The organism is Mycobacterium sp. D16Q13 (genome assembly GCF_002013375.1).
Taxonomy (GTDB): Bacteria; Actinomycetota; Actinomycetes; order Mycobacteriales; family Mycobacteriaceae; genus Mycobacterium.
The window spans coordinates 1-57,028 of sequence record NZ_MAEW01000022.1; the positions used below are offsets into that span (position 1 = coordinate 1).

Here is a 57,028-nt window from a genome sequence, read left to right on the forward strand (position 1 = left end):
ATCGCCAGGCCAAGCGCGCCGAGCGCAACGCCGCCAAGGCCGCCAGGGAAGCGGTCAGTGTCTAATCGACTGACATCGTGACCGCATCCGTCGACCTTCCGAAGGCCCGATCCCGCGAACTGCGGATCGGGTCTTTGGTATTGCCGAGCCCCGTCGTGCTCGCTCCGATGGCAGGTGTCACCAACGTGGCGTTCCGGACGCTATGCCGGGAGCTGGAGCTGGCCACTACGGGCACCGTGAGCGGACTGTATGTCTGCGAGATGGTGACCGCGCGGGCCCTCGCCGAACGGCACCCCGTCACGCTGCACATGACCACCTTCTCCCCCGAAGAATCGCCACGGTCGCTACAGCTCTATTCGGTCGATCCGGAAACGACCTACCGCGCCGCCAAGATGGTGGTGGACGAGAATCTCGCCGACCACATCGACATGAACTTCGGTTGTCCGGTCCCCAAGGTCACCCGAAATGGCGGGGGCGCAGCGCTTCCCTACAAGCGGCGGCTGTTCGGTCAGATCGTCTCCGCCGCCGTGCGCGCCACCGAAGGCACCGACATACCGGTAACGGTCAAGTTCCGCGTCGGCATCGACGACGACCACCACACGCACCTGGACGCCGGCGCCATCGCCGAGGCCGAGGGGGCCGCCGCGGTCGCGCTACACGCCCGCACTGCCTCGCAGCGCTACTCGGGCGCCGCCGACTGGAACCAGATAGCCGCGCTCAAGAACCACGTGACAACCATTCCCGTCCTCGGAAACGGCGATATCTTCGATGCCGCCGACGCGGTCGTCATGATGGAACAAACGGGCTGCGACGGCGTCGTCATTGGTCGCGGATGTCTTGGCCGCCCCTGGCTCTTCGCGGAGCTGAGTGCCGTTTTCAACGGTCAGACGATTCCAGTGCCACCAAATCTCGGTCAGGTCACGGACATCATGCGGCGTCACGCGGTGTTGCTCGTCGATCATTTCGGGGAGGACAAGGCGTTGCGCGATATGCGCAAGCACATCGCCTGGTATCTGCACGGCTTCCCCGCCGGTGGAGATCTCCGGCGCGCGCTAGCACTCGTCAGCACCCTCGCCGAGCTGGACACCCTGCTCAATCAGCTGGATCCCGCCGCGCCCTTCCCCGAGGGCGGAAACGGCCCCCGGGGCCGCCAGGGGTCACCGGGCAAGGTGTCGCTGCCCGAGGGCTGGCTCAACGACCCCGACGATTGCACGGTTCCCTCGGCGGCCGACGTCATGCACTCTGGCGGGTGACGTGGGGTCACATCTCGGTCACTGGGCATGGTGATCTGCGGCAATGCTCAGTAGCATGTGACGACGACCGCGCCCCGGGCACGGCGTTATGTGCTGCCGGTGTGCCGTGTACTTGCAACTGTCCAGACGTTTTTAAGCGAGGTTGAACATGGGTGATGGCCCCAACGCCACTCCTGCCCAACCGCGCGCGTACGGCGCGGCCCCATGGGAACGCGCCGTCGAACCCGTTGGCAGTCATCCTGACATCGACGTGGCACCGGAACCATCCAACACACCGTGGACGCCACCACCAGCGCTGAATCATTCGCTGCCCGATCCCACCGACGACGAGTGGACCCGGCGGTTGGAGACGGCACACACGGTGCGCGAGCCGCAGCCCGCGGCGCCAGCTCCCCGACCCGCACCGAGGCAGGCCGCACAACCTCCCAGGACCGCTACCAACGGACCCAAGCCCGGCCCGGCACCGGAGGAGCCGCCCGCACCGTCGGCACACGAAACCGGCTCGCACTCACTGTCGGTGGCCGAGCTCCTGGCCCGTGAGGGCGCCGGCGGCGGGCGCCGATCCCGGCGGCACGCGCGATCGGAACCCGAGGACCGCGCCGAGGAGCCCGCTCCCACGGCGTTCGCCGACGAAAGCCATACCGACGTCCTCCCCCAGGTGCGACAGGACGCACCCGACCTCGATCGCTATTCCACCGAGCCGGTCGACGAGCACGCGGACTTTGTCGACTACCCGGATGACGCCCCCCTCTACGACAAGGCCGCCGCGCGCCGCGTACGGGCGTCGAATCTGGACGACAACATCGACACCCGCGCCATCCCCATCCGCGTGGGGAATCCGGAAGCCTTTGTCCAGGAACCCGAATCCAAGCGCTCGCGGCGCCCCATCTACCTCGGGCGCTCCATCGCCGCCGTCGTCGCGGTGTGCTCCCTCACCGTCACCGGCGGCGCCTGGCAGTGGAGCAACGTCAAGAACAACAGACTCAACCGCGTCGAGGCCCTGGACCCCAACTCCCACGACATCCGCGATCCCAACGCTCAGTACGGCGACGAGAACTTCCTCATCATCGGCGTCGACACCCGCGCGGGTGCCAATAGCAACATGGGCGCCGGAGACACCTCCGATGCCGAAGGCACGCGTTCGGACACCATGATGTTGGTCAACATCCCAGCGAACCGTAAGCGGGTCGCGGTCGTGTCCTTCCCCCGTGATCTGGCGATCCAGCCGACGCTCTGCGAAGTGTGGAACGAGGACACCCGGTCCTACGGACCCGATAAGGCCTACACCGAAACCAAACTCAACTCGGCGTTCGCATTTGGCGGTCCCAAGTGTCTGGTCAAGGTCATTCAGAAGATCTCGGGCCTGAACATCAACCGCTTCCTCGGGGTGGACTTCGCCGGGTTCTCCAAGATGGTCGACGCGCTCGGCGGGGTCGAGGTGTGCACGCCCACGCCGATCGAGGACTACGAGCTGGGCACCGTGCTGGAAAACGCTGGGCGCCAAACGATCGACGGACATACGGCCCTGCAGTACGTGCGTGCCCGTCAGGTCACCACCGAATACAACGGTGACTACGGACGCATCAAGCGGCAGCAGTTGTTCCTGTCGTCTCTGCTGCGTTCGATGATCTCGCACAACACCTTCTTCTCGTTGAGCAAGCTCAACAATGTGGTGAACACCTTCATCGACGACTCCTACGTCGACAACATCAGGACGAAAGACCTTGTGGACCTTGGTCAATCACTGCAAGACGTGAAGGCCGGCCGTATCACCTTCCTGACGGTGCCAACCGATGGCACCGACTCCGAGGGCAACGAGACGCCACGCACCACAGATATCCGAAAGATCTTCGACGCCATCATCAATGACGATCCGTTGCCTGGCGAACTGCAGCCCGACGGCACCCGCGTCCCCATGCCCGGCACCACCACCCAGGACACTACCTTGGCGTCCAGTGAGCACGGAGCCGCCACCGAACTCGGCGAAACATCCATGGCCACACCAACTCCCGCCGCTACGCCAAGTGAGCAGATTGATCTGGTCACCACCGAGCCCAGCGAGATCAACGTGCACGTGTCCAACAGCACGGGCCAGACGGGCCTGGCAGCATCGGCCGCCAGCCAGCTGTCTCAGTACGGATTCGGCATCACCACCACCGACGACTATCCGTCCGCGCTGCCCACCACCACGGTCTTCTTCTCCCCGGGGCACGAGCAGCAGGCCGCGACGGTCGCCGCCTCATTCGGCGGAGCCAAGCTCCAGCGGATCAACGGAGCCCAGAACTCCGTGCGCGTGGTCCTCGGCAGTGACTACGCGTCCACCGCCAACTTGCAGGCTCCGCCCGTCGCCGGATCGAGCGTTCCGCTGCAGCTTTCCTCGGGCGCGATGGCTCCCGCCGAACTCCCCATGGATCTGACGGTCGTCAATGCCGGCGACGCTACCTGCGGATAGTCCGTCTATTTAGACGCTGATCGCAGTTTCTTCGACGGAACCTGTAGTGGCATTCACTCGGCGTTCACGCCAGAGCCATGACTCGACGACGACGGGTCCGTAGGCTTGATCCATGCGTACCGCGTTTCAGGAGCAGCTGTCCTCATTATCGGCACAGCTCGGGGAGATGTGTGGGTTGGCCGGAGCCGCCATGGAGCGGGCCACTCGTGCATTGCTACAGGCCGATCTCGTCCTTGCCGAGCAGGTCATCTCGGACCACGAGCAGATCACCGCGATGAGCGCCGCCGCCGAAGAGAATGCCTTCGCCATCTTGGCCCTGCAGGCTCCGGTGGCCGGCGACCTTCGCGAGGTCGTCAGCAGCATCCAGATTGTCGCGGACGTGGACCGAATGGGCGCCCTGGCCCTGCACGTCGCCAAGATCGCCCGGCGTCGTCATCCGCAGCACGCACTGCCCGAAGAGGTCAACGGATACTTCGCCGAGATGGGCCGAGTCGCAGTCGATTTGGGCAACAGTGCGCAGGAGGTGCTGCTGACCCGCGATCCGGAGAAGGCCGCCCGTATCAATGAAGAAGACGATGCGATGGACGACCTGCACCGGCATCTGTTCACCGTGCTGATGGACCGCGAGTGGAAGCACGGAGTGGCTGCCGCCGTCGACGTGACCCTGCTGGGCCGCTTCTACGAGCGCTTCGCCGATCACGCGGTGGAGGTCGCCCGACGAGTCATCTTCCAGGTGACCGGCAGCCTGCCGCCGGAGGGACAGGGCCACGACCACCTGACGTCGCTCTAAGCGGCTAAGGCACCAGCACGATCTTCCCGCGGGTGTGCTGCTGTTCGAGCAGCTCGTACGCACTGCGCACGTCATCCAGCGGGAACGTATGCGCGACAATCACATCCAGCTTTTTGTCGACAATCAGTGCGGCCAGCTCGGCGAGCACCTGCGCCGAGGCGCCTTCGGCGTTTCCCACACTTTGCACGCCGTATCGCTCGATTGCCGCGAAGTCGATGATGGTGTCGATTCGCCGCAGCTCCACTCCAAGCTCATTGAGCGCCAGCTCCACGTAGCCTCCGCCGAAGAGGTCGAGGAAGGCATCGACCCGCCCGTCGGGCGCTGCTGCCTTGATGCGGTCTGCCAATCCCTCGCCGTAGTTGACCGGGATGACGCCATGCGCGGTGAGCCACTCATCGTTACCCGGCCCCGCGATACCGATCACGGTCGCACCAGCGGCCTTGGCGAGCTGTACGGCAATGGTGCCCACTCCCCCCGCCGCGCCGGAGACGGCGACCACATCACCCGGGGCCAAATCAACCGAGCCGACCGCTGCATACGCGGTGCTACCCGCGACGAAGAGGCTGCCCGCCACCTCCCATGACAGACTCTCGGGCTTGGTGACCAGCTGGCTGGCCGGAACGACGACGAACTCCGCGTGACTGGCCCGATCATCGGTATAGCCGAACACCTCGTCCCCTGGCGCAAAACGCGCCACGCTGTGGCCGACTTCCACTACAACGCCTGCCAGGTCGCTGCCCTGCCCGGAGGGGAAGGTCGCCGGGAACCTGTCGTGCAACACTCCGGTGCGGATCTTCGCCTCGCCGGGGTTGATCCCCGCGGCGCGCACCTGCACGAGGACCTCATCGAGCCCGGGAACCGGGCGCGGCACGTCACGCACCTGCAGGACGTCGATACCGCCGTACTGATCGAACTGCACTGCCTTGGTCATGCCGACTATGACAGTTGCACGACCCGAGGTATTCCTGGATCAGCCGAAGCGGCCGGAGATGTAGTCCTCGGTGGCCTTCTGGCTCGGGTTGGAGAAGATGCGCTCGGTGTCGTCGATCTCCACGAGCATGCCCGGCTTACCGGCGGCCTCCAGGTTGAAGAACGCGGTCTGATCGCTGACGCGCGCGGCTTGCTGCATGTTGTGCGTGACGATAACGATGGTGAACTCCTGCTTGAGCTCGGAGATCAAGTCCTCGATGGCCAGCGTGGAGATGGGGTCCAAGGCTGAGCACGGCTCGTCCATCAACAGCACGTCCGGCTGCACCGCGATGGCCCTGGCGATGCAGAGACGCTGCTGCTGACCGCCGGAGAGCCCGCCACCGGGACGGTCAAGACGATCCTTGACCTCGTTCCACAGGTTGGCACCCTGCAGCGAACGCTCGGCCACCTCGTCAAGGGTCTTCTTGCTGCGCACACCCTGCAACCGCAGTCCGGCTACCACATTGTCACGAATCGACATGGTGGGGAACGGGTTTGGCCGCTGGAACACCATGCCGATGGTCTTACGCACCGATACCGGGTCTATCCCGGCGCCGTAGATGTCGGCACCGTCGAGCAGCACCGAACCCTCGACACGAGCACCGGGTGTCACCTCATGCATCCGGTTGAGGGTGCGCAGCACGGTCGACTTACCGCAACCGGACGGGCCGATGAAGGCCGTCACGCTGCGAGGCGGAACCGACAGCGCGACATCCTGAACGGCGTGGAACTTGCCGTAAAAGATGTTGACGTCCTTGAGATCGAGGCGCTTGGCCATAACTACCTTCCTAGACCTTTTTCGGTGCGAAGAAACGCGAAATGAGCTTGGCGATTATGTTGAGAATCGCCACCAACAAGATGAGGGTGAGAGCGGCGCCCCAGAGGCGTGACTCCGCAAGCCCCACCACGGAACCGCTGCGCTGGTCGAGCATCATGCCCGGCAGCGAGGCCATCTCCCCGCCGAACATGTCGTAGTTGATCAGCTTGCTGTAACCGACGAGTACCAGCAGCGGTGCGGTTTCGCCCATGACACGGGCCAGGGCCAGCATCACACCGGTAACCACACCCGAGAGTGCGGTGGGCAGCACGATGCGCGCGATGGTCTTCCACTTGGGCACACCCAGCGCGAAAGAGGCCTCGCGCAGATCGTTCGGGACGATCTTGAGCATTTCCTCCGAGGAACGCACCACCACCGGAATCATCAACAGCACCAAGGCAAGCGAGACCGCGAGGCCCGACCTCGGCAGTCCGAGCGTGGCCACCCACAGGGCGTAGATGAAGAGCGCGGCCACAATGGACGGCACGCCGGTCAGGATGTCGACCATGAAGGTGGTGAGCTTGGCCAGCCGGGAGTTGGCGCCGTACTCGACGAGGTAGATGGCCACGAAGATGCCGATGGGTACCGAGATGATCGCGCAGAACAGGCCTTGAAACAGTGTGCCGACGATGGCGTGATACGCGCCGCCGCCCTCGATCCGGTTGGTCATCATGTTCTGCGATTTGAACCACCAGTCCGCGCTGGTGATGGCACCGAATCCGCGATCGAACACGGTGTACAGCACCCAAACCAGCGGAATCAGAGCGATCAGCACGGCGGCCGAGACAAGCACCGTGGCAAGGGCGTTGGTGGCCTTGCGCCTAGCCGAGAGCGGATGGAAGGCAGGCTCCTTCACGGGCCTGTCAAGTGTCGCGGTCATGCCCGGCCCCTTCCGCCGACGACGGCACGGGCCGCCGAGTTCACCAGGAATGTCAGCACGAACAGCACCAGTCCGGCCGCGATGTACGCCCCGGCCTCCAATTCGTTGTTGAATTCCGACGCGTTGGAAGCGATATGGGTCGCGAAGGTGCTTCCACTGTCGAAGAGCGACCAGCCGAATGCCACCGAGGTACCCGACAAGATCAACATCAGCGCAATGGTCTCGCCCAGTGCGCGACCGAGCCCCAGCATGGAACCACTGATATATCCGGAGGTGCCGAACGGAATGATGGTGGTACGCACCACTTCCCATTTGGTGGCGCCCAAGGCGAGCGCTGCCTCGATCTGGCCCTTTGGGGTCTGAATGAAGACCTCTCGAGTGACGGCCGCGATGATCGGCAGGATCATCACCGCCAGCACAATGCCGCCGGTGAACAGATTGCCGCCGCCTCCGATGTTCACGGGGCTGTCAGCAAAAAGCGGTATGAAGCCGAGGTTTCTGTTGAGCCACAGCGCAACCGGCGCGATCGCCGGCGCCAGCACATAGATGCCCCACAAGCCGTAGACGATGGACGGCACCGCGGCCAGCAGGTCGATGACATAGGACAGCGGCCCACGAACCCGCGCCGGCGCGTACTCGGTGAGATAGATCGCGATACCAAGGGCCACCGGCATGGCGAGCAAGAGCGCGAAGACCGAGACGAAGACGGTGACCTGGAACAGATCGAGGACACCGAATTGCATGTGTGCCGTGTCGTCGGTGCGCCACGGACCGTTGTAGAGGAAGAAGTTCGCGTCGTCGTTGTTCAGCGCCGGAACAGCGCGCAGGATCAGGAATACGGCCACCAGACCGATGAGCGCGACAACGAACACACCCGACCCAGTAGCGAGTCCGGAGAAGATGCGGTCGCCTGGACGGCTGACCGTGTTGGTGGACTTAGCGGGTGGCTGATGGTCGCCCTCGTCGCTCATGGGTTGTGACTTCTCCTCGAAGACCGATCCGTCAAGATCCGCCGGACGGGCTACCCCCACGGGATCGATCCCGCTGGTCTGGCTGCTCATTGAACTCGCTGTCTGTGTCGTTGATGGTACGTCCCCACCCGGGTCGCCTGAGCTCACCGGGTGGGGACGAATCAGCTGCTAGGAGAGCGCCTTGATGGCCGTCTCCAGACGGGACTTGAACTGCGTGGGCAGCGGGGCGTAGCCCACATCGGCCAGACCCTTCTGTCCCTGGTTCACCGCAACCGTCAGGAACGACTTCACCGCGGCGGCGACTTCGGGGTCCTTGTAACCCTTGGAGCAGACGATCTCGTACGTGGCCAGCACGATCGGGTAAGCGCCGGCGGTCTTGGTGCCGTAGATCGAGGCCAGGTCCAGCTTGAGGTCATTACCCTCGCCCGCGAACTTGGCGGTCTCCACTGAGGCGGCGGCGGTCTCGGGGGTCAGCGCGACCGCGCCGGCACCGCTGTCGATCTGGGCATACGGCATCTTGAGGTCGTCGGCGTAGCCCTTCTCCACATAGGTGATGGCACCGGGCAGAGCCTTGACCTTCTCGGCTACACCCGAGGACTTCTCGGCGCTCTCACCGGCGCCGCCTTCCCAGCTGCCGCTGCTGCCCTTGGTCCAGCTCTCCGCGGCGGCGGTGGTCAGGTACTTGCCGAAGTTCTCGCTGGTGCCGGACTTGTCCTTGCGGTACACCGGGGTGACCTTGGTGTCCGGCAGTGTCGCGCCCGGGTTGAGCGCGGCGATCGCCGGGTCGTTCCAGGCGGTGATGGCACCGGTGAAGATCTTGGCCGCGGTGTCCGCGTTCAGGACCAGCTTGTCAACGCCGGGGATGTTGTACGCCAAGGCAATTGGGCCGAAGACGACGGGCAGGTTCCATGCCTCGTTGCCTGCGCAGCGCTCCTTTGCCTTGCCCGCCTCTTCCTCGGACAGCGCCGAGTCGGAGCCGCCGATGTCGACCTGTCCGGCGATGAAGTTGTCGCGTCCCTTGCCCGAGCCCGTGGGGTTGTAGTTGATCGACTTTCCGGAGCACGCGGTCGAGTACTCGTTGGCGAAGATGTCGAAGGCGTTCTTCTGGGCCGACGAGCCCTCGGCACTCAGCTTGGCCTTGCCCGCACAGTCGCCCGAGCCGGAAGCAGCGCCGGAGGCACTGGACGAGGAACCTCCGGTGGTGTTGTCGCTACCGCAGGCGGCGAGGCCGGCGGTCAGAGCGACTGCGGCGGCCGCCGCGAAGATCGTGGTGCCAGTGCTTTTAAGATTCACGGCCTTGAGGTTCACGGCTCTCGCTTTCTCGCATGAGTGATCGGAAGTCAGGTGATGGGGATGGATCTTCTACGCGCACCCCGGAAACTAAAGGCAGTCAATGGACGGGCACCCGACCGCAGGTGAACGGAAAGTGAACTCACAGACTTGACAGTCCGGTCGTTATCGCAGGTAAACGCCTATCAGGCCCGACCGTAGGCGGCATCGGTCAGGGAAACCTCGAATCCCAGCCGCTCATAGGTCCGCAGGGCGGCGCTGTTATCAGACTCGACGTACAGCAACACGGTGCTCAATCCGGTGTCAGCCAGATGCTGGAGCCCCACCAACGTCAGCAGGTGACCCAATCCCCGGCCCTGCGCGGCGGGGTCGACCCCCACGACATACACCTCACCCACCCCTGGCTTGTCCAAATGCTTTTTGGTCCAGTGGAACCCGAGAAGATCGCCGGTCTGCGCGTCATGCGCGAGGAACACTCCACTCGGATCAAACCAGGGTTCGGCGAACCGGCCGGACAGATCGTCCTGCGTCCAGCCTCCTTGTTCCGGATGCCACGAGAACGCGGCGTTGTTGACGCGAAGTAGATCCGAATCATCTTGCGGCCCAGCATAATGCCGGATCACAACACTGGGGTCGGCCGAGACGGTGGGCAGATCTGACAGGGGGCGACGCATCTGGTGGAGTCGCCGCAACGCGACCAGCCCCAGCTTGGCGGCCAACGCCTTGGCCTCGGGCAGGTCGCCGTGTGCCCAAACGCGGGTGCCCTCGCCACCCTCCCGGAGGGCTTCCCGGATCATCGCCGAACCGATTCCTCGGCGACGCAGCGCCGGCGCGACCACCAATTCGGCCATCGCCGTGGCATTCTCACGAGCATCCGCGTCGCCAGTGCTGTCGTCCGGCAACACCAAGTTGAGGTACGCCGCCACGTCGTCACCGTCCTCGGCGACCAGGTGCTTGGCTGCGGTTCCACGCAGCTCTCGCAGCACCTGTTCTCCCACCGGGGCGACACCATCGACGCGGGTGGCCCCGACAATCAACTCGCGTATCTGTAGTTGACGCTGATCATCGAGAAGCGGGACCCATTCGGTCATACCGTCACGCTAGTCGTGATTCAGCCGGCGTTGCGTGCCCCTGGTTCGGCGACGATGTCGTCGTCGCCGATCTCGTCGTCCACATCGTCATCAACGTCGGTGACCGCGACACCGGCACTCTCGGATGCGCCGGAGTCGCCCTTCGCACGCGGCGGCCGGACCGCCTTGTAACCGACGTTGCGCACGGTGCCGATGAGCGATTCGTACTCGCCGCCCAGCTTCGCGCGTAGACGCCGCACGTGGACATCCACGGTGCGGGTGCCGCCGAAGAAGTCGTATCCCCACACCTCTTGAAGCAGCTGCGCCCTGGTGAACACCCGGCCGGCGTGCTGCGCCAAATACTTGAGCAGCTCGAACTCTTTGTAGGTGAGGTCCAGCGGGCGGCCACGCAATCGCGCGGTGTAGGTGCCCTCGTCGATGACCAGTTCGCCGAGCACGACCTTGCTGGCGTTCTCCACGTTGACCGCACCCGCCCGGCGCCCGACCAGCAGGCGTAGCCGTGCGTCGATCTCGGCGGGGCCGGTGCCGGGCAGCAGGATGTCGTCCAGGCCCCAATCGACGTTGACCGCCACCAGGCTGCCCTCGTTGACCACGGCGACCACCGGAACCGACGATCCGGCAGCTCCCAGCAGTCTGCACAGTCCGCGCGCGGAAGCCAGATCGGTGCGCGCGTCAACGATCGCGATGTCGGCAGAGCCCGCCTCCAGCAGCGAGGACACCTCGCTGGGCACCGGTCGCACGGTATGGGCGAGCAGCGACAGAGACGGCAGCACCGCATCGGGATTTGGGTCAGCGGTCAGCAGCAACAGGTCCAACGAGCCCTCCAACACCCGGGTGCTTCGGTCTCCAGGTGTTCCATAATGTACCCCGCCACCTGCTGGTAAGCCCGGCCGAGAACCTCGGACGCGCGGCGGTACGCCAGAATATGCAGATGCGCAAACCCCTGATCGCCACTATCGCGGCGGTATGTGCACTGGCAATCGCGGCCACCAGCACCGATTTCGGATGTGCGATCTACGCCGAATACCGGCTGTCCCGGACCCTGCGTGCCGAGGCGAATCTCAGCTCCGATCCGTCCGTGGCGATCCTGGTTTTCCCGTTCATTCCCCAGGCTCTGGCGCACCGATACAAGGAAGTGGAGATCAAGGCACACGGCGTCGACCACGCCGAAACGGGCAAGGCAACGCTGGAAGGCACCTTGCACGGCATCGACATCTCCCAGGCGTCCTGGCTGATCCGTCCGGACTCTCCGTTGCGGGTGGACCGGGTGGAGAGCCGAATCATCATCGACTCCAACCACCTCGGCCGATTCATGGGAATCAACGATCTTGCCGTCGAACCCCCGCCGAAGGAACAGAACGACGCCACCGGAGGCACCACCGAATCCGGCATCTCCACGGGAACCGGCCTGCTGTTCACCGGAACGCCGAAGACGGGAGAATTTCAGCACAAGGTGACCGTGTCGGTTGACGTCTCGGTCGGCGGACCGGCCAAGACAGATCTGCAATTTGTCGCCACATCGATAGTGACGGGCCCCGGGACGGCCGACCGCGATGTGCCCGAGGACCAGCAGGCGGGCGTGTTCGCCGCGTTCACCAAGGTCGTCCCGCGGCAGAAGCTCCCCTTCGCTATCGAACCAACAACGGTCGGCGCACGTGGATCAGATGTGATCATCGAAGGTATCGCCAAGGGAGTAACGATCTCCCTGGACGCGTTCAAACAGTCATGACGTCAGGTTTGTCCGCTCTTCAGGAGAGCGGCTCATCGCCCTTTGTGACCGTGGTCATCGTGATCGCGGTCGCGCTGCTGGCGTCGAGCCTCATCGCAGTCGCCATCAAGAGCAAGGCCGGCAAGCTCCGCGAAGGCCCCGGTGGAGCCGAGGAGGTCCAGGCCCCGCCCGGCATCGAACTCTCCGCGACCGGACCGACGATCGTGCACTTCAGCGCGGTGTGGTGTGGGCCGTGCGCATCGGTCCGCCGAGTCGTCGACCAGGTCTCGGCTGACCGGCCCGAGGTGGCACATATAGAGGTCGACATCGATGCCAATCCCGACGCCGCACGGGCCCTCTCGGTGCTGTCGCTGCCGACAACCTTCATCTTCGACGCCACCGGACGGCAGGCTTATCGAGTCTCCGGAGTGCCCAAGGCCGCCGACCTGCGCACTGCGCTGCAGGGCATGACGCAGCCGGGGTAAACTCGTCGCCGTGCAAGCCCGCCTTGAGCCGATGCTCACCAAACGACGCGCCGTCGATCTGTGCCGCGTCGCGGGCTGCTGCTGTTGTTGCTGCTAATAGCGGCCACCTTCGAGTGTGCCGTACCTGGTGTAGCCATATCCGCCACCCTTAGGAGCACAACAACCCATGACCACTGCCAACACACCGCCCGTAATCAGTCAGGTTGACGTTCGCGGTCCCCGCTTCGTCGCCTGGGTCACCACCACAGTTCTCATCATCACCCTGGCGGTGTCTGCCGTATCGCCGGTAGCGGCCGCCGTGATCCTGGGACTTCAAGCGGTGGTGTTCGCGATCGGCGCGCTGCTGGGGCCGCACCGCGCCCCCTACGGAACGATCTTCCGGACTCTGATCCAGCCCAGGCTGAGCCCGGTCACCGAACGCGAGCCCATCCCGCCGCTGCAGTTCGCCCAGCTGCTGGGCTTCACCTTCGCCGCGGTCGGAACCATCGGGTTCGCCACCGGCGTCACATTGCTCGGCCAGATCGCGACGGCCTTCGCTCTTGGCGCCGCCTTCCTCAACGCGGCCTTCGGCATCTGCCTGGGCTGCCAGCTGTACCCCCTCGTTACCCGTTTTCGCCGCACACAACCGTCGGCTCAGTAACCCGACAAAACCACCGGAAGGAACCGCTGCATGGCACGCTCTGACGTACTGGTCTCCGCCCAATGGGCGCAAGACAACCTTTCCGCCCCCAACACGGTGTTCGTGGAGGTGGACGAGGACACCAGCGCGTACGACGTCGGCCACATCGAGGGCGCCGTCAGGCTGGACTGGAAGACCGATCTCCAGGATGCGGTCAAGCGCGACTTCGTTGACCAGCAGCAGTTCTCGAAGCTGCTGTCCGACAAGGGCATCGGTAATGACGACACCGTCGTCCTCTACGGCGGTAACAACAACTGGTTCGCTGCGTACGCCTACTGGTACTTCAAGCTGTATGGACACCAGGACGTGAAGCTGCTCGACGGCGGCCGCAAGAAGTGGGAGCTGGACGGCCGCGCGCTGTCCACCGACACCGTCTCTCGTCCCGCGACGTCCTACCAGGCCGCCGCTCCGGATAACTCGATCCGTGCCTTCCGCGACGAGGTGATCGCCGCCATCGGTGCCAAGAACCTGGTCGACGTGCGTTCGCCCGACGAGTTCTCGGGCAAGATTCTGGCTCCCGCGCACCTGCCGCAGGAGCAGAGCCAGCGCCCCGGACACGTCCCCGGCGCCATCAACGTCCCGTGGAGCAAGGCGGCCAACGAAGACGGCACCTTCAAGTCGGATGAAGAGCTCGCCAAGCTCTACGCCGACGCGGGGCTGGACGGTGAAAAGGAAACCATCGCGTACTGCCGCATCGGTGAGCGTTCCTCGCACACCTGGTTCGTGTTGCAGGAGCTCCTGGGACACCAGAACGTGACGAACTACGACGGCAGTTGGACCGAATACGGCTCTCTGGTGGGAGCCCCGATCGAGTTGGGAAGCTAGTTATGTGCAGTGCACCGAAGCAGGGCCTGGCCATTCCGGCGGGCGTTGACGTGGAGAAGGAAACCGTGATCACCGGCCGCGTGGTCGATGGCAACGGTCAGACGGTGGGCGGTGCCTTTGTGCGCCTGCTGGATTCCTCCGATGAGTTCACCGCCGAGGTGGTGGCGTCTGCGACCGGCGACTTCCGGTTCTTCGCCGCACCGGGCGACTGGACGCTGCGGGCGTTGTCCTCCGCCGGGAACGGCACGGCCACGGTGAGCCCCACCGGTGCCGGCATCCACGAGGTCGACATCAAGATCGAGGCCTAGCCTCTTCTTTCGCTGCGAAGGCACTCAGGTACGTATTCAGCCCGAATCACGTACCTGAGTGCCTTTTCGCGTCGCTAGGCGCCGTGGCAGTTCAGTTCGCCGTATCCGGTGCGGCGACGGGGCTGCGCACTGGCTGCCTGGCCTCCAGCCCGGGCATGGGCTGCTCGGGTCCACTCCCAGCGGGGGACGGATCCTCCAGCCCAGTCGATTGCCCGGTGGCAGGGTTTTGCCGGCCGATCGCGGACGTCGCACCCGGCATCACACCGCCGGCCGCATCGGGCACCGCGGTCTCCTGCATGGGCGAAGCGGTCCGCACACCGAAGACCTGCCCGCGCGGACCAGCCTCTTGTGGCTTCACGACGACATGCTTCAACTGGACGCCGAGACGATCGTCGGGCAGGCCGATATGGGACGACTCCGGGTCCGCGTTGGTCATGGCCCCGACACCACCCGCATCCAGGACCCGGGGCGGCGGGGTCAGAGAGAAGACGGTCTGAAACCCGTACGCGCCGGGGAAGTAGCCGATGTAGCCCGGCGGGCTGTAGATCTGCCCTGTCGGGTCACCCGGCACCGAGGGGTCCGCCGCTGCGCTCGGCGGCCCAAGAAGAGCCGTAGGTAGCACCGCGACGATCACGGCCGCTCGTGTGAGGTGTGCTCTCATGTTGTGGATCCTCTGTGTGTGGATGCGGCGCGTCACTTCGACAAGGTGGGACCCGTATCGGGGCCGCTGTTCACGGAGCTCGGCCCGACGGTCCCGTTGGCATTCGGCTGCAGGGATTCACCGCCGAGGGGCAGCCGTCTCGGGGTGCCGGCATAGGGATCTTCGAGGCCACCACCGGGACTGCCCACCGGCATCGTGTAGCCGGGTGTGACGCCACCGGCGGGGTCGGGTGCGCCGGTCGCCTCCATCTGCGACTCGGGCCGCACTCCGAAGGCGTTGCCCACCATCGAACGCCGTTGCGGTTCGACACCTAGTTGCGAGCCGGGAAGCCCGAACTCGGCCGATTGGGAGTCGGTGTTGCTCATCGCTGCTACGCCGGCCGTGTCCAGGACGCGCCGGGGCCGCATCCAGAAGCCCAGGATCCAGGTGTACGCACCGGGTTGATGGCCGATCCGGCCGGGCATGTTGTGGTACGGAAGGCCGTCATAGCCAGGAGGCGGGCCCGGCGGGACGGGGTCCGCGGATGCGTTCGGCGCCAGGAAGATGCCTGCGCCGCAGAGAATCGCGAGTCCTCCCGCGATCATGCGTGATGCCATGGCGTATCTCCTTGCTCAGATCTTGGTGGGTTCGCCGTAGATGGCGTAGGAGGAATGTGCCCCCGTCGTCGAGATCCGCAAGTACGCGTACGACCGGATGGTGACATCGCCCCCGCAGGCGTCCGCCTTGACGTGCAGATTGGTGACGTCGAGTGTTGCGCGCCCCGACTTATCGAGCCCCATGTTCGACATCGGGAGATCGACGATCACGCCGGGTTCGAGGACCGTCTGCGCGTATCCGGTAAGACCGCCACCCACTGATCCACCGACGGAGCTGCTCGATCCGAGGCTTCCGGTTCCGCTCACACCGCCGGACGCCGCGCCGCCGAACTGAAGGCCGCTGGACACGTCGGATTGACATCCGAGCTGATAGCCCATGATGAACAGGCTGTCCATGATCGCCCCCTGCCCGCCCTCGGCCCTGGCCGAGGCATACAGGGACACGAAGGCCTCGCGCGAGTTCGACGCGTTGGCGAGGTTGGGTATCGAGTTGACTACCTCGTTGTAGCTGTTCAGATGGATGTGCCAGCCGTCCGGTGTCACCTGATCCAGGTCCTCTGGCAGCATGGTTACCGGTTCCGCGAATGCCGCGGGCGCTTCTGTCACTGCCATACCGCAGAGCACCGCCACAATGCAGGCGGTACGGGCGAATCGATCAAGCATTCCTGCCATGTGAGCCTTTCGAATGGTCCTTGAATATCGCCGTTCTGTCTTACGGAAAGGTGCCGCTTGCCTTTCACGGGCATTTATCGACCGATATCGACAACATCACCCCTGAACAGGCAATAACGCTAAATTTCTGCGAATTGCGTGGCACCGCAACAATTTCTCCAGCCGTCACTTCTGCCCGATACAGCCCTTCGCAACTGAACGGAGCTCATCTAGCTAGAGAGCCGTTAACGCCGCCTCGAATCGTGGTTAACGGGGACTAAACGCGGAATTTGGTATGGCTGCCCGCCATGAGGCAGGTGTGGTTTCCCCCCATGCGAACAGAATTTCGGGCGGAATTACCCGAGAATTACCTGTGGGTGAGGGACGACGGCGGCCTCATCAGAGGATCGGAATGGAAACGTCCAGAGACGTGCCGCGCCCTACGGGGCTGGAAACGGTCAATGTGCCGCCCAGCGCCTCGACTCTGTCGGTCAACCCCACGAGTCCCGAACCCTTGCGGGGATTGGCCCCACCCACGCCGTCATCGCGGATAGCCATGCAGAGATGCGGCCCGCTACATCGCACCGACACCTGCACCTGACTCGCCGCGGAGTGCTTGGCGGCGTTGGCGAGTGCCTCCGCCAACACGTAGTACGCGGCCATCTCGACCGACTCGGCGATGGCGCCGTCGACGTTCACCTCGATGGCGACCGGCACGGCCGAGCGCCGTGCCAGCGTGCACAACGCGGGCCGCAAGCCGCTGGACAGAATCGCCGGGTGAACACCGCGCGAGAATTCCTGAAGGTCCTCGGTGACACCGATCAACCCGGTACTCAGCTCCGCGAGCTGGTTGGCCAGATCCGGGAAACCGGATGGCAACTCCGCGGTCACCATGCCGAGGCGCAGACGCAGCGACGCTAGGCGCTGCTGTACACCGTCGTGCAGATCGCGCTCCAGACGTCGACGTGCCTCGTCGGCAGCTGTCACGATCCGCGCGCGGGAGGCCGTGAGCTCTTCTCGCGTATGGGCGTTCGCGATCGCGGTGGCGGCCAGGTCGGCGAAATCGTTGACGGGTGCGGCCGCAAGGCTTTCCCCCCGCAGAACGGCCGCTCCCCACATGCTCCCACCGACACGGATCGGGCTGCACACGCTGACACCGAATCCCATCGCCTCTCCGGGCGGCACGCCGTCGTCCAACACGAGCTGGGTTCCCGGGGTGTGGCCCATTCCCACCTCACCGGATGCCGCGACGATGGCGACGGTGTTGCCTGCCTCGTACCGCACCAGAATCGCGGTGTCGGCGTGTAGGCAATGGACCATCTCGTCGACCAACGCCGTGAACACGTCCGACGGCGGCACCGCACGCGCGACCAGAGTCGCTATCCGGCGTAGTCCAGCCTGTTGCTCGGCGATCGCGGCCGCCTCCCGACGGCGCGCCTCGACCTCGTTGGTGCGGGCACGGGCCAGGCTCGCCAGCCCGTTGGCGACCAGCGCGGCAACCAGGAAAATCACGTGGACCACGCCGTTCTGCAGCTCGACCGACAGCACATGACCGTTCGGCCAATCGCGTACGTAGTCGAATGTGATGGCGCTGGCGATGGAGGTGAGCACCGCGAGCCGAAGCCCCCAGATCGCCGATACGACCAAAATGCCGAGAAGATAAATGGTGCCCATGCGCTCGGTCGGCGCGATCTGCCGCAGTAGCAGCGCCGCAACGGTTTCGGAAACGAGAAAGGCCGCCGCGACCAGGATTCCCAGTGTGGCCGACGGTGGTGTGCCCGGCCGGAAGGGCAACGTCAGCCATCCCCACAATCTGGGTGACGATGCGCCGCGTCCGTTGTCGACCGACTCGCCGGCCATCGTCGACGGCCCCAGCGGCAGCGTTGAGATAGTGGGGGTCACGTCTGGAAACTTCCTTACCTCCGGGACCCAGATGCGTCCCGCCTCTTCGAATATAGCCACGCAGGCTGCGCGGCTACTCTGGCGCTGTGGCCGCCCTGCGCGTGGTAATCGCCGACGACGACGTACTCCTTCGTGAAGGGATCGCCAGCCTTCTCGATCGTTCGAATTTCGAGGTTGTCGGCCAGGCGGGCGACGCCGTCGACCTGATGGGTTTGGTCAGGAGCCAACGGCCTGACCTCGTCGTCACGGATATCCGGATGCCGCCGACGCACGCCACGGAAGGACTTGAGGCTGCCCGGGCAATACACAAGGAGTTCCCCGAAATCGGAGTGCTGGTCCTTTCCGCACATGTGGAAGTGGAGTACGCGATCGAGCTCGTGTCCACCGGGGGCGGACGGGGCTACCTCCTCAAGAGCCGTATCGGCGATGTCGCGGAGTTCCTCGATGCGCTGAACCGGATCGCCGGAGGGGCCGCGGTACTGGACCCGGCCCTTGTCAGAGAGCTGGTGGTGACGCGCCGCAACGACCATCCGATGGACGCCCTGAGTCAGCGGGAACGCGAGGTGCTGGGGGTGATGGCCGAGGGTTTGTCGAATGCCGGCATCGCCCGCAGGCTGTGGATCACCGAGAGCACGGTCGAAAAGCACGTCCACAATGTGATGACGAAGTTGAATCTCACCGAAACCGATGAGTACCACCGCCGGGTGCTCGCGGTGATCACCTTCCTGGCGGGTACCTGACCCGAGCTCGACGCGCGTTACGACTACGACGCCGTGTTCCCGCAGACGACGCCGGGATTCTCACATTCGGGCCCGGTGGTGTCGGGCAACTGCACCCATTCGGGTTGACCGCGCTGACTTTGAACCTGGTCGGGGTACCAGATTCCCGTACGGCAGATCACGCCCCTATCCATGCACTGCGGCCCGGTGCCATCGGGATGGTCAACCCAGCCACCGGCGCTGTCGCGCGGCTGCTGCGCCTCCGTGGGCGCCATGCCGCCGTCCAGCCATTCACCGTCGTGGTTCGGCGACGGCACCGGAGTGGGCTTGTCGGGTGCCGCAGACGCCATACCCGGTGTCGCCACCACGAGCGCGAGGCCGACAAGCCCCACACCGATTCCCCGGAGTACTGACTTTGATTGCCACACAGTTAATTTCCTATCCACGACGCCCCACTCGGCAATCGTCCCGTGTGCGCCAACCACTGGCATCCAGACGGACACCCAAAGTTCATGGGGGCCTCCCCCCAAAAGATCGGAAGCTCGCGCTAGTAGGACCAGCTGCCGGAGGGCTGCACGACGAACCCGTGCTCGCCGTAGTGCCGGTCCGGTGGATCCGGGGTGTCCTTGGCCCAGGAGTCGGGCTTCTTGGCCCGGCAGGCCAGCGCCTCCTCGGTGAGGACCGCACAGACCACGCCATTGCCGGGCGCGATCTTGGACCCGGTAGGCAAGAGCGGATACGGGTGATCGTCGGGTGTCTGTGCGTACTGCGCGATCAGCCCTGGCTTTGTCAGGGACACCGTCACCGAGTTCATCTGCTGGCCGGCACCCACGATTCGTCCGGTGCATGACACACCGAGATCGGCGATCATGTTGCTCTGGCATCTGAGGCCGCCGGGCGTGCTGAACACCCAGCCCGACATGCTCGGATGCGCACCGATCACCCGATATTCATCGAGGTCGACCGCCGGATAGGAGTCAACGTCCGGAAACTTCGGCGGTTGCGCATTCGCTGTAGGCGTCGCGACAAGCCCGACAGATGCCACGAAAGGTGCTAAAAACGCAGATAACAATCGTCTTCGCAAGATCGTCACACCCTTCCATCGCGGTAGCTGAACCCGACGTTACCCGGCGAGTTGTGGGTCACACCGTTATCCCAGGTAAGCTCCCATTCCGTGGTGCTCTTCTTCGAGATCATGTTGGTGGCCGCGGTGCTCGTCATCACCTGGTTCGCGCTGTACGCGCTGTACCGGCTGATCACCGACGAGTCGTGACGGAACCAGATCCGACCGCCGCCGAGCAGCGGCCATCGGTGGGCCGGAACCTTCCCACCTTTCAAGACCTCCCCATCCCTGCCGATACCGCGAACCTGCGCGAAGGCGCGGACCTGCATGAGGCGATGCTCGCGCTGCTGCCCCTGGTAGGAGTGTGGCGCGGCGAGGGCGAAGGCCGGGATGCCGACGGCGACTACCGCTTCGGACAGCAGATCATCGTCGCGCATGACGGCAGCGACTACCTCACGTGGGATTCGCGATCGTGGCGGCTGGACGCCGACGGGCAGTTCGAGCGGCTGACCTTGCGCGAGAGCGGGTTTTGGCGGTTCGCTCCTGATCCGGACGATCCAGACGAAGAGCAGGCCATCGAGCTGGTGCTGGCCCACGCCGCGGGGTTTGTCGAGCTGTTCTACGGCCATCCCCGCAACGCCTCATCCTGGGAGTTGGTCACCGATGCGCTGGCCCGGAGCAAGTCCGGCGCGCTGATCGGCGGAGCCAAACGTCTGTATGGGATCGTCGACGGCGGTGACCTGGCCTACGTCGAGGAGCGGGTGGGGGCCGACGGCGGCCTGACACCGCATCTATCGGCGCGGCTGTCACGATTCGCGGGCTAGACCTCCCGCGCCTGTCGCCCCTAGCCGGGCATGTCGGTGAGACTGTCCGGCCGTCCCCAAAAAAAGGGGGCGGCCCCCGAACCATTCGGCTCGATCGGACTCATCGAGGGTTCGGGGGCCGGGTGGCTGCCGTGGATTTGCCCACTGCAGCGCATGGCTGCAACTAGCGGGCAGCCACCTCACATGTCCAATACGTAATCAATGTTCGGACCACCTCCTTCCTTGTGTACCGACGACGGTACGACGCAAGAGAGTGCGCGACAACCGATTTTTCTCCGCCGAGCAGAACTAGAGCGCGATGGCCTTGTCGACCAACTCGGGCAACCGCACCGCCAGCGGCCCCGCCGGACGGTTGGCACCGTCGAGCGTGCGCACCCGGGCAGCGAGAGTAATACTGGCCAACATCCAAACATCCTGGGCAACAACGAGATCAGCGGGTCTCACGGCCTCGTACCGGCACGGGATGCCCTCGGCCGCGGCCACCTCGAAGAGCGCCCGCTGCGTGGTTCCGTGCAGAATCCCATGCTCCGGGAACGGGGTGATCAGTGCGTCGCCGGTGTCCACGATGACCGTCGATCGGGGCCCCTCAAGCACGAACCCATCCGAACTGACGAAGATGACGTCTTGAGCCCCTTGAGTTTCGGCATATCGCAGGGCGGACATGTTGATCGCGTAGGACAGCGTCTTTGCCCCCGATAGCAGCCAGGGCAGCGGTTCGGCGGGCCGCGCGGGCAGTCCGCGATCCAGGGTGATCACCGAGACGCCGTCACGCCGCGCCACCAACGATCGTTCCGGAACCGGCGCGATGGTCAGATATGCCGTTGCGCCCCCGCCGCTTTCGCGTCCACGGGTGAAGACGAGCCGCAGCATCGCATCGTCGGTCGATATCGAGTTCCATTGCCGCACACCGACCTCGACGGCCGCACGCCAGGCAGGCCGGTCGGGCTCGGCCAGATCCATTGACGCGGCAGATGCGGCCATCCGATCCAGATGCGCGTCCAGCTTGCAGACCGTTCCGCCGCGCACCAGCAGCGTCTCGAACGCGCCATCTCCGCGAACAGCGGCAAGCTCGTCGGCATACAACAGCGGCACCGAGGGGTCATGCACTTCACCGTCGAGTGTGACCAGCACCGCTACCGCCATGGGCAATGAGATTAGCGGCCGTAGAGTTGGAAACATCATGACGGCCATCTACGTACCTGAAGGTAACCCCGACGCCGGCGCGGTGTGGCACTACGGCGACCCCCTCGGCGAGCAGCGCGCGGCCCTGACCGGTGCCGTCCTCATCGATCGGTCAACACGCCCCGTCATCGCCCTGTCCGGCACCGAGCGGCTGAGCTGGCTGCACACCATCTCGAGCCAGCACGTCACCGGCCTACGGGACGGCGAAACGCGAGAAAACCTCAGCCTCGACGGGCAGGGACGTGTCGAAGACCACTGGGTACAAACCGATCTGGACGGCATTACCTACCTGGACACCGAGCCATGGCGGGGCCAGGCCCTCAAGGACTTCCTCGCCAAGATGGTGTTCTGGGCGAAGGTGGAGGTCTCGTCGTCCGATCTGAAGGTCTTCACCCTGCTGGGACCGGACAGCGTCAACCTCGCCGGAAAGCTGGGGATCGCAACGCTCCCTGAACTCGACCGCGCGGTCGCCCTGCCCGGCGGCGGCCTCATCAGGCGTATGCCGTGGCCGCTCCCCGATGCGACGTTCGACCTCCTGGTTCCCCCGGGACACGACCTGGCAGACCGGCTGGGGGTACGCCCCGCCGGTCTCTGGGCATTCGAGGCACTCCGGATCGCGGCCGCGCGCCCACGGCTGACCCTGGATACCGACGAGCGGACCATCCCGCATGAGGTGGCATGGATCGCGGTCGACGACGATCCCCGGGCGGTGCACCTGGAAAAGGGCTGCTACCGCGGACAGGAGACGGTGGCCCGGGTACACAATCTGGGCAAGCCACCGCGGGTGCTGGTGTTGCTACATCTCGATGGCTCTGCCGATCGGCCGTCCACGGGCGACGAGGTGGCGGCGGGCGGCCGTTCCATCGGCCGGGTGGGCTCGGTGGTCGACCATGTTGACCTGGGCCCGATAGCCCTGGCCCTACTCAAACGCTCGGTCGTCGACGCCCTCGCACACGGCGATACGACGCCCCTCACAGCAGGGCCGTCACCAGCCGCTATCGACCTCGATCTACTGCCCGACCTGCAGGGTGAGCAGCGTGGACGCGAGGCGATCAACCGTCTGCGACAAGGGCCCGGTCAACCGGGTGGTTAGGGCGTGCAGCAGTTGGTGGATCGGCACGCTAAACTATCGTCAGGATCGATAAAAACACTCCACCGGAGCCGCCCTGAAATTGGGCCGCTCCGCTATTGCGCGAGGGGGTTCCCCCATGGGCCGCGGCCGGGCAAAGGCAAAGCAGACCAAGGTTGCTCGCGAGCTGAAATACAGCTCTCCTAACACGGATCTCGAGCAGCTCCGCCGTGAACTCTCCGGCGCTCCGTCATCTCAGCCGGATGACGACCGCACCAGCGACCGCTGGACCGAAGACGAGGACGCCTGGCGCCGCTGACAGCGACCAGGCACAGCACCTCTCCCTAGAATCTTGGGTGCTGGCCCACCAGCACGGCATTCTCGCTGCCCGAATCCTTGGCTGACTTCTTGATGGCGCCAAGGGTCCAGCAGTCGATGTGCCGTGCGGTCAGGACCGCGAGCGCCCTGTCGACATCTTCGGGTGCGACGACGGCGACCATGCCGACTCCCATGTTGAAGGTCTTTTCCATCTCGGCACGCTCGATGCGGCCGCGCTGGGCGATCATCGCGAAGATCGGGCCGGGGGTCCAACTACCGCGGTCCAGCTCGGCGACCAATCCATCGGGGATCACGCGGGCGAGGTTGCCTGCGAGGCCTCCACCGGTGACGTGGCAGAAGGTCCGCACCTCGGTCTCGGCGGCCAGCGCCAGACAGTCCTTGGCGTAGATGCGCGTGGGCTCGAGGAGCTCCTCACCAAGAGTGCGACCGAACTCCTCGACCTGTCCGAACAGGTCCATCCGGTCGATTTCCAGCAGCACATGCCGCGCCAGCGAGTATCCGTTGGAATGCAGCCCCGAGGACCTCATCGCGATCACGACATCGCCCGGGCGCACCCGGTCCGGTCCTAGTACCCGATCTGCTTCCACGATGCCGACACCCGTGGCGGACAGGTCGAAGTCATCGGGAGCCATCAGACCCGGATGTTCTGCGGTCTCGCCGCCGAGCAGCGCGCAGCCCGCGATGGCACAACCCTCGGCGATGCCGGCGACCAGCTCACTGACGCGCTCGGGCACCACCTTGCCGACGGCAATGTAGTCCTGCAGGAAGAGCGGCTCGGCGCCGCACACGACCAGGTCGTCGACGACCATGGCCACCAGATCGAGGCCCACGGTGTCGCGTTTGTCCATGGCCTGCGCCACGGCGATCTTGGTGCCCACGCCGTCGGTGGAGGCCGCGAGCACCGGCTCGCGGTATCCGCCCTTGAGGGCGAACAGCCCGGCGAAGCCGCCGATACCGCCCAACACCTCGGGGCGATGCGTCTTGGCGACGGATTTCTTGAACAGCTCGACCGCCCGGTCGCCGGCTTCGATATCCACCCCGGCCGCGGCGTACGAGTTACTGGGTTTGTCGGCTCGCTCGCTCATAACGGGCCTTAGGCTACCCGTCCCGGCTGGCAGCGGTGTCCGCACAGCCCTACTTGAACCGCCCCGCGAATCCGCGCAGTGGCAGGTCGGCCGAGGTGAGGATGCCCGGCGGGGCATCGATGACGCTCCGGATGGCATTGAGCGCGGGCAGACCCGTGACGGTCATCCCGACGGACGCGAAGGCGGCGGGGTCGGAGAAGTCGGTGCCGGGCCTGGGAATGACCATGTGCTTGCTGTAGACACAGGGATCGCCCTGGATTTTCGTGATGTAGCAGCCCTTGACGTTCCAGTGCGGCTGAGTCTTCGGGGTCATCTGCCATTCAACATGCACCTCCACCTTGGGTACCCCATCGACGATCCCTTGGTACTTCAGATAGTTGGCGCCCAGGGAGCCCTTGGGCAACCGGTACCACCCGAGGTCGATGTCCTCGGTACAGGCCCCCAGCTCATAGGAGAACGTGACGTCGTCGAGTTCCAGGCCGAAGCAGTCGGCCATCAGATACACCCCGTCGGCGAAGACACGGGTGCCCTTCTCCAGGAGCGCCGGGATCTCCGGGTCCGCTACGGGGCGCCCGTATCCGACCATCTCCCAGGAGTCCACCGAATGGTGGCAGGACACATCCACCGATTCGATGACGGTCACGTTCTCGATCTCGGCGACGTCGCAGGAGTGGACGACGCCCAGGATCTGCGTCAGACCCGGATTCATCCCGGTGCCGTAAAAGGTGGATCCACCCCGTTCACACGCGGCCTGCAAGACCTCAGTGGTGGGTCGGCCCGAGGGATGCGGGTGGTTCTGGTTGCGATGGTGCCCCGTGATCCAGTCGGCGGTGGTCACGATGTCGATGCCCGCCTCGAGCACCTTCACGTAGAGATCTTCGTCGGGGAACACACCGTGGAAGGTCAGCACATCAGGCTTGGCGGCGATGATCTCCTCGACAGTGCCGGTGGCGATAACTCCGTTGGGTTCCAGCCCCACGAGCTCGCCGGCGTCCCGGCCGATCTTTTCTCTTGAGTAGCAATGTAATCCGGCCAACTCCAGATCGGGATGCTGGGCGATACGCTTGATCATCTCGGTGCCGACATTTCCGGTCGCCACCTGAAAAACCCTGATTCCACTCATGCTCGGACTTCCTCCGGATAGAACTGGGTCGCCCATTTCCGTAGGGCGATAAAGCCTTCGTATTCGGCCCGCACCAGGGCGGGCGGGTCTGAGTACCGCTGGTGCGACCAGATGTGGATGTCGGCGAGGAACTGGTCGATAATGGCCTGCGCGAAGGTCTTTGCGGTCTGGGATGGCTCATTGGTCTCGCCAGGGCCGTCCCCCGGTGGTCGTCCGATGAAGACGGTGAATCGGACATCGCAGGTCTGGTCGTCGACCGGGGTCACCGCGGACACGGTGCGGTTGTCGATCATCCCCCAGCTCTTGGTGACGGCAACTCCTAAGCCGCCGTTGATGGCCTGCACTCCGCTCCTCATATCCTCAGCCGACATGCCCGGTATCTCGTCGAAGGCAATGGTGAAATCGACATAGGAGATGGGCTCCTCGAACTCCTGCCGGGTGAACGTCGGGATGAACGGCGTTTTATGCACGTACTTGAAATGCGCGAAATCGACCCCATTTTCGAGCACATACTGCGGATGCAGTTGCAGCCGTTCCCGATACAGGGTGCTGTACGGATATCCCGGGTAGTAATCCTGGGCGCTGCTGCCATCTGCGAATCCGGTAAAGACGTCCGGGACATCGAAGTACGGCTCGCGGCCATCGACGTCATGCCAGATGTAGACCGCCTCATTGCGTTCCACTACCGGATAACTTCGAATACGCCGCAATGGATTTGGACGCTTCTCGTAGGGGATGCACACGTTCTTGCCCTCACGGTTCCATTCCCAGCCATGGAAGGGGCAGACGATGCGATCGCCCTCAACGTGCCCGCCGTGCCCGAGGTGCGCACCGAGATGCTCGCAGTAGGCATCCATGACGGCGAGCTCACCCGACTGCGCGCGCCAGGCCACCATCTCACACCCGAAGTAGGTCATCCGATGCACAGCGCCGACCGCGATCTCCGCGGACCAGGCAACCTGGAACCACCCCGTGGGCTTCATCGACAACGGCGGCTTCGGCATCGGAACCTCCTTACGCGGTGACAGTAATCCAATCCATCGACTTTTCACAGATACTTCTATGACAAATCTTGGACCGCTAACATCACTGAAATGAGCGAAGTGGTGGCCACCGGACGACGAGCTAATCGTCGCGGCCTGGCGACCCGCGAGAGCATGCTCGACGCTGCGCTGCGCGTGCTTGCCTCGGGCGATCCGGCGGCGGTGTCGGCGAATAAAATCGCCAAGGAATGCGGCGCTACCTGGGGAGCGGTCAAGTACCAGTTCGGTGATATCGACGGACTGTGGGCCGCGGTCCTGCAGCGCACCGCCGAGCGCCGGGGCGAGCAGCCCTGGCGGTCCGATCCGGAGGGCCCACTGGATCGCCGGGTCAGCGCAATCGTCGAGACCCTCTATCGGGGTTTGACCGCACCGGACTCCCGCGCCATCGAGAACCTGCGCCGCGCACTGCCCCACGAATCCGCCGAGCTGGAACGGCTATACCCCCACACCGCCGCCGAGCTGGCGTCATGGAAGCATCGTTGGGCGCGAGCGTGCCAGCAGGCGTTCGAAGGCCTGGATGTGGATCCAGTCCGGGTGCGCGAGGTGGCGGCCTTCATTCCGGGTGCCATGCGTGGGCTTGTGTCGGAAAAGCAGCTGGGAACCTATTCGGATCTGGAGGAGGCCCGTCGAGGGCTCACCAACGCGATCGTCGCCTATCTAGGAGGAATTAAGTGACGCGCACGCACGTCGTTTCGGCATTCACCGAGGACGCTCTCGGCGACCTGGATGCCACCGGGGTGGCCGAGCGCATTGCCTCCGGCGAGGTCACCGCGGCCGAATGCGCCGAGGCCGCTATCGTCCGCTTGGAACGGGTCAATCCGGCGCTCAATGCGGTGGAGTTCAAGGACTTTCCGCGGGCGCGGGAGCGGGCAGAGGCAGCCGAGGCCGGTGCCGGGACGTTCATTGCCTTTCGGGGCGTACCCACCGCGACAAAGTGCAATATCCACGTGGCGGGAATGCCGCTGACAGAAGGCTCAGCGGCGATCGCACCGACGCTGCAGACTGTCGACGGGCCATTCACCCAACAGTTTCTCAGCACCGGTGTCGTGCCCATCGCCTCGACGACCATGCCGGAATACGGCTGGTCCGCCAGCACGGAACGTTCGGGGGGCTCGGTCACCCGCAATCCGTGGCACACGGACTTCTCCGCCGGTGGGTCCTCAGGTGGCTCGGCGGCCCTGGTGGCGGCCGGCGTGGTGCCCATCGCACACGGTAACGACGGCGGCGGCTCCATCCGGATTCCGGCAGCGGTCTGCGGACTAGTTGGCCTCAAGCCCAGTCGCGGAAGACTTTTGGGCGATCCATCAAGCAGCTCGGCGCCCGTGAAGATCGTCGCCGACGGGGTGCTGGTGCGCAGCGTGCGGGACTGCGCGCGGTTCTTCGAAGCGGCCGAACTGCATTACCGCAATCCGAAGCTGCCGCCGATCGGCCGCGTGGACCGCCCGGTGCAGCGCCGGCTGCGCATCGGTCTGTGTATGGATTCCCCTTTCACTCCGGCCACGGATACCGCGACCCGGCAAGCGGTGAATTCCGCCGCGGAAATGCTTGAATCCCTTGGCCACACCGTCGAGCCATATACGCCCGCCGTGCTGCCCTCGTTCAAGACCGACTTCGAGGACTACTGGTCCTTCTTGGCGTTCGCCGTCGCGAAGGGCGGCTCCCGGCTGTTCGACGGATTCGACGGCTCCCGGCTGGACCCGCTGACGCTCGGACTCAGCCGCAGGTTCGTTAGGCGGTCGTATCGCACGCCGCTGTTCCTGGCCCGGCTGGCCGCCTCCGCCCGGGTATACGAACGCGGATTCAACTCCGGTATCGATGCCGTGCTCACTCCGGTGCTCACCCACACCACCCCGCGCATCGGGTACCTCACCCCGGATCAGGATCCCGAGGTGCTGCTGGACAAACTCGGCTCATATGTGGGGTTCACGCCGATGCACAACGCTTCCGGCGCACCGGCGATATCGCTTCCACTCGGCCAGGATCCGGACGGCCTACCCATTGGGGTGATGTTCAGTGGCCGCCGGGGCAGCGAGCGAACATTGCTTGAGCTGGCACTGGAAGTCGAGGAGGCGCGACCCTTCTCGATTCTGGGCTAATCGCCCACCCGGCCACATCCAACCCCCCAGCCGTGACACCAGTCACAAATTGTCAGTGTTGCAACAGAATTGGGACGCTCGACATGCGAGCTACCGGCTGAGCACCTACCGTTTGATTCATGCCGACGGCATCGCACCGAGCGAGCGGTATCTTCCGGAATCCCCTTTCACAACACCCACGCGCAGATGGGCTGCGGGTCCTGCTGGCCACGGCCCTCGTCGCATCATTGGTTCTCACGGACGGGGCGCCCGCCGCCCTCCACGCGACCCCGGCCATTGCGTTGTCCGCTCCGATGACGCTGACGGTGGAGTCCGGGTTCATTTCCCTGGCCTCCAGCTCGACACCACTCGGCCCGGAGCGTGGCGCCTCCGATTCCTCACCTACCTTGACCATCACCAGGCGGGCCACCGTCTCGCTGAATCCGGGCGCGAACGGCCAAGGACTCGACGCGGTGATCACGTCCCAATCACTGACTCCCCCTTCCGCCGCCGACACCCCCACGCCGGGGAGCATCCCGGTGGTCCTGGTACATGGGACCGCCGAGAATCAGCAGTATTGGGATGCGATGAAGACGAGCCTCCACGACGCCGGGATGCAGGCGTTCACCTTCGAGTACGGCCAGACTGGATTCCAGGGCCTCGTCGGGTCGATCGGACAGAAGATCGGGCTGCGCGGCTTCGGTGATGTCGAGGTGTCCACACAGCAGCTCGCCGACGAAGTCGCGACAGTCTTGGACCACACCGGCGCCGGCAAGGTCGACCTCGTGGGCCATTCCCAGGGCGGCCTGCTGATCAAGAATTTCGTGGCGCAGGACAAATCCGACAGAGTGGCCAATGTCGTTCAGCTTGCTCCGTCAACCCACGGCACCACTTTCAGTGGCCTGGCGGACTTCGTTGGCCCTGTGGGCAATTCGATCGACATCAACGGCTGGAAACCGGTCAGGGACGCGATCTACGGGGCCGCCAGCACACTGGCCTGGCCGTCCCTGTCGCAACAAACCGTGGGCAGCCGCTTCCTGGAGAAGCTCGACAAGCTGCCGGACACCAAACCTGGCGTCGACTACCTGGTGGTGAGCACCAAGGACGATGTGGTGGCCACGCCCTACAAGTCTCAATTCATCACCGCGGCACCGGGTTCCACCGCAGTCAATATCGAAGCACACTCCCTGCCCGGCGTGCCGCGGGACGGTGTGGTCGACCACGGCCTGAACACCGAGAACGTCATCTCGGCGGTGACCAACTACCTCAAGTCCAGCCAGTCGGCGCCGCGCTCCGCCAACCAGGTAAAGGCCAATCCCGGCACCACTCTGACCAGGGACGGCGACATGACAACCGTGTCCGAGGGCGGCAAGCTCGTCGCGACTATCGACGACCGGCCCGATGCAAAGCAGGACACCGCCAAGCAATCTCGCGAATCAAGCGGCAAGGCCGCTACCGGCACCACGGTCACCACGCCTTCGGGGGCCACCCTTGAGGTTGCGGGGCGCGATGTCACGCTGAAGCGCAACGGCCAATCGGTCTCCATCAGCGAAACTCACGGTGTGACGGTTGCCAATGGCCCGGCCGAACAGTCATCGGGTACCAAGAGCTCCCCGGAGCCGGATCACCGCGCCAAGGCCAACCGGGGCACCACCGCCACATCCGCCCCGGCGGGGGGTGAGACGAAAGTCAGCGAGTCGCCGGGCACGCCGGATGGCGACAAGAAGCCGTCAGCACATGAGTCCATGAGCGTCACGCCGAAAATCGGTATCGGCGCCAATGGGCTGGCAGGCCGTGGTGGGACAACGGCGGGAGGCAGACCCGCCGACCACCCGACCAGCAGCCCGGCAACCGATTCGGACTCGACGAAGTCGGCACAGTCAGCGAAGCCACCGACGGCGACCGAGAAGAACGGCACGGCCTCCACGAGCGCCGGGGCCGGAACGCACACCTCCGACGGTTCCCCGGCACGCCCCGGAGCGTCGAATACCGTTGGTGGACAACATCATTCCGCATCCAAGGGCAGCGCCGGTGGATCCGGCCCGACAGCCTCACGATCGGGGGCCGGGACGGGTGACAGCAAGCCCGGACATTCGGACACCAGTTCCAGCTCGGGTACCGGTGACCACAAGAAGGCCACCACCGGAACGTCACACGAGCACGCCGCGGGCGACTCCTAGCGGCTGCGCTGCCGCGCGCGTTGCCGCTCTCGCTGTTCTACGGGATCCGGTACGGGCACGGCCGCGACCAAGGTGCGGGTGTACTCGGTCGATGGGTTGTGCAGAATCTCGCCACGCGGCCCCAGCTCCTCCAGGACGCCATGCCGTAGCACCGCGACCTCGTCGGCCAGTCGATCCACCACCGCGAGATCGTGACTGATGAACAGGCAGGCGAACTGCCACTGACGCTGCAGTTCCTCGAACAGGTCCAGAACCGCTGCCTGCACAGACACGTCCAGTGCACTGGTGGGCTCGTCCGCGACCAGGAGGTCGGGCCCCAAAGCGAGTGCTCGGGCCAGGTTGGCGCGCTGCCGTTGACCGCCCGAAAGCTCATGTGGATAGCGGTTTTCGGTGCCTGCCGGAAGTTGCACCGCATCGATCAGCTCCGCGACGCGGCCCAGAATCTTGCGCTGGTCGCCGTATCGGTGCACCCGCATGGGTTCGGCGATGCAGTCGCCCACGCGCATTTTCGGATTGAGCGAGGTCGCCGGATCCTGGAACACGAAACCGAACTTCGCGCGCAGCGGGCGCAGCTTGCGTTGGCTCATGCCGACGAGCTCCTGCCCGAGCATCCGCACCGATCCCGAGGCGGGCTGCTGCAGCGCGGCCACGCATCGGCCGATGGTCGACTTCCCGGATCCGGACTCCCCCACCAGCCCCAGGGTCTTCCCTCGCCCGATGCTGAAGCTCACATCGTCTACCGCACGGAAGGACGAACGGCCGAGTAGGCCAGGGAATTCCACGACGAGGTTGGACACCTTCAGCACGGGTTCGGCCGATTCCGGACTCTGCGCGGGCGCATGCTCGGGATCTCCTTGCCCCAGGTGCGGGACCGCCGCCAACAACGCGCGGGTGTACGGCTCGGCGGGCTCAGCGAAAAGCCGTTCCACCGGGGCTATTTCGACGACCTTTCCCTGCTTCATGACAACCACTCGGTCTGCGATATCGGCCACCACCCCCATGTTGTGGGTGATGAGCACAATGGCACTGCCGATCCTGTCGCGCAGATCCCGCAGGAGCTCCAGGATTTCGGCTTGTACCGTCACGTCCAGGGCAGTGGTCGGCTCGTCGGCGATGATGACCGTGGGGTCGCAGGCGATGGCGATCGCGATGACCACGCGTTGTTTCTGGCCACCCGAGAGCTGATGCGGATAGCAGTCGTAGCGGCGCTCCGGATCGGGCAGCCGCACGAGTGTGAGTAGTTCGATGACACGCGCGCGGGCCTGCGCACGGCTCATATCCGAATGCGCGCGAACGGCCTCATTCACTTGGTATCCGATGGTGAACAGTGGATCCAGTGCCGCTCCGGGCTCCTGGAAAACCATCGCGATGTCCTTGCCACGCATGGCCGTCAGCTCGCGGCCCGACAGTTTGGTGACGTCGCGGCCGTCGAGCAGGACCGAACCGGTAATGCGCGCGGTGTCGGGGAGCAGCCGGATAGCGGTACGCGAGGACACCGACTTGCCCGAACCCGACTCTCCGACGACGGCAAGTACCTCCCCCGGTTTGACGTCAAACGACACATCTTCGACCGCGGACACCGGACCGCTGTCGGTGTTGAACGTCACCGACAGCGACTGGAACGACAGCGCAGCCAACGCTTCCTTCTCGCTCATGCGTCCCCCCGCCGCGTCCGCAGCAGCGGATTGATGACCTCGTTGAGACTCTCGCCCACCAGCGTCATCCCGAGAACCACCAGCACGATGGCGGTACCGGGAAAGACTCCCGTCCACCAAATACCGTTCGCCACATCCGAGAGCGCCTTGTTGAGGTCATACCCCCATTCGGCGGCCTGGGTGGGTTCGATGCCGAAGCCGAGGAAGCCGAGGCCGGCCAGGGTGAGGATGGCCTCCGCACCGTTGAGGGTGATGATCACCGGCAATGACGAGGTGACATTGGACAGGATGTGCCGAAACAGGATTCGCGGGGTGCTGGCCCCGGTGACCCGTGCGGCGTCGACGAACGGCTCCTGTTTGATACCGACAGTGGCGTTGCGTACGACTCGAAAGTATTGCGGGACGAACACAGCCATGATGGCGATGGCCGCGGCGAAAATGCCTCCGCCGGTGCTGGATTGCCCTCCGGTGACCGCGATCGACACCACGATGGCCAGCAGCAGCGAGGGCATGGCGTACAGCGCGTCGGTGACCAGCACCAGCGCACGGTCCAGCCAACCGCCCAGGTATCCGGAGGTCAGGCCCAGGGCCACACCCACCGGCAGGGAAACCACCAGCGAGGTCACGATGACCAGCAGCGCGGTACGGGCTCCGAACAGCACGCGCGAAAGCACGTCTTCACCCCGCACCGAAGTACCGAACCAGTGCTGCCAGGACGGGGCCTGCTGCCGCACGAAATCGATACTGTCCACGCTGGTTTGGGCGAACCCGTACGGCGCCAGCAGGGGCGCCAGTATCGCGACGAGAATAAATCCTGAGACGAGAACCAGGCCCGCCACCAGCGTGAACCGCTGCAGGCCATGCGTGGAACGCAATAGACCCACACCCGGCAGGCTACGGAGCCGGCCCCTGAGGGGTTCCCTGACCGATGCCGTCATCAGAACCTCACCCTCGGGTCGATGAAGGCGACCACCACGTCGATGACGAAGCTCATCACCGCGACGATGATCGCGATCACGGTGACGATGCCCTGCACCGCTACGAAGTCGCGCGCCGAAAGATAATGCGCTAGCTGTGAACCCAACCCATTCCACTCAAAGGCCGTCTCGGTGAGCACGGCACCGGCGAGCAGCATCGCGATCTGCATGCCCATCACCGTGACCACCGGCACTAGCGAGTTCCGGAAGGCGTGCCGCCCCACGACGACTCGCTCGGAAAGTCCGCGGGCGCGGGCGGCGTCCACATACCCCGCACGCAGCGTCTGCAAGAGATTGACGCGCACCAGTCGCAGGAACACCCCAGCGGTCAACAGCCCGAGGGCCAGCACCGGTAACACGAGATGTTTCAGCGCATCCACGAAATACCCACTGTTGCCATACAACACGGTGTCCACTAGCAACAGGTGGGTGCGGTGCGGCATAGCATCCAGCGCGATCTCGGTCCCCACGGTGCTGCGCCCGGATGCGGGCAACCACCCCAGTTTCACCGAGAAGAAAAGCTTGAGCAGGATCGCGACGAAGAACACCGGGGCGGCGTAGAAGAACACCGCCGCCAGCCGCAACAACACGTCGGTGGTCTTGTCGCGGTGCGTTGCGGCCAAACGGCCCAAGGGGATGCCCACCAGCAGCGCCAAGATGATCGCACCGACCGCAAGTTCCAGGGTGGCGGCGCCGTTGACCACGATGATGTCGGTGATCGAGCGCTTGTCGGTCAACGTGCGCCCGAAGTCCCCGCGCAACACGCCACTGAGGTACTCCCAATATTGAGTCCAGATGGGCCGGTCGAATCCCGCGTCAGCCTTGCGCTTGGCGATCTCCGCCGGAGTGAGTCGGCCGCCGGCCTGCGCGGTGATCGGGTCGCCGATACCGCGCATGAGCACGAACACCAGCGTCATCAGAATCCACGCCGTCGGGACGATGAGCGCCAGGCGCACTCCGAGGTAGCGCAGCAGGGTGGTGCTCATGCGGCGCCGCCGGTCTTCGTCAGCGGAGTGAACTGGAATTTGAACGAGGGGCCGAGCTTGATCCCCTCGACATTCTTCACCGATACCGCGATCTGCTTCCCGGTGAGCAGCGGCAGCGTCGAGATATAGTCGCGCGCCATCAGATCCTGGATCTGCCCGATGATGCTCAGGCGCTTGGCCCGGTCCGGCTCGGTGGCCTCGGCGGTGATGAGCCGCGTAATGGTGTCATTCTCGAAGTGGTTCACCAACATGTTGTCCGGCATGAAGAATGGGGTCAGATAGTTGTCGGGATCGGGGAAATCGGGGAACCAGCCGAACTGATACACGGGGTAGGAGTCCGATGACCGGCGCTCTTGGTAGGCGACCCACTCGGTGGACTGCAAATCCACCTGGAAGAGACCGGATGATTCGAGTTGTCCCTTGACCGCCGCGTACTCCTCGGATGAATTGCTTCCATAGTGATCCGGGTTGTACTGCAGGTTGATCAGCACCGGAACTGGAATTTTGGCATCGGACAAAAACTTTCGGGCCAGTTCCACATTGGGTTTGGCCCCGTAGAGCGTCTTGAACGATTCCACGGCACCCGACATCGAGTCGGGTACCACCGAATAGACCGGAGTGTAGATGCCCTTGTACACGTTGCGGGACAAGGCTTCGCGATCGACCAGCGAGGAGACGGCCCTGCGGACGGCCAACTTCTGCGCATCCGTGCCGCCCGGCATGGTCTTGAGATTGAAAACGATGTATCTGAGCTCTCCGCCGGGGCCCTCGTGTACCGCGAGACGCGGATTGACTCGCAACGTCTCGATGTCGTTCGGGGACAAGCTCCGGTACGCGACGTCGATGGCTCGATTCTCGATGTCGATCTTGAGGTTCTCACCACCGGTGTAGTACTTGATACCGATCAGCTCCCATTGCGGCTTGCCTAGCCCGCCAACATATGTGGGATTGGCCCGCAGGCCGATCAGCTGGTTCTTGCTATGCGAGGTGATGGTGTACGGACCCGCAAAGGGTTCGGCGCGCGCAATGGCGTCGTCATCGAGCAGCCGGTCGGGCGGAAAGACTTCCTCGTCGATGATGGGCCCGGCGTTGGTGGCAAGCACCTGAGGAAAGGTCTGGTCGTTGGGAAGTTTGAGCCGGAAGTCGACCGTCAGCTCGTCAGGCGTCTCGACGCGATCAAGGTTGGCAAGCAGCGACTGCGGCCCATTGGGATCGTCGATCACGCGCTCACGGTCATACGAGTACTTCACGTCCGATGAGGTCAGCTTGTGCCCGTTGGCGAACACCGTATTCGGCTTGAGCGTGCAGCTGTACAGCGTGGGGTTCTTGAAACCGCAGGACGCCGCCAAATCGGGCTTGAGGTCATCGGTGCCCGGGGTGAAGTTCAACAAGAACGGGTAGACCTGGTTCTCGACCTGGAACGAGCCGTTGTCGTAGGCCCCCGCGGGATCGAGTGTGGACACGCGGTCCGTGGTGCCGACCGTGAGGTACTCGCCATCGACGGCTCCTGGTGGCCGACCCACTCCACATCCGGCAACGAGCAGCACGGATGCGGCCACGGCCAGTTTGCGCATCCGAAGAGTATGGCAACACTTGCCCCAACCTGCTGGGGTGCGGTGCAATACATGTCACAAGACCGACCAAGCGAGCGTTAGGTAGGTTGGTTGCGATCCCGCCGAGCGCGCCAGCGCCCGGCGGTCATGACACCCGAGCCACACAAGGGACAAAGAATGAAGACTGCCGTCACCGGAGCCGCCGGCTTCATTGGTACCAACCTAGTCAATCTCCTGGTGGAGCACGGGCATGAAGTGGTCGCCATCGACCGCGCGGTACCCAGCGCACCGGAGACTCGCGAGGCCGTGACCTGGGTGTCCGGCGATGTTCTCGACCTGGGCGCGATGACGAAGGCCCTCGAAGGCGTCGAGGTCGTCTACCACCTGGTGGCCGTCATCACCCTCAAGCACGAAGACGAGCTGTGCTGGCGCATCAACACCGAGGGCGCGCGCACCGTCGCGCAGGCGGCTCTCGCCGTCGGCGCCCGCCGCATGGTGCATTGCAGCTCTATCGACTCCTACTCCAACAGCGTGGCCACTCTGGACGAGAACTCGCCACGCTCGACGAGTGCCGACCTACCCGTTTACCAGCGCTCCAAGTGGGGTGGCGAGGTAGCGGTGCGCGAGGTCATCGAGTCCGGGCTGGACGCCGTCATCGGCAATCCCACCGGCGTCTACGGCCCGGTGGACCTACCCAACCTGTCTCGCATCAACCAGCTGTTGTTCGACAGTGCGCGTGGGCGCCTACCCGCCATGGTGAACAGCAAGTACGACCTGGTCGACGCGCGCGACGTCGCGGCCGGGCTGTACCTGGCCGGCGAGAAGGGGCGCACGGGCGAGAACTACCTACTCGGTGGACACATGGGCAGCCTGTTACAGGTGTGCCGTCTGGCCGCACGGCATGTAGGCAAGCGCGGCCCGCTGTTCACGCTGCCGATGGGTCTGCTCAACGCTGCGGTTCCGGTCATCGAACCCATCGGGAAGCTGCTGAAGAACGACGCACTGAGCCGCGCCGCATTCAACAAACTGACCGTATCGCCCACCGCGGACATCACCAAGGCACGCACCGAGTTGGGCTACGAGCCACGCCCGATCGAGACGACGGTCACCGAACTTGTCGACTTCTTCGTCGGATCAGGCCGACTTTAACCCCACCATCACGGCGTTGCCAGGTTCACGCCGAGCGTTCTCTGCGAATTCCCTGGCCCCGCCCGGCGAGGCGAGGCCGAGCAGCAACACTTCGGCACCGGGAAGGTCCGATCTCCCGTCAGGGAACAGACCGAGCTGCTACGCCTACTGACTAAGGTGGCAGAGGCCCTGCGCGCGCATGGAATTGACGTGCCGTAGTACCGGGGTAGTTGAAACTGGCAACAATCTATACCAAGATCACCTCTTGGATCTTGATTCAGGAGGTGACGTGGAGCAGCTGTCTATCCCGCCGCGATGGGGCACTCTGGTGGCGGAATTGGCACAGCAGCAGGGCATGGACGCGGCCAAAATGCTGATGGATGTCCAGGTTTCACCTCGCTTCCTCGCCGGTGAGCCCGCGGTGCTCAGCCCCGAACAGCTTCGCGCCATGGCACGCGAAATCCTCGCCCGCACGGGGGACTTGTCCTTTGGCATTAGCCCGGAACCGATCCCGACCGAGACGCTGCAGATCCTGATGTTCAGCCTCGCGACATCGCAGACAGCCGGTGCCGCTTTTGCCCGCTGGGCAGTGTTCCGCGAGGCCATGCCGCTGATACCGAATATGACGGTGGCCAGATCTGGCGATCTCACGACCGTGGCGGTGGACGCATCGACGCTCAGATTGCACGACGCCACGGTCACGGAATGGGCCCTATCGCTCATCGTCCAAATCTGGAGCTGGTTGATCATGCGGCCCATCTGTGTGGAACGCATTCTTCTCCCCCAGGCACACCCGGCGGGACGATCCGATCGCAGCAACCTCCTCAAGGCTCCGGTCGAATTCGGTAGTGGTTCGGCCGCAATAATTCTGGGCTCCGAACTCCTCGATGTTCCAATTCTGCGTACCGAGGAAGAGATCACGTCTCTCCTCGAGCACCCGGAGCAGCTCTGGTTCAACGTCCGCGATTACCACCAGCAGCTACCCGAGCGTGTCGAGCGAATCGTCGCATCGAGTATCGGGCAGGGGATTCCCAGCGTCGGCGACATCGCGGCGGCGCTGAACATGACGCCCTCTGCGCTCCAGCGTTCACTCCGAAGCGAGTTCGGCACCTCGGTGCGAGAGATCAGAGATACCGCGCTGCGCATTGAGGCCATCAGAAGCCTGGAGGGCGGAACGGAATCTCTGAGCGATCTGTCGATCCGCCTTGGCTTTTCGGAGTTGAGCGCCTTTACTCGCGCCTTCCGGCGCTGGACGGGCGCTTCCCCGGCCCAGTACCGAAACGGCGCACGTTCGGTCAAGTAATTCGCCCAATTCGGTCATCGCACGCTTCCGCTCCATCACATAACCTCGGGCCAGGGAAATCCGAGGGGGGAAGTTTGCTATCGGTTGAACGGCGTTTCGAGTTCTCTCGGAGCCTTGAGGAAATTTCTTCGGTCGCCAGCTTCGAACTGCCATCGGCCAACGACATCGAACCCGGCAATCACGCACCCCTGGCCTTCGCCGATCAGGCTCGTCGGCTCAGTGACTTCGCCGTCGGAGACGAATTCACCACGCAGGCCGGAATCGCCGGTCTCATGACGCCCATTGAATGGGTAATCGTCGAAATCACCCACACGGCACAACTTCTCGCTGCCCGCAGGGGCCGCTACCAGATAACGTCGAAGGGTCTACAGGGCGCGACCGCCACCGTCGTGCTCAACGTCTACGAACAGACGCCGTCGGTCAGGGCAGAGCTGTTCGTGCTGATCGACGAAGTGATCTTGACCGGAGACCTTCAACATTCCTTCATGACGGCACTCGACGGCATGATCGACACCCAGGTCGAGCTCATCAAGAGGAGCTCCGAGATACTTCGGGACGTCACCGTCGTCGAGGAATACCCGCCGCGGGGACGCGAGACTTAACGCGCCTGAACGGAATCCGCACTGTCGCTTGATGTCTCCCGCACGGTCGCCGCGAGCATGTTCTCGACCACGTTCTTGCCGAGCGCCATTTCCTTGGGCAGCTCGATCGGGTAATTGCCGTCGAAGCACGCGCAGCACAACCGCGAACGGGGCTCCGTGGTGGCCGCGACCATTCCTTCGGCCGAGATGTAACCGAGGCTATCGGCACCAATAGCGGTACGGACGCCATCGAGCATCTCGTCGTCCGATTCCACCGCGTTGGCGATAAGCTCTGCCGGAGAAGCGAAATCGATGCCGTAGAAGCATGGCCAGCGCACCGGCGGGGAGGCAATGCGCACATGCACCTCGGCCGCCCCGGCCTCGCGCAGCATCCGCACCAAGGCCCGTTGCGTATTGCCGCGGACAATCGAATCATCCACTACCACAAGCCGCTTGCCGCGGATGACCTCACGAAGCGGGTTGAGCTTCAAGCGGATACCGAGCTGACGGATGGTCTGCGACGGCTGAATGAAGGTGCGGCCCACGTAGGCGTTCTTCATCAGTCCCTGTCCGTACGGGATGCCCGAGCCTTGTGCGTATCCGACGGCCGCCGGGATACCGGACTCGGGCACACCGATCACCAGGTCGGCGTCCACCGAGTGTTCGGCAGCCAGCCGGCGCCCGATATCGACGCGGGTCGAGTGCACAGAGCGGCCGTCGAGCATGCTGTCGGGCCGGGCCAGATACACGTACTCGAAGACACAAGTCTTGGGCGTCGCGTTGGCGAACCGGCTGGAGCGCACCCCGTCGGCGTCGATGGCGAGCAGCTCGCCCGGCTCGATATCCCGGACGAATGAGGCGCCCACGATGTCCAGGGCCGCGGTTTCGGAGGCGACCACCCAGCCGGTGTCGAGGCGGCCCAGGCACAGCGGCCTGACCCCGTACGGATCGCGTGCCGCGTACAGCGTGTTCTCGTCCATGAAGACCAGGCAGAACGCGCCGCGAACAGTGGGCAACAGCGACATGGCCGCTTGCTCAATGGTGGCGTCCGCAGCCCCGTGGGCCAGCAGCGCGCCCATGATGTCCGAATCGGTGGTGGCCAAACCCGGGGTCTTCGAGTTGATTAGGCCCGCATCGCGCGCACGCGTGGTGAGCTCGGCGGTGTTGACCAGGTTCCCGTTATGTCCCAACGCGATTCCAGTACCCGCGGCGGTGGTGCGGAACACCGGTTGAGCGTTCTCCCAGGTCACCGAACCGGTGGTGGAATAACGGCAGTGCCCGACCGCCACATGTCCTCGCATGGCGGCGAGGGTCTGCTCGTCGAATACCTGGCTGACCAGGCCGAGGTCCTTGAACACCACCACCTGCGAGCCGTCCGCGACGGCGATACCGGCGGCCTCCTGGCCGCGGTGCTGCAGCGCGTACAGGCCGTAGTAAGTGAGTTTTGCCACCTCTTCGCCGGGGGCCCAGACCCCGAATACGCCGCATTCTTCGCGAGGGTCGTTTTCCAGCTCGATCGGCTGTGCGGTCACGGTGCGGCTCCCTGGCTGAGTCCTGCGTGGGGTGGTGACTAGTCCAGTTTACGGGGAAGGTTGCTGAACGCAGAATCGGCTGGCCGATCCCCGTAAAACGGCCCGTCGGTGCCGCCATGAAAGTGACCGAGGCCACTGCAGCGTCGGCATCGTGACGCCCGCCTTGCGCTAGCCCAGCGGTACCAACGGCAGCCAGTCGGCGATCTCGGCAGCACGTGATCCGGACGCGGTGGCGGACCGATCGGCGGTGGCCCGATCCAGCGTCAACAGCCCCGTCGCCAGCAGCAGCCAGGTCCGTGGGGTCGTCTCCACAACGTTGGGTGGGGTTCCCCGGGTGTGGCGGGGACCCGAGATGCATTGCACCGCAACGAACGGCGGAACCCGCACCTCTACCGAGGCACCCGGAGCATCCGCGGCCAGCGTGCGGGCAGTGAACCGAACCGCGTCAGCGAGGACCGCACGCGCCGGTTCGGGCACCTGCGGGTCGCGCAGCCAGTCGGCCACCGCGAGTACGGCCGCCCTGGTCGAGGCAGCATCCGGTGCACGCGCTGGCATGGCCTCCAGCCTATCCGGGGCAGGCCGGGGCCCGGCCCAGGAACCTACGCCCCGTTGCAGATTCCAGAGTCTCGGATGGTGTTGCCGTAGACGGTGGCGGTGGCGATGTTGGCGTTGATGACGCCGGACGGCAGCTGCTGCTTCATCTTGTCGCTGATCTGGGTGAACTGGAACCACAGGTGATAGAAGGAGTCGCCGTTGTAGAGCGGCGAGTACTGGCTCTGATCCGGGTAATTGGTGATGTAGAGGGTGTGCACCCGCGGATCCAGGAATCCGGCCGACTGATCCAGGTTCGCGGTTACCACATTGCCAACGGTGTCCGATCCCGAGGCGGCCCAGACGTCGCGGTGATCGCGCAGATAGTTCTGGAATCCGTATACCGACGCCATCAAGGTGTCGTACTGGGCGTTGAACCATTGGCAGGATTCGCGCAGGGCGGTGAACTGCTCGTCGGTCGCCCGGTTCTGCCACATATTGAACGGGAAGACCGAGGTGTCCGGCGACCAGTCCGAGGGGTACGGAACAAACACCGGCAGCGAGGCGCCCTGCCCGGGGTCTGCGCCGGCGGGTGCCGCCAGTGCGAGTCCGGCGGCGATCGTCATACCTGCCAGCGCTGCACCAGCCCTGCTTCTCCAGTTCGAGGCCATCCGCCGATTATCTACAGCCGATACCCAGGAGTCCGGACTTCGGGGAAAAACCGCACTACATCCACGGTCACAGTGGCCCGCGTTTCGTCCGTTGCACGGCCAGTGCGGCCAGCGCGCCGACCTCATTGAGGGCCAGATGGGCCAGTATTGGCGCCGCCGCACTGCCTGACCGCTCGCGCAACCAGCCCAACAGCCAGCCGAACAAGCCAGTGACCAGCACCGTCGCCGGGACGGGATCTCCCGCGGCGCGAGCGGGCCGGATATGCGCGAGCCCGAACGCCGCGGCCTGCAACACGCCGCCCAGCCTCGTGCCGCATGCCTCGACCGCGAGCGGCTGCAGCACCCCGCGGAACGCGAGCTCCTCCGACCACACCGTGCCCACCGGAATGTGCAACCCCAGCCAGGCCGCCGGATGAAGGTCGATATCGCGCTCCCGCATCGACGTGCGCACCGGCTTCAGCACCGGTGAGGCACCGACCGCCATGGCGACGGCCGATGCGGCGACTCCGCCCAGACGCAGACCGGCCCCCAGCTGTGGCTGCCGCAGCCCGAGCGGTGCCCCCGTGACGGCAGCAAGGGCGGTGCTCATGCCCGCCCCGATCAGTGGGCGCCAATGCTGTGGGAACCGTTCCAACAGCGACGGCCAGGCGACGAGAGCAACAGCCAGAACCCAGGCTCGGGCGCGAACGATCACGTGTCGGGGCCGTCGAGCGACGCGGTGTCGACGAGAGCCTTCCGGATGCGTTCGGTGTCCTGCGGGGTCCAGCCCTCCGGCGGAGCGATGGCCGCCCAGCCGTTGACCGACGAGATGCCGTAGTTGTGGCCATGCCCGTCGGGCACTCCGACGGCGTTGGCCAGGTCGGCCGCCACCTGCCAGAAAGTGACGATGGGGTACCAGCGCATGGCGGCGGAGCGGTCGCCCACCGGCGCCTCCTTGAGCCAATCCGGTTCACTGAACAGCAGATCCGTGGACCACCACGTCACCGGATCAGACGGATGTTGCACGAAGAGCACCCGCGGGTTCTGCCACGGTGGTCTGGCGAGCTTGTCGATATCGGGACCTATCGCGAAACGCGCCGTGAATCCACTGTCGTATACGGGAAGGGCTTCCAAGGTGCCGCGGTCCCGTTTGGACACCAGTTCATTCCAGATCTGGCTGAAGTTCGGCGGACCGGTCCACAACACGCCGTCGACGCCCGCCGTACGGATATCACCAAGACCATCGAATGCCCCTTGTCCCGCAAACGATCCCAAGCTTTCGCCATAGATGAGCAGCTTGGGACGGTGCCCTTGGGGCTGCTGCGCCCAGCGCTTCTGAACCGTGTCGACCAACAGCCTGCCCGAGGCCAGCGCCTTCTTCTTGTCGGCCAGGAACGAGATCCAGCTGGGCAGGAACGAGTACTGGGTGGCGACGATCGCGGTGTCGCCGTTGTACATGAGCTCGATACCGCGCGCGGCAGCGGGCGTCACCCAGCCGGTGCCGGTGGTCGGGACGATGATCAACGCCTTGCGCTCGAAGGCCTTGGTGCGCTCCAGTTCCCGCACCAGGATGTCGGCCCGCTCCTCCGCGGTGTCGGCGGTCTCGAGTCCGGCATACACCCGAATGGGTTCCTTGGCCCGGCGACCGTTCACCTTGGTCAGCTCGTCGGCATGCAAACCACCGGAGACAAAGTTTCGTCCCTCGAAGCCGAGAGTTTCCCAGGCGGCCAGTGACGCCGGGCTTCCGGAACGCTCCGGCTGTATGGGCTGTTTCACCCCGGCCCGAGTGGTGTCGTTATGCGGACCAAACGAGGCGTTGGCGGCGGAAAAGAAGCCGCGCACCAGCACGCCGTTGAACAGCATGATGGTCAACACCGCCACGATGGCGGTACCGATGAGCAGCGACACTTCGCGGCTGAGATGCAGGCGGCGAATAAAGAATCGCGCCAGCAGCCGAACCAGATCTCGCAACACTCGGGCCACCGAGATCAGCAGTGCCCCAAAAGCAATCGAAACAAGGAAAGACTTGGAGTACTCGAGGGTGGATGGTCCCTGCGTCTCCATGAGGGTCGCGATCTGTCGTTGCCAGCGGGCAGCTGGGACGATCATCGCCAGCGAGCACACCGCCGACAGCAGCACCACTCCGAGCTTGGTGGTCACCATCACCCGGTCGCGCAAGGGCCACCATGTCTGGTGACGGAGCCAGAAGCGCAGTACCAGCTTGGAAACAGCGACACCAATGCCGTAGCCAATCGTCGCGGTGGCACCGCCGATCAGGCCCTGAAACAGCCAGGTACGCGGCATCAATGACGGCGTCAGCGACAAGCAGAAAAACAAGGCGCCGAACGCTATTCCGCAGAAATCCAGCCGCAGCAGATTCCACGCCCAGGCCACCAGGGGGTGCCGGTGCTCTAGATGTTCCTCAAGCTCCTGGAACGCCAGCCAGCTGCGGCCAATCCAGTCATCGGGATCGACGGTGCTTGTCGTGACGGGGACTCCAGGAGTCTCGCTCATCCGAACAATCCGGGCAGCACACCTTCGTGAATCTCGCGCAGCTCGGCCAAGGTGATCGAGAATTGTCCCTGTACTTCAACGGAATCCGAGCCCTGATCGACAACGCCGATGCGAACGGCGGGCAGCTGTCGCGCCTCACACATCGCCACGAATCTGCTCTCCTCGGTGCGCGGTACGGCGACCAGCACCCGCCCGGCGGACTCGGAGAACAACGCCGCAAAGGGGTCGGCTCCCTCGGGAAGCAGGATGCGGCAACCAGTTTCACCGGCCAGCGCCGACTCGATGACGGCCTGGATGAGCCCGCCCTCGGACAAGTCGTGTGTGGCGGACACCAGCCCGTCCCGCGACGCGGCGGTGAGAACCTGGGCAATCAGCTGCTCGCGGGCGAGGTCGACCTTCGGCGGAGTGCCGCCCAGGTGATCGTGTGCCACCTGCGCCCAGATGGAACCGTCGAATTCATCGGCGGTGTCACCCAGCAGGATCAGTGTTTCGCCGGGCTCGGTGCCGAATCCCGTCGGGATACGCCGGTTCACATCGTCGATAACACCCAGTACGCCAACCACCGGAGTGGGCAGGATGGGGGTGGTGCCGGTCTGGTTGTAGAAGCTGACGTTGCCTCCCGTGACCGGAATGCCCAGCTCCACACAGCCATCGGCGAGGCCGCGGACCGCTTCGGAGAACTGCCACATGACACCCGGGTCCTCCGGGGAGCCAAAGTTCAGGCAGTTGGTTACCGCGACAGGGGTGGCACCGGAGGCCGCCACATTGCGGTACGCCTCGGCAAGTGCCAACCGGGCGCCGTTGTAGGGATCGAGCACGGTGTAGCGGCCGGAAGCATCGGTGGCCAAGGCGATTCCGCGTCCGGTTTCCTCGTCCACCCGAATCACGCCGGAGTCGGCGTGTTCGGCGAGCACGGTGTTGCCGCGGACGTACCTGTCGTACTGCTCGGTGATGAAGGCACGGCTGCACAGGTGCGGGCTGCCGATCATGTCCAGCAGCGTCTGCCGTAGCTCGTCACCGGTGGCCGGGCGCGCCAAACCTGCTGTGCTGTCAGCGATCAACGCATCCTGCGTGTCTGGCCGGGCCACCGGGCGCTGATAGACGGGGCCCTCGTGTGCGACGGTGCGCGGCGGCACATCCACGACGGTGTCGCCATGCCAAGTGATCCGCAGCCGGTCGCCGTCGGTGACCTCGCCGATGACGGTGGCCAGCACATCCCATTTCCGGCACACCGCCATGAAGGCGTCCACGTTCTCCGGGGTCACCACGGCGCACATGCGCTCCTGGGACTCACTGGAGAGCACCTCTGCCGGAGTCATTCCGGTCGCGCGCAGCGGCACCTTGTCCAGGTCGATGTGCATGCCGCCGTCCCCGGCCGAGGCCAGTTCCGATGTGGCACAGGACAAACCGGCACCGCCGAGGTCCTGGATGCCCACCACCAGATGCGCGGCGTACAGCTCAAGGCAGCACTCGATGAGCACCTTCTCGGTGAACGGGTCGCCCACCTGCACGCTGGGAAGCTTCTTGCGTGAGGCGCCCTCGGCCTCGTCGCCGCCGAATGTCTCGGAAGCCAGCACCGACACACCGCCGATGCCGTCCAGCCCGGTGCGGGCACCGAACAGGATGATCTTGTTGCCGGCGCCGGAGGCGAAGGCCAGATGTAAGTCTTCCTTGCGCAACACCCCCGCACACAGCGCGTTCACCAAAGGATTCCCGGCGTAGGAGGCATCGAACACCGTCTCCCCGCCGATGTTCGGCAGCCCCAGCGAGTTGCCGTAGCCGCCGATACCGCGCACCACGCCGTCGAAGACACGACGGGTGTCTGGGGCATCGGCAGCGCCGAAACGCAGTTGATCCATCACGGCGATCGGCCGCGCGCCCATGGCCATGATGTCGCGAACAATGCCGCCCACACCTGTCGCGGCACCCTGATAGGGCTCGACGTACGACGGGTGGTTATGCGACTCGACCTTGAAGGTGACCGCCCACCCGTCGCCGATGTCCACCACTCCGGCGTTCTCGCCGATTCCGGCGAGCATCGCCGAGCGCATCTCCTCGGTGGTGGTCTGCCCGAAGTAACGCAGGTGCACCTTGGACGACTTGTACGAGCAGTGCTCGCTCCACATCACCGAGTACATCGCCAGCTCAGCATCGGTGGGACGGCGACCGAGGATCTCGCGGATGCGCGCGTACTCGTCGTCCTTGAGCCCTAATTCAGCGAAGGGCTGCGGGTGATCGGGGGTGGCTGTTGCGTTGTCGACCGTATCAACCCGTGAAGTCACGAACAGATTCTAACGTCGAACCCGCCTTGCCCTCGCTACGCGCCATATTGGCCGTACAGGACGGCTATATCGGTCGGCGGGATCATCCCGGTCGGATTCGCGATCATGCTCGCGCTCGCTGGACCACATGTGCCGACCAGGCCCGTCATACTCGGAAGATGCTCCGTGCAATTTTGCTGGTCGCGGTGGGGATCCTGACGGGTTCATCCCTGCTGGCCGCGAGCGGATGCGCGGCAGGCCACACCGACCCGTCCCGTCCGATCGCCCAAGCGATCAACGGCCTGCCCGGTGTGGAGAGCACCACTCACAGCTTCTCAATCGGCTGGTATGACACGTTCACGGTGCATCTGGACGCCAACGTCCGGCCGGAGATCACGCCAGAACAGCTCACGGCAATCTGGGAGGTCTTCACTCATCGAGTAGAGGAAGCCGGGGCCGGCCACGCACATGTCAACGTCCGGCTGACCATCAATGACTGCCCGCCCCCCGTCGCTCGGCCGGGCAGCTACTGCGGTGAGATCTCCGAGACCACCGACATGGAAAGTGCCGAACCCGTGCCCAACTGGCAAGAGTGGCGGGCGCTCGTCCGGGGGCACTACGCAAACGCCATCCGCGTGAAGACCAGTCATGTGAACGGCCAGTCTCACAAACAGATCACGGTGACGTTGCCGCCATCGGCCGATGGCACGCCGAGAGAAGCCCGCGCACAAGACTTCTCGTCCCTCTTCCGCCGTATCGCCACTGACTTCCCGGGCCTGCGCGAGGCAGCATGGACCGCCACGGGCGGACAGACACCGGCAAACGTGAGCAATCTGGAACTCGGTACCTCGCGGGGATTACCCACCGACGCCGAGTTAGGTCTCTGGGAAGCACTTTCTGCCATTGCTCCGGTCAAGATGAACCTCGTGAGGGACTCCGGCACCAGCGACGAGAAGTCATTGGTTACCGTCACGCTCCCGGGTGCCGGTGAGGCCAATTGGCGACGCGCAGCACTGAGCCAGCTGATGCTGCTCAGGGCGTATCAGCATCGGGTCAAGTATGAGGCGACATACGGCAAGGACACGCTGACAGTCGTTGTCGGCGGCTGCTCACCCGAGTTCGATACCGGGTCCGCGTTGCAGAACGAGCTTCGCCGGTGGTTCGAGACCTGCTCCTAGCGATCTGACCCGATCAGCACCTCCAGCAGTTCACGCCGGCGCAGGATCATCGCAGCCCAGATCAGCAGTCCGAAGCCGACCGCGAAGACCACCGCGAACCACACCTCCTCGTGCATATCGATCGTGACCGCGCCGCCCAGGTAGGCCGTCAACCCCACGGCACCGAGCACCGAGGTACGGGGAATGGCCCACACGATGGTGCACGCCAACAGCACCCAGCCGATGAGGGCGGTCTGATACGGCGGGAAACCCAGCTGCTCAGTGGCCTTCTGGGCGAACTCCGCGCCGAAGATCTTGGGTATGGCGTCTCCCAGGAGGAACAACAGGATGATGCCGCTCAGTGCGATACCGATCTTCTCCGGCGTCGTTTTCTCACTGAATGTGGATGTGACGGACATGAGATTCCTTTCTCGAAATCCCCGATGAAACAACTCTAGAGAGACCGACCGACACAATCGATGAAATTCATCGCTCAGGCCTCCACCGGCTCTCGTAGGCTCGTGGCCATGACCGTCACGATCGTCGCCAAAGATCCCGTCGTCGCCGCTCTGGGTGCCGAGTGGGCCGCGCTGGACGAGCTGGGCGCTGCTCTCACCGATGAGCAATGGGCCGCGTCGTCCGTACTGCCGGGGTGGACCGTCAAGGACGTCATCGCGCACGTGGTGAGTACCGAACGTCTGCTGTCGGGCGATCCGATCCCCAGTACCGATGAAGCCGTCGCCGCTCTTCCGCACGTGCATAATCCCGTCGGCGTCCTCAACGAACGGTGGTTGACTTACTACCGCAAGCTGCCACCCGGGGCGGTGCTGAACGACTTGCGCACCGTGACCAGCGCGCGCCTGGCAGTCCTTGAGGGTCTGTCCCAGGACCAGTTCAACGCCGAGACGGTGACCCCGGTGGGACCGGAAAGCTATGGCCGGTTCATGCAGATCCGTGATTTCGATTGCTGGATGCACGAATTGGACGTGCGCGACAGCCTCGGGTTGCCCGCACCGGCAGACCCGGTGGCGGCGACGCCCGCGCTCACCGAGCTGATCAATGCGCTGCCGTTCCTCATCGGGAAGCGGGCAGGCGCACCTCAGGGCAGCCGGGTGCGCTTCGTACTCACCGGGATTGGCGCACAGAAGGTGGACATCGAAATACCCGACCGGGCGCGCATTGTGTCGGCGCTCTCGGGCACCCCACATGTGACGCTTACCGCCGACACCAGCGAATTCGCCCGGCATCTGGGCGGCCGGGCCAGCGCGAACCGCAATGGCTTCACGCTCGACGGCGATCCCGACCTGGGTTGGAAGATCATCACCAACCTGCGCTTCACGATGTAGCGGGTAGCTCCAGAAACGCTTGCAGCGCATCGGAATACATCGGCACATCACGCGCGCCCATCAGCTCACGCACCGAATGCATGGCCAGCGTCGCGGCTCCCACGTCGACGGTGACGATGCCGGTGTGTGATGCCGCGAACGGACCGATGGTCGAGCCGCACTGCATATCCGCGCGATGCTCGTACCGCTGGACCGGAACCCCGGCCCGCTCACAGGCCAGGGCGAAGGACGCCGCACCCCGACCATCGGTGGCGTAGCGGACATTCGGGTGAATCTTGATCACCGGTCCGGCGTTGACGGCAATCTGGTGGCCCGGTTCATGCCGATCCGGATAGTTGGGGTGCGTGGCATGCGCCATATCGGCCGAGACCATCAGCGAGGCGGCCGCACGCCGCAGGAAATCCTCCCGGGTGCCGTTGCTGGACAGCACGATGCGCTCCAGAACCGTCGACAACAGGTCCGAGTGGGCGCCGTGATCAGAGACAGAACCGATCTCCTCGTGATCGAAGAGCGCCAGTACCAGCGTCGAGCTGGACTCGGCGGCCAGGAATGCTTCCAATCCGGCGTAGCAGCTGGCCTGGTTGTCCAAACGCGGTGCGCTGACCAGGCTCTCGTCGGGGCCGATGAGAGCGGCCGCGGTCAGATCATGTGCCATCAGATCGCGCCCCAAAATATCGGCCGCGGCGACCCCCAGCTGTTCTGCGATGAATTCGTCGAAGCTGTGCTCACCGCTCCACACGGAGTTCACATGCCATTGCGGGTCGATCACCCACTTCTTGCGTTCCTCGGCGCTGACCATGTGGATCGCCAGGTTTGGCACCCGCAGGATTGGCTGCTGAATGCGAATCAGCGTTGACCGCACCGTATCCCCATCGCGCACCAGCACCCGTCCGGATAGCCCCAGATCGCGGTCCAGCCAGGTCTGCACCCACGCTCCGCCATAGGGCTCCAGAGCGACCATGGGCCAACCCGCTTGCACGCGATCGGCATTGGCCTTCACCCGCAGGTTCGGGCTGTCGGTGTGAGCGCCGATCACCCGGAAGGAGGAGTTATCGTCTGCCATGTCCACGCCGCGCCAGGCCACGATCGATCCCGAGCGCACCGTGAAGTAGTCACCCGAGTGCCCCGGCCAGCGCTGCGCCTCGAACAGCTCGGTGAAGCCTTCCTGACGGAGGCGCTGCGCCACCGTGTCCACGGCGTGAAACGGCGACGGCGAGGCGTCGATGAATTGGCACAGTCCTGCTGCGGTCGCGGTCACGCTTCCCATGATGGCTGACTGGATTGGGTCTAGGGTCGAGGCGTGACCGATCCCGTGCCACAGCCTGTTCTGGAACCGCTGTCCTCGTCGGCCATTTTCTTGGTGGTGACCATCGACGACGGTGCCGAACAGGCAGTTCACGATGCGTTGCCCGATGTGTCCGGCCTGGCCAAAGCCATCGGATTCCGCGATCCGGCACGGCGATTATCGCTGGTCACCGCGATCGGATCGGATGCCTGGGACCGGCTCTTTTCCGGTCCGCGCCCCCACCGGCTGCGGCCGTTCCAGGAGGTGCGTGGTGAGCGGCACACTGCCCCGTCCACACCCGGTGACCTGCTGTTCCATATCCGCGCGAGCACCATGGACCGCTGCTTCGCATTGGCCGCGCGTATCACCACCGCCCTGGCGGGCGCCATCACCGTGGTGGACGAGACACACGGTTTTCAGTACTTCGACAACCGGGACCTGCTGGGTTTTGTGGACGGCACCGAGAATCCCGATGGCGACGAAGCCGCCTCGGCCGCCCTCGTCGGCGCCGAGGATGCCGATTTCGCCGCCGGCAGCTACGTGCACATCCAGAAGTACCTGCACGATATGGCCGCCTGGAGCGCGCTGCCCGTCGACGAGCAGGAGAAGGTGATCGGCCGCACCAAACTCGATGACATCGAATTCGACGATGCCGTGAAACCGTCGAATTCGCATGTGGCCCTGAACGTCATCGAGGACGACGAAGGCAACGAACTGCAGATCCTGCGTCGCAACATGCCCTTCGGCGAACTCGGGAAGGCCGAGTTCGGGACGTACTACATCGCCTACTCACGCACCCCGGATGTCACGGAACGCATGCTGCACAACATGTTTGTCGGGGATCCGCCGGGGAACACCGACCGCATCCTGGACTTCTCGACTGCGGTCACCGGCGGGCTGTTCTTCGCGCCGTCCGCCGACTTCCTCGACACTCCCCCGCCGCTGCCCACCCAGGTAGCCGCGAAATCCACTGAATACCAAGGATCCCTATCCATCGGCAGCCTGAAAGGAACGTCGGCATGAACAACCTGTATCGCGAACTCGCACCCATCACGGACGAGGCGTGGGCGGAGATCGAAACCGAGGCCAGCCGTACCTTCAAGCGCCATATCGCCGGACGCCGGGTGGTTGACGTCAGCGAGCCGGGCGGTCCCTCGAGCGCGGCCGTGAGCACCGGACACCTACTCGATGTGGCGGCACCCGCCGACGGCGTGCAAGCCCACCTGCGGGAAAGTAAGCCGCTTGTGCGGCTGCGCGTCCCCTTCACCATCAGCAGGTCGGCCATCGACGATGTGGAACGCGGCTCTCAAGACTCCGACTGGGACCCCGTCAAGGAGGCTGCCAAAAAGCTGGCATTCGCCGAGGACCGCGCGATCTTCGAGGGGTATCCCGCCGCCTCGATCGTCGGTATCCGCGAATCCAGCTCCAATCCCGAACTCAAGCTGCCCGACGATGTCCGCCAGTACCCCGACGTCGTCGCGCAGGCGCTCTCGGAACTGCGGCTGGCGGGTGTGGACGGCCCGTACTCGGTGCTGTTGTCGGCTGAGGAGTACACCAAGGTGAGCGAGGCCTCCGATCGCGGGTACCCCATCCGCGAGCACCTTCGCCGGTTGGTCACCGGGGAGATCCTCTGGGCGCCGGCGATCGACGGCGCACTCGTGCTGAGCTGCCGCGGCGGGGACTTCGATCTGCAGCTGGGCACCGATGTCACCATCGGGTACCTGTCCCATGACGCCGAGAGCGTGCAGCTCTACCTGCAGGAGACCCTGACGTTCCTGAGCTACACCGCCGAGGCGTCGGTCGCGCTGCTGCCATAGGCAAGCCCGGGCTCTCCACACACTCATGTGTGCCCATCTTTGAGCGACAAAGCAATTCGCTGTCTTGCTGGTCACTCAAAGGTGGGCAACAGGAAGATCAAACGGCCTGGAGTTTCCCGATCGCCGAGTGCACCACCTGGTCGAGCCTCGCCCGCCCCTCACCCGCATCCCACGCGAACGATCGCACGACAACGAGCAGCCCACGAACCCGGACCCACGTCACCAGCTGCCCTGGGATCTCCTGGTCCATGTCGGCCGGCCGCATCAGCACTGTGACCGACGGATACGGCGCGGTGTTCGGGCCGGGCGCGGACGAAACCTGCACCGACGCGGTGCCCGTCTCCAGGGTGTTGAACCCCTGCGCGGGCGCGATGGACTTGGCCCAGGCGATCATGTCGGCCCCGGGGTTCTCTTTGCCGTAAAGAACATCGACAAATTCCGTACAGCGCGACAACGCTTGCAAACGAACCAGAAAGTTGACCTTGGCGCCATTCGCGTCGCCGGCCTGGTGACACAACTGGTCACCACTACTGGTTGCGCCGGCGAGATCGTCCTTCTCCACCTTCCAGTCCGCGGGGATGGCGTCGTCGGGAAGCAGCAACATCAATTGTGAGCTCGGCCTGTCCGCCAGGCTGCCGTCTGCCCTGGCCGGGCTCGCGAACCCGATGACCGCGATCACCATCGACATGGCCGCCGCCATACCGCGCCTTTTACGCCTCACTGACCACCCCATGAACATGCTCCTCCCTAAGTTGGTGGGAGCATAGCTGGGAGATCGCCAAACTGCATAACAGCCCAGACCTAGACGCACACCGCAGCGGAATTCGACTTTGCTTTCCGCTATCGAACAGTCGGCCAGAATGGCTGTCGGCGGTGATACCCCGCCGACGAATAGGGCTAGCGCACTCGGCAGATATGCCGAATCACCAGCAAATTCCTACTGGAGACTGGGATCTACGCGGTGAGCACGGCGTCGAGCGCCGAGTAGAAAATGCCGAGTCCATCGTCGCTGGGTCCGGTCAGCGGCTCGGTCGCGTGCTCCGGGTGCGGCATGAGCCCGACCACCCGGCCGTTGGCCGAGGAAATCCCGGCGATATCGCGCATCGACCCGTTGGGGTTCTCGCGGTAGCGGAAAACCACCCGGCCCTCGCCTTCGAGCTCGTCGAGCACATCGTCGGAGGCCACATAGCGGCCTTCACCGGACTTGAGCGGCACCAGGATGTCGGCCCCCTGCTCATATCGGGAGGACCATGCGGTGTTGTTGGCGTCGACACCCAGCCAGACATCGCGGCATACAAAGTGCAGACCGGCGTTGCGGGTCAATGCTCCGGGCAGCAGCCCGGCTTCGCACAGCACCTGGAAGCCATTGCAAATTCCCAGAATTGGCAGACCTTGTGCGGCCGCGTCGACCACCGAGCGCATCACGGGCGCAAAGCGCGCGATGGCCCCGGCGCGCAGATAGTCACCGTAGGAGAAACCGCCGGGCACGATCACCGCGTCAACGGACTTCAGATCGGCATCGTCGTGCCACAGCGAGACGGCCTCGGCCCCGGAGAGCCGGGCCGCCCGAGCGGCGTCGACATCATCGAGGGTGCCGGGGAAAGTGATGACACCGATGCGTGGGGTCACTCGGACTCCCGCACGATTTCCCAGTCCTCGATGACGGTGTTGGCGAGCAACGCCTCGGCGATCGACTCGAGATCGGAGTCGCCGATCTCTCCCTCGAACTCCAACTCAAAGCGCTTGCCCTGGCGCACGTCTGCCACGCCGGCATAGCCAAGGCGCGCGAGCGCGCCCACAATGGCTTGTCCCTGCGGGTCCAGGATCACGGGTTTCGGCATGACGTTTACGACGACTCGGGCCACGGACTGACTTTACCGTGTGGGCCGGGACACATCCCGCCTAGACTCCCCCTCATGCAGCTGACCCACTTCGGGCATTCGTGCCTGCTGGCCGATTTTGGCGGCACCACTCTGCTGTTCGATCCGGGCAATTTCTCGCACGGATTCGAGGGGATCACCGGCCTGTCGGCCATCCTGATCACCCACCAGCATCCCGACCACGTGGATCTGGAGCGGCTGCCCGCGCTGGTCGACGCCAACCCGGGGGCGGCGCTCTACGCCGATCCGATGACCGCGGCACAGCTGGGCGAGCCGTGGCAGGCGGTGCATGCCGGCGATCGCTTCACCGTCGCGGAACTGAGTGTGCGCGGGGTAGGTGGCCAGCACGCGGTCATCCATCCGGAGATCCCGCTCATCGACAACACCTCGTATCTGATCGGCGACGGCGACCATCCCGCGCGGCTCATGCATCCCGGCGATGCGCTCTTCACACCCGGCGAGGAGGTCGACGTGCTGGCACTACCGGCCGCGGCGCCGTGGATGAAGGTCTCCGAGGCGATCGAGTATCTGCGCGCGGTGAACCCGGCGCGGGCGGTACCCATTCACCAGGGCATCCTGCAAGAGGCCGCATATCCGTTCTTTTACACGCGATTTCGCGAGATGTCTGACGCCGACTTCCAGGTGCTGCCGCACGAGGACGCGGTGTTGTTCTAGGCCCTCCGGCGCCGACACGCCGCGTTTCGTTCTGTTTCGCGAGTAACTTTCGCAGAATGCGGAGTGTCGACGGACAACAGGATGCGAGTCAGCCGATGTCCTCCGCGGCGCCCCGGCCCGCGGCACGTCCACTGAAGATGCAGCCACCCAGGAACGTGCCCTCCAACGCGCGGTATCCGTGCACACCACCGCCCCCGAATCCGGCAACCTCACCGGCCGCGTAAAGGCCGTCAAAGCAGCTTCCATCGGCGCGCAGAACCCGCGATTCAAGGTCGGTCTCCAAACCGCCCAACGTCTTTCGCGTCAAGATGTGCAACTTCACCGCGATCAGCGGGCCGGCCTTCGGATCGGTGAGCCGGTGCGGGGCCACCACCCGGGTAAACCGATCCGCGAGGTAGGCACGTGCGGCACGGATGGCGGCGATCTGCGGATCCTTGCCAAACGGGTTGGCCACCTCACGATCGCGTGCCGTGACCTGCTGGGCGATGGTTGCGTAGTCCAGCGGTGTGACGTCCGGCAGCGCGTTCATCTTGGCGACCAGGTCGGGCAGGTTCGAGGCACTGACAAAGTCGATGCCCTTGTCGATGAAGGCCTGCACCGGCGCCGGTGCACCTGCCTTACCGCGCCGCAATACCCCGCGCACATCTTTGCCCGTGAGATCGGGGTTCTGTTCCTGCCCCGACAGTGCGAACTCCTTGGCGATGATCCGCGCATTCAGGATGAACCACGAGTAGTCGTGTCCGCTGCGACAGATGTGTTCCAATGTGCCCAGGGTGTCGAATCCCGGAAACAGTGGCGCTGGTATTCGAGATCCGTTGGCGTCCAGCCAGAGTGATGACGGTCCCGGAAGGATGCGGATCCCGTGGCCCGGCCAGACCGGGTTGTAGTTGGTGATGCCCTCGGTGTAGTGCCACATGCGGTCGCGGTTGATCAGGTGGGCGCCGGCATCGACCGAAATCCCGAGCATGCGGCCGTCGACGTGAGCGGGCACCCCGGTCAACAGCTGGGACGGAACGCGCCCCATGCGTTCGGGCCAGTTCTCCCGGACCAGATCGTGGTTACCTCCGATACCACCGCTGGTCACGATGACGGCCTGCGCACGGAATTCAAACTCTCCCACAGCTATTCGCGAAGAAGCTATACCTCGCGCGGCGGTCGAGGGCTCCAGCACGGTGCCGCGCACACCCACGGCGGCACCCTGTTCGACGATCAGTTCGCCGACCTGGTGCCGGTATGCGATGCGCACCTGACCACGGTCGGCGGCGGCGAGCACGCGCCGCGCGAAGATCTCCACCAGACCTGGTCCAGTACCCCAGGTGATGTGAAATCGCGGTACCGAGTTACCGGGCCCGAGCGCGTCCTTGCCGCCGCGCTCAGCCCACGCCACCACGGGAAATATCTGCAACCCCCTGGCGCGCAACCAGCTTCGCTTCTCACCCGCCGCAAAGTCCACATACGCGTGCGCCCATTGACGAGGCCAATGGTCCTCCGGGCGGTCGAACCCGGCAGTACCGAGCCAGTCCTGCAGAGCCAGCTCGTGGGAGTCTTTGATCCCCAGGCGGCGCTGTTCGGGACTGTTGACGAAAAGCAGGCCACCGAAGGACCAATAGGCCTGCCCGCCCAGATTGGCGGCATTCTCCTGCTCGACGACGACGACATTCTTGCCGCGGTCTACCAATTCACAGGTCGCCACCAATCCTGCAAGACCTGCGCCCACGACGATGACATCGGTACTCGCGTCACTCACCGGTTCACCGTAGCGGGGACGATTGACGATTAAAAGGTCCAACTTCCTTGCGGTGAAAGCACAAAGCCATGGTCGTATTGGCCACCAGTGGTCCCGATGTGGAGACGACATGCGGTCAGACCCGCATCGCCGACGGCGCAGGACACATTGTCTCCCTCGAACGCCAGCACGGTAATCGTCGACTTTGGCGGTAGCGGCCGAAACTCGCGGTCTTCGGGCTCTGACTCCTCGCGCAGGAACTGCCCGACGTCGCGACTGGTGGCACTCACGGTCCGAGCCCACGCTGGTGCACCTGGCATGCTTCCCCAACAACGCGCGAATCCGGGCGGTCCACCCTTACCGCTGTTCCAAGCAGCGAAACGGCAACGCAACCCGTCGGGTGTGCTGAAGCCACCGGCGTAGGCCTTGACCTGACCCTCG

At 64.7% G+C, this 57,028-nt stretch carries 57 protein-coding genes and 2 pseudogenes; 25 read left to right on the top strand and 34 right to left on the bottom strand.

Translation table 11 applies throughout. The features are described from left to right. Positions 1-77 precede the first annotated feature (77 nt). The 3 genes from dusB to phoU all read left to right on the top strand — a co-directional run bounded on the left by dusB (position 78) and on the right by phoU (position 4,495). Complete coding sequence (dusB, locus tag B4400_RS21280; protein ID WP_139360407.1) at positions 78-1,253, top strand: tRNA dihydrouridine synthase DusB; 1,176 nt, start codon at positions 78-80, stop codon at positions 1,251-1,253. A gap of 148 nt (positions 1,254-1,401) precedes the next feature. After that, a complete protein-coding gene (locus tag B4400_RS21285) occupies positions 1,402-3,705 on the top strand; it encodes an LCP family protein (protein WP_078312781.1) in 2,304 nt (767 codons plus the stop codon). 112 nt (positions 3,706-3,817) lie between these two features. Further along, positions 3,818-4,495 carry a phosphate signaling complex protein PhoU gene (gene phoU, locus B4400_RS21290; protein ID WP_078312780.1) on the top strand — a complete coding sequence of 226 codons (678 nt, stop codon included), beginning with the start codon at positions 3,818-3,820 and terminating at the stop codon, positions 4,493-4,495. Between the two features lie 4 nt (positions 4,496-4,499). Here phoU and B4400_RS21295 read toward each other — a convergent pair whose 3' ends face one another. The 7 genes from B4400_RS21295 to B4400_RS21325 all read right to left on the bottom strand — a co-directional run bounded on the left by B4400_RS21295 (position 4,500) and on the right by B4400_RS21325 (position 11,328). Beyond that, the gene (locus tag B4400_RS21295) at positions 4,500-5,426 is read right to left on the bottom strand and encodes an NADP-dependent oxidoreductase (RefSeq protein WP_078312779.1); all 927 of its coding nucleotides are present in this window, start codon (positions 5,424-5,426) and stop codon (positions 4,500-4,502) included. 39 nt (positions 5,427-5,465) lie between these two features. Then, complete coding sequence (gene pstB / locus B4400_RS21300; RefSeq protein ID WP_078303655.1) at positions 5,466-6,242, bottom strand: phosphate ABC transporter ATP-binding protein PstB; 777 nt, start codon at positions 6,240-6,242, stop codon at positions 5,466-5,468. A gap of 10 nt (positions 6,243-6,252) precedes the next feature. Further along, a complete protein-coding gene (pstA, locus tag B4400_RS21305; protein WP_078312778.1) occupies positions 6,253-7,161 on the bottom strand; it encodes a phosphate ABC transporter permease PstA in 909 nt (302 codons plus the stop codon). Further along, positions 7,158-8,222, bottom strand: a complete 1,065-nt coding sequence (gene pstC / locus B4400_RS21310) for a phosphate ABC transporter permease subunit PstC (protein ID WP_078312777.1) — start codon at positions 8,220-8,222, stop codon at positions 7,158-7,160. Before pstC ends, pstA begins: the two co-directional genes overlap by 4 nt. A 78-nt stretch (positions 8,223-8,300) precedes the next feature. Next, positions 8,301-9,440 (bottom strand): phosphate ABC transporter substrate-binding protein PstS, encoded by a 1,140-nt coding sequence (pstS, locus tag B4400_RS21315; protein ID WP_078312776.1) that lies wholly within the window; start codon positions 9,438-9,440, stop codon positions 8,301-8,303. 167 nt (positions 9,441-9,607) lie between these two features. Next, positions 9,608-10,513 (bottom strand): mycothiol synthase, encoded by a 906-nt coding sequence (gene mshD, locus B4400_RS21320; protein ID WP_078312775.1) that lies wholly within the window; start codon positions 10,511-10,513, stop codon positions 9,608-9,610. A 20-nt stretch (positions 10,514-10,533) separates the two neighbouring features. Continuing rightward, positions 10,534-11,328: a winged helix-turn-helix transcriptional regulator gene (locus tag B4400_RS21325; RefSeq protein ID WP_078312796.1), complete on the bottom strand. Its 795-nt coding sequence runs from the start codon at positions 11,326-11,328 to the stop codon at positions 10,534-10,536. Between the two features lie 110 nt (positions 11,329-11,438). Here B4400_RS21325 and lmeA point away from each other — a divergent pair, with 110 nt between their 5' ends. The 6 genes from lmeA (at position 11,439) to B4400_RS21350 (ending at position 14,518) form a co-directional block, all read left to right on the top strand. Beyond that, entirely contained in the window at positions 11,439-12,242 is an 804-nt protein-coding gene (lmeA, locus tag B4400_RS21330; protein WP_078312795.1) for a mannan chain length control protein LmeA, read from the top strand. A gap of 44 nt (positions 12,243-12,286) precedes the next feature. Beyond that, complete coding sequence (locus tag B4400_RS21335; protein WP_078312774.1) at positions 12,287-12,706, top strand: thioredoxin family protein; 420 nt, start codon at positions 12,287-12,289, stop codon at positions 12,704-12,706. 10 nt (positions 12,707-12,716) lie between these two features. Next, the gene (locus B4400_RS25095; RefSeq protein WP_353615267.1) at positions 12,717-12,803 is read left to right on the top strand and encodes an Ms5788A family Cys-rich leader peptide; all 87 of its coding nucleotides are present in this window, start codon (positions 12,717-12,719) and stop codon (positions 12,801-12,803) included. A 69-nt stretch (positions 12,804-12,872) separates the two neighbouring features. Next, positions 12,873-13,346, top strand: coding sequence for a DUF4395 domain-containing protein (locus tag B4400_RS21340; RefSeq protein ID WP_078312773.1), 474 nt, complete (start codon positions 12,873-12,875; stop codon positions 13,344-13,346). Positions 13,347-13,376: 30 nt separating this feature from the next. Next, entirely contained in the window at positions 13,377-14,210 is an 834-nt protein-coding gene (locus B4400_RS21345) for a sulfurtransferase (RefSeq protein ID WP_046252538.1), read from the top strand. A gap of 2 nt (positions 14,211-14,212) precedes the next feature. Beyond that, a complete protein-coding gene (locus tag B4400_RS21350; protein ID WP_070936675.1) occupies positions 14,213-14,518 on the top strand; it encodes a DUF1416 domain-containing protein in 306 nt (101 codons plus the stop codon). Between the two features lie 91 nt (positions 14,519-14,609). Here B4400_RS21350 and B4400_RS21355 read toward each other — a convergent pair whose 3' ends face one another. From B4400_RS21355 to B4400_RS21370, 4 genes are all read right to left on the bottom strand, one after another. Further along, entirely contained in the window at positions 14,610-15,179 is a 570-nt protein-coding gene (locus tag B4400_RS21355) for a hypothetical protein (protein WP_078312794.1), read from the bottom strand. A gap of 32 nt (positions 15,180-15,211) precedes the next feature. Further along, positions 15,212-15,775 carry a hypothetical protein gene (locus B4400_RS21360; protein WP_078312772.1) on the bottom strand — a complete coding sequence of 188 codons (564 nt, stop codon included), beginning with the start codon at positions 15,773-15,775 and terminating at the stop codon, positions 15,212-15,214. 15 nt (positions 15,776-15,790) lie between these two features. Further along, the gene (locus B4400_RS21365) at positions 15,791-16,447 is read right to left on the bottom strand and encodes an MspA family porin (protein WP_078312771.1); all 657 of its coding nucleotides are present in this window, start codon (positions 16,445-16,447) and stop codon (positions 15,791-15,793) included. Between the two features lie 378 nt (positions 16,448-16,825). Next, positions 16,826-18,286, bottom strand: coding sequence for an ATP-binding protein (locus B4400_RS21370; RefSeq protein WP_078312793.1), 1,461 nt, complete (start codon positions 18,284-18,286; stop codon positions 16,826-16,828). A 128-nt stretch (positions 18,287-18,414) separates the two neighbouring features. On the opposite strand from B4400_RS21370, the gene B4400_RS21375 reads away from it, so the two are divergent. After that, positions 18,415-19,068: a response regulator gene (locus B4400_RS21375; protein WP_078312770.1), complete on the top strand. Its 654-nt coding sequence runs from the start codon at positions 18,415-18,417 to the stop codon at positions 19,066-19,068. Between the two features lie 23 nt (positions 19,069-19,091). Here the strand turns inward: B4400_RS21375 and B4400_RS21380 are convergent, their stop codons facing one another. After that, a complete protein-coding gene (locus B4400_RS21380; protein ID WP_078312792.1) occupies positions 19,092-19,397 on the bottom strand; it encodes a hypothetical protein in 306 nt (101 codons plus the stop codon). Between the two features lie 197 nt (positions 19,398-19,594). Continuing rightward, positions 19,595-20,119, bottom strand: a complete 525-nt coding sequence (locus B4400_RS21385; protein ID WP_502688424.1) for a hypothetical protein — start codon at positions 20,117-20,119, stop codon at positions 19,595-19,597. 197 nt (positions 20,120-20,316) lie between these two features. On the opposite strand from B4400_RS21385, the gene B4400_RS21390 reads away from it, so the two are divergent. Continuing rightward, a complete protein-coding gene (locus B4400_RS21390) occupies positions 20,317-20,934 on the top strand; it encodes a heme-binding beta-barrel domain-containing protein (RefSeq protein WP_078312769.1) in 618 nt (205 codons plus the stop codon). A 288-nt stretch (positions 20,935-21,222) separates the two neighbouring features. Here B4400_RS21390 and B4400_RS21395 read toward each other — a convergent pair whose 3' ends face one another. Then, the gene (locus tag B4400_RS21395; protein WP_078312768.1) at positions 21,223-22,077 is read right to left on the bottom strand and encodes an aminodeoxychorismate lyase; all 855 of its coding nucleotides are present in this window, start codon (positions 22,075-22,077) and stop codon (positions 21,223-21,225) included. A gap of 37 nt (positions 22,078-22,114) precedes the next feature. On the opposite strand from B4400_RS21395, the gene ygfZ reads away from it, so the two are divergent. Then, positions 22,115-23,209, top strand: a complete 1,095-nt coding sequence (gene ygfZ, locus B4400_RS21400) for a CAF17-like 4Fe-4S cluster assembly/insertion protein YgfZ (protein ID WP_078312767.1) — start codon at positions 22,115-22,117, stop codon at positions 23,207-23,209. Between the two features lie 115 nt (positions 23,210-23,324). After that, positions 23,325-23,504 (top strand): DUF3073 domain-containing protein, encoded by a 180-nt coding sequence (locus B4400_RS21405; RefSeq protein ID WP_078291719.1) that lies wholly within the window; start codon positions 23,325-23,327, stop codon positions 23,502-23,504. 25 nt (positions 23,505-23,529) lie between these two features. On the opposite strand, the gene purM is transcribed toward B4400_RS21405, so the two are convergent. Genes purM through B4400_RS21420 form a run of 3 tightly spaced genes read right to left on the bottom strand, consistent with a single transcriptional unit; the run spans position 23,530 to position 26,736 of the window. Further along, complete coding sequence (purM, locus tag B4400_RS21410) at positions 23,530-24,609, bottom strand: phosphoribosylformylglycinamidine cyclo-ligase (protein WP_078312766.1); 1,080 nt, start codon at positions 24,607-24,609, stop codon at positions 23,530-23,532. Between the two features lie 49 nt (positions 24,610-24,658). Continuing rightward, complete coding sequence (locus tag B4400_RS21415) at positions 24,659-25,732, bottom strand: NAD(P)H-dependent amine dehydrogenase family protein (protein WP_078312765.1); 1,074 nt, start codon at positions 25,730-25,732, stop codon at positions 24,659-24,661. Then, positions 25,729-26,736: a 3-ketosteroid-9-alpha-monooxygenase, oxygenase component gene (locus B4400_RS21420; RefSeq protein WP_078312764.1), complete on the bottom strand. Its 1,008-nt coding sequence runs from the start codon at positions 26,734-26,736 to the stop codon at positions 25,729-25,731. The genes B4400_RS21415 and B4400_RS21420 overlap by 4 nt, the downstream gene beginning before the upstream one ends. Positions 26,737-26,889: 153 nt before the next feature. Between B4400_RS21420 and B4400_RS21425 the strand changes: the two genes are divergently transcribed. The 3 genes from B4400_RS21425 to B4400_RS21435 all read left to right on the top strand — a co-directional run bounded on the left by B4400_RS21425 (position 26,890) and on the right by B4400_RS21435 (position 31,030). Then, positions 26,890-27,450: a TetR/AcrR family transcriptional regulator gene (locus B4400_RS21425; protein ID WP_502688425.1), complete on the top strand. Its 561-nt coding sequence runs from the start codon at positions 26,890-26,892 to the stop codon at positions 27,448-27,450. After that, entirely contained in the window at positions 27,447-28,871 is a 1,425-nt protein-coding gene (locus B4400_RS21430; RefSeq protein WP_078312762.1) for an amidase, read from the top strand. The genes B4400_RS21425 and B4400_RS21430 overlap by 4 nt, the downstream gene beginning before the upstream one ends. Positions 28,872-28,990: 119 nt before the next feature. Then, positions 28,991-31,030, top strand: coding sequence for an esterase/lipase family protein (locus B4400_RS21435; protein WP_078312761.1), 2,040 nt, complete (start codon positions 28,991-28,993; stop codon positions 31,028-31,030). On the opposite strand, the gene B4400_RS21440 is transcribed toward B4400_RS21435, so the two are convergent. From B4400_RS21440 to B4400_RS21455, 4 genes are read right to left on the bottom strand one after another with little or no spacing between them, the layout of a single operon-like run. Beyond that, the gene (locus B4400_RS21440) at positions 31,027-32,685 is read right to left on the bottom strand and encodes an ABC transporter ATP-binding protein (RefSeq protein ID WP_078312760.1); all 1,659 of its coding nucleotides are present in this window, start codon (positions 32,683-32,685) and stop codon (positions 31,027-31,029) included. The genes B4400_RS21435 and B4400_RS21440 overlap by 4 nt on opposite strands. Then, positions 32,682-33,623: an ABC transporter permease gene (locus tag B4400_RS21445; RefSeq protein WP_078312759.1), complete on the bottom strand. Its 942-nt coding sequence runs from the start codon at positions 33,621-33,623 to the stop codon at positions 32,682-32,684. Before B4400_RS21445 ends, B4400_RS21440 begins: the two co-directional genes overlap by 4 nt. After that, positions 33,623-34,648: an ABC transporter permease gene (locus B4400_RS21450; protein WP_078312758.1), complete on the bottom strand. Its 1,026-nt coding sequence runs from the start codon at positions 34,646-34,648 to the stop codon at positions 33,623-33,625. Before B4400_RS21450 ends, B4400_RS21445 begins: the two co-directional genes overlap by 1 nt. Further along, a complete protein-coding gene (locus B4400_RS21455; RefSeq protein WP_078312790.1) occupies positions 34,645-36,171 on the bottom strand; it encodes an ABC transporter substrate-binding protein in 1,527 nt (508 codons plus the stop codon). Before B4400_RS21455 ends, B4400_RS21450 begins: the two co-directional genes overlap by 4 nt. Positions 36,172-36,378: 207 nt before the next feature. On the opposite strand from B4400_RS21455, the gene B4400_RS21460 reads away from it, so the two are divergent. The 4 genes and pseudogenes from B4400_RS21460 (at position 36,379) to B4400_RS21470 (ending at position 39,234) form a co-directional block, all read left to right on the top strand. Further along, on the top strand, positions 36,379-37,350 hold the full coding sequence (locus B4400_RS21460) for an NAD-dependent epimerase/dehydratase family protein (RefSeq protein ID WP_078312757.1): 972 nt from the start codon (positions 36,379-36,381) through the stop codon (positions 37,348-37,350). Positions 37,351-37,470: 120 nt separating this feature from the next. Next, positions 37,471-37,548: pseudogene (locus tag B4400_RS24500) on the top strand (MarR family transcriptional regulator); the annotation flags it as partial. A 70-nt stretch (positions 37,549-37,618) separates the two neighbouring features. After that, complete coding sequence (locus B4400_RS21465) at positions 37,619-38,632, top strand: AraC family transcriptional regulator (RefSeq protein WP_078312756.1); 1,014 nt, start codon at positions 37,619-37,621, stop codon at positions 38,630-38,632. A gap of 74 nt (positions 38,633-38,706) precedes the next feature. Continuing rightward, on the top strand, positions 38,707-39,234 hold the full coding sequence (locus B4400_RS21470) for a hypothetical protein (RefSeq protein WP_078312755.1): 528 nt from the start codon (positions 38,707-38,709) through the stop codon (positions 39,232-39,234). On the opposite strand, the gene purF is transcribed toward B4400_RS21470, so the two are convergent. The 6 genes from purF to purL all read right to left on the bottom strand — a co-directional run bounded on the left by purF (position 39,231) and on the right by purL (position 46,722). Next, entirely contained in the window at positions 39,231-40,745 is a 1,515-nt protein-coding gene (gene purF / locus B4400_RS21475) for an amidophosphoribosyltransferase (RefSeq protein WP_078312754.1), read from the bottom strand. The two genes, B4400_RS21470 and purF, sit on opposite strands and share 4 nt — an antisense overlap. A 168-nt stretch (positions 40,746-40,913) precedes the next feature. After that, on the bottom strand, positions 40,914-41,300 hold the full coding sequence (locus tag B4400_RS21480) for a sterol carrier family protein (protein ID WP_078312753.1): 387 nt from the start codon (positions 41,298-41,300) through the stop codon (positions 40,914-40,916). A 44-nt stretch (positions 41,301-41,344) separates the two neighbouring features. Beyond that, positions 41,345-41,947 carry a hypothetical protein gene (locus B4400_RS21485; RefSeq protein WP_078312752.1) on the bottom strand — a complete coding sequence of 201 codons (603 nt, stop codon included), beginning with the start codon at positions 41,945-41,947 and terminating at the stop codon, positions 41,345-41,347. Between the two features lie 67 nt (positions 41,948-42,014). Then, a complete protein-coding gene (locus B4400_RS21490; protein ID WP_139361527.1) occupies positions 42,015-42,638 on the bottom strand; it encodes an Rv0804 family intramembrane glutamic endopeptidase in 624 nt (207 codons plus the stop codon). Continuing rightward, entirely contained in the window at positions 42,638-44,440 is a 1,803-nt protein-coding gene (locus B4400_RS21495; protein WP_078312750.1) for an alpha/beta hydrolase, read from the bottom strand. Before B4400_RS21495 ends, B4400_RS21490 begins: the two co-directional genes overlap by 1 nt. Then, the gene (purL, locus tag B4400_RS21500) at positions 44,437-46,722 is read right to left on the bottom strand and encodes a phosphoribosylformylglycinamidine synthase subunit PurL (RefSeq protein WP_078312749.1); all 2,286 of its coding nucleotides are present in this window, start codon (positions 46,720-46,722) and stop codon (positions 44,437-44,439) included. Before purL ends, B4400_RS21495 begins: the two co-directional genes overlap by 4 nt. Before the next feature lie 107 nt (positions 46,723-46,829). On the opposite strand from purL, the pseudogene B4400_RS21505 reads away from it, so the two are divergent. Beyond that, positions 46,830-47,879, top strand: a pseudogene (locus tag B4400_RS21505) (hypothetical protein); the annotation flags it as partial. Here B4400_RS21505 and B4400_RS21510 read toward each other — a convergent pair. Continuing rightward, positions 47,876-48,277, bottom strand: coding sequence for a DoxX family protein (locus B4400_RS21510; RefSeq protein WP_078312748.1), 402 nt, complete (start codon positions 48,275-48,277; stop codon positions 47,876-47,878). The pseudogene B4400_RS21505 and the gene B4400_RS21510 overlap by 4 nt on opposite strands. Before the next feature lie 108 nt (positions 48,278-48,385). On the opposite strand from B4400_RS21510, the gene B4400_RS21515 reads away from it, so the two are divergent. Beyond that, positions 48,386-49,204 carry a maleylpyruvate isomerase family mycothiol-dependent enzyme gene (locus B4400_RS21515; protein WP_078312787.1) on the top strand — a complete coding sequence of 273 codons (819 nt, stop codon included), beginning with the start codon at positions 48,386-48,388 and terminating at the stop codon, positions 49,202-49,204. Here B4400_RS21515 and B4400_RS21520 read toward each other — a convergent pair. Beyond that, positions 49,194-50,462, bottom strand: coding sequence for a M18 family aminopeptidase (locus B4400_RS21520; protein WP_078312788.1), 1,269 nt, complete (start codon positions 50,460-50,462; stop codon positions 49,194-49,196). The two genes, B4400_RS21515 and B4400_RS21520, sit on opposite strands and share 11 nt — an antisense overlap. A 42-nt stretch (positions 50,463-50,504) precedes the next feature. On the opposite strand from B4400_RS21520, the gene B4400_RS21525 reads away from it, so the two are divergent. Beyond that, the gene (locus B4400_RS21525; protein ID WP_078312747.1) at positions 50,505-51,512 is read left to right on the top strand and encodes a Dyp-type peroxidase; all 1,008 of its coding nucleotides are present in this window, start codon (positions 50,505-50,507) and stop codon (positions 51,510-51,512) included. After that, entirely contained in the window at positions 51,509-52,306 is a 798-nt protein-coding gene (locus B4400_RS21530) for a family 1 encapsulin nanocompartment shell protein (protein WP_078312746.1), read from the top strand. Before B4400_RS21525 ends, B4400_RS21530 begins: the two co-directional genes overlap by 4 nt. Positions 52,307-52,403: 97 nt before the next feature. Here the strand turns inward: B4400_RS21530 and B4400_RS21535 are convergent, their stop codons facing one another. From B4400_RS21535 to purS, 3 genes are all read right to left on the bottom strand, one after another. Next, a complete protein-coding gene (locus B4400_RS21535; RefSeq protein WP_139361526.1) occupies positions 52,404-53,027 on the bottom strand; it encodes a hypothetical protein in 624 nt (207 codons plus the stop codon). Positions 53,028-53,260: 233 nt separating this feature from the next. After that, positions 53,261-53,935, bottom strand: coding sequence for a phosphoribosylformylglycinamidine synthase subunit PurQ (gene purQ / locus B4400_RS21540; protein WP_078312744.1), 675 nt, complete (start codon positions 53,933-53,935; stop codon positions 53,261-53,263). Further along, the gene (gene purS / locus B4400_RS21545) at positions 53,932-54,171 is read right to left on the bottom strand and encodes a phosphoribosylformylglycinamidine synthase subunit PurS (RefSeq protein ID WP_078303532.1); all 240 of its coding nucleotides are present in this window, start codon (positions 54,169-54,171) and stop codon (positions 53,932-53,934) included. The genes purQ and purS overlap by 4 nt, the downstream gene beginning before the upstream one ends. A 51-nt stretch (positions 54,172-54,222) precedes the next feature. Here purS and B4400_RS21550 point away from each other — a divergent pair, with 51 nt between their 5' ends. Further along, positions 54,223-54,861 carry an MBL fold metallo-hydrolase gene (locus tag B4400_RS21550; RefSeq protein ID WP_078312743.1) on the top strand — a complete coding sequence of 213 codons (639 nt, stop codon included), beginning with the start codon at positions 54,223-54,225 and terminating at the stop codon, positions 54,859-54,861. Positions 54,862-54,949: 88 nt separating this feature from the next. Here B4400_RS21550 and B4400_RS21555 read toward each other — a convergent pair whose 3' ends face one another. Both B4400_RS21555 and B4400_RS24505 read right to left on the bottom strand, forming a co-directional pair. Next, positions 54,950-56,608, bottom strand: coding sequence for an FAD-binding dehydrogenase (locus tag B4400_RS21555; protein WP_078312742.1), 1,659 nt, complete (start codon positions 56,606-56,608; stop codon positions 54,950-54,952). 29 nt (positions 56,609-56,637) lie between these two features. After that, positions 56,638-56,877 (bottom strand): hypothetical protein, encoded by a 240-nt coding sequence (locus B4400_RS24505; protein ID WP_139360414.1) that lies wholly within the window; start codon positions 56,875-56,877, stop codon positions 56,638-56,640. Between the last annotated feature and the right edge of the window lie 151 nt (positions 56,878-57,028).

Coding starts and splice junctions, on each gene's coding strand:
- B4400_RS21285 (WP_078312781.1), top strand. CDS start 1,402: ATGGGTGATGGCCCCAACGCCACTCCTGCCCAACCGCGCGCGTACGGC.
- phoU (WP_078312780.1), top strand. CDS start 3,818: ATGCGTACCGCGTTTCAGGAGCAGCTGTCCTCATTATCGGCACAGCTC.
- B4400_RS21295 (WP_078312779.1), bottom strand. CDS start 5,426: ATGACCAAGGCAGTGCAGTTCGATCAGTACGGCGGTATCGACGTCCTG.
- pstB (WP_078303655.1), bottom strand. CDS start 6,242: ATGGCCAAGCGCCTCGATCTCAAGGACGTCAACATCTTTTACGGCAAG.
- pstA (WP_078312778.1), bottom strand. CDS start 7,161: ATGACCGCGACACTTGACAGGCCCGTGAAGGAGCCTGCCTTCCATCCG.
- pstC (WP_078312777.1), bottom strand. CDS start 8,222: ATGAGCAGCCAGACCAGCGGGATCGATCCCGTGGGGGTAGCCCGTCCG.
- mshD (WP_078312775.1), bottom strand. CDS start 10,513: ATGACCGAATGGGTCCCGCTTCTCGATGATCAGCGTCAACTACAGATA.
- lmeA (WP_078312795.1), top strand. CDS start 11,439: ATGCAGATGCGCAAACCCCTGATCGCCACTATCGCGGCGGTATGTGCA.
- B4400_RS21340 (WP_078312773.1), top strand. CDS start 12,873: ATGACCACTGCCAACACACCGCCCGTAATCAGTCAGGTTGACGTTCGC.
- B4400_RS21345 (WP_046252538.1), top strand. CDS start 13,377: ATGGCACGCTCTGACGTACTGGTCTCCGCCCAATGGGCGCAAGACAAC.
- B4400_RS21350 (WP_070936675.1), top strand. CDS start 14,213: ATGTGCAGTGCACCGAAGCAGGGCCTGGCCATTCCGGCGGGCGTTGAC.
- B4400_RS21355 (WP_078312794.1), bottom strand. CDS start 15,179: ATGAGAGCACACCTCACACGAGCGGCCGTGATCGTCGCGGTGCTACCT.
- B4400_RS21360 (WP_078312772.1), bottom strand. CDS start 15,775: ATGGCATCACGCATGATCGCGGGAGGACTCGCGATTCTCTGCGGCGCA.
- B4400_RS21365 (WP_078312771.1), bottom strand. CDS start 16,447: ATGGCAGGAATGCTTGATCGATTCGCCCGTACCGCCTGCATTGTGGCG.
- B4400_RS21370 (WP_078312793.1), bottom strand. CDS start 18,286: ATGGCCGGCGAGTCGGTCGACAACGGACGCGGCGCATCGTCACCCAGA.
- B4400_RS21380 (WP_078312792.1), bottom strand. CDS start 19,397: ATGGCGTCTGCGGCACCCGACAAGCCCACTCCGGTGCCGTCGCCGAAC.
- B4400_RS21395 (WP_078312768.1), bottom strand. CDS start 22,077: ATGGCGGTAGCGGTGCTGGTCACACTCGACGGTGAAGTGCATGACCCC.
- ygfZ (WP_078312767.1), top strand. CDS start 22,115: ATGACGGCCATCTACGTACCTGAAGGTAACCCCGACGCCGGCGCGGTG.
- B4400_RS21405 (WP_078291719.1), top strand. CDS start 23,325: ATGGGCCGCGGCCGGGCAAAGGCAAAGCAGACCAAGGTTGCTCGCGAG.
- purM (WP_078312766.1), bottom strand. CDS start 24,609: ATGAGCGAGCGAGCCGACAAACCCAGTAACTCGTACGCCGCGGCCGGG.
- B4400_RS21415 (WP_078312765.1), bottom strand. CDS start 25,732: ATGAGTGGAATCAGGGTTTTTCAGGTGGCGACCGGAAATGTCGGCACC.
- B4400_RS21420 (WP_078312764.1), bottom strand. CDS start 26,736: ATGCCGAAGCCGCCGTTGTCGATGAAGCCCACGGGGTGGTTCCAGGTT.
- B4400_RS21425 (WP_502688425.1), top strand. CDS start 26,890: ATGCTCGACGCTGCGCTGCGCGTGCTTGCCTCGGGCGATCCGGCGGCG.
- B4400_RS21435 (WP_078312761.1), top strand. CDS start 28,991: ATGCCGACGGCATCGCACCGAGCGAGCGGTATCTTCCGGAATCCCCTT.
- B4400_RS21440 (WP_078312760.1), bottom strand. CDS start 32,685: ATGAGCGAGAAGGAAGCGTTGGCTGCGCTGTCGTTCCAGTCGCTGTCG.
- B4400_RS21445 (WP_078312759.1), bottom strand. CDS start 33,623: ATGACGGCATCGGTCAGGGAACCCCTCAGGGGCCGGCTCCGTAGCCTG.
- B4400_RS21450 (WP_078312758.1), bottom strand. CDS start 34,648: ATGAGCACCACCCTGCTGCGCTACCTCGGAGTGCGCCTGGCGCTCATC.
- B4400_RS21460 (WP_078312757.1), top strand. CDS start 36,379: ATGAAGACTGCCGTCACCGGAGCCGCCGGCTTCATTGGTACCAACCTA.
- B4400_RS21480 (WP_078312753.1), bottom strand. CDS start 41,300: ATGCCAGCGCGTGCACCGGATGCTGCCTCGACCAGGGCGGCCGTACTC.
- B4400_RS21485 (WP_078312752.1), bottom strand. CDS start 41,947: ATGGCCTCGAACTGGAGAAGCAGGGCTGGTGCAGCGCTGGCAGGTATG.
- B4400_RS21495 (WP_078312750.1), bottom strand. CDS start 44,440: ATGAGCGAGACTCCTGGAGTCCCCGTCACGACAAGCACCGTCGATCCC.
- B4400_RS21510 (WP_078312748.1), bottom strand. CDS start 48,277: ATGTCCGTCACATCCACATTCAGTGAGAAAACGACGCCGGAGAAGATC.
- B4400_RS21515 (WP_078312787.1), top strand. CDS start 48,386: ATGACCGTCACGATCGTCGCCAAAGATCCCGTCGTCGCCGCTCTGGGT.
- B4400_RS21530 (WP_078312746.1), top strand. CDS start 51,509: ATGAACAACCTGTATCGCGAACTCGCACCCATCACGGACGAGGCGTGG.
- B4400_RS21550 (WP_078312743.1), top strand. CDS start 54,223: ATGCAGCTGACCCACTTCGGGCATTCGTGCCTGCTGGCCGATTTTGGC.